34 protein-coding genes are annotated in these 47,296 nt (G+C 45.0%); 21 read left to right on the top strand and 13 right to left on the bottom strand.

Annotated features, from left to right (window positions below; genetic code table 11):
- Positions 1-159, bottom strand: a 159-nt coding sequence (locus L4C34_RS13340) for a cupin domain-containing protein (protein WP_489686363.1), incomplete at its 3' end; no start/stop codon positions are given.
- A 460-nt stretch (positions 160-619) separates the two neighbouring features.
- On the opposite strand from L4C34_RS13340, the gene L4C34_RS13335 reads away from it, so the two are divergent.
- Both L4C34_RS13335 and L4C34_RS13330 read left to right on the top strand, forming a co-directional pair.
- Positions 620-1,723 carry a PEGA domain-containing protein gene (locus L4C34_RS13335; protein WP_428789838.1) on the top strand — a complete coding sequence of 368 codons (1,104 nt, stop codon included), beginning with the start codon at positions 620-622 and terminating at the stop codon, positions 1,721-1,723.
- 54 nt (positions 1,724-1,777) lie between these two features.
- Positions 1,778-3,607, top strand: a complete 1,830-nt coding sequence (locus L4C34_RS13330; RefSeq protein ID WP_428789837.1) for an SUMF1/EgtB/PvdO family nonheme iron enzyme — start codon at positions 1,778-1,780, stop codon at positions 3,605-3,607.
- 99 nt (positions 3,608-3,706) lie between these two features.
- On the opposite strand, the gene pdxH is transcribed toward L4C34_RS13330, so the two are convergent.
- Complete coding sequence (gene pdxH / locus L4C34_RS13325) at positions 3,707-4,342, bottom strand: pyridoxamine 5'-phosphate oxidase (protein ID WP_428789836.1); 636 nt, start codon at positions 4,340-4,342, stop codon at positions 3,707-3,709.
- 141 nt (positions 4,343-4,483) lie between these two features.
- Entirely contained in the window at positions 4,484-5,419 is a 936-nt protein-coding gene (locus L4C34_RS13320; protein WP_428789835.1) for an ABC transporter substrate-binding protein, read from the bottom strand.
- A gap of 274 nt (positions 5,420-5,693) precedes the next feature.
- On the opposite strand from L4C34_RS13320, the gene L4C34_RS13315 reads away from it, so the two are divergent.
- Together L4C34_RS13315 and L4C34_RS13310 are read left to right on the top strand one after the other, a co-directional pair.
- Entirely contained in the window at positions 5,694-7,307 is a 1,614-nt protein-coding gene (locus tag L4C34_RS13315; RefSeq protein ID WP_428789834.1) for a methyl-accepting chemotaxis protein, read from the top strand.
- A 177-nt stretch (positions 7,308-7,484) separates the two neighbouring features.
- Positions 7,485-8,138: a DUF2057 family protein gene (locus L4C34_RS13310; RefSeq protein WP_428789833.1), complete on the top strand. Its 654-nt coding sequence runs from the start codon at positions 7,485-7,487 to the stop codon at positions 8,136-8,138.
- Between the two features lie 60 nt (positions 8,139-8,198).
- Here L4C34_RS13310 and L4C34_RS13305 read toward each other — a convergent pair whose 3' ends face one another.
- The 5 genes from L4C34_RS13305 to L4C34_RS13285 form a co-directional block, all read right to left on the bottom strand.
- A complete protein-coding gene (locus L4C34_RS13305) occupies positions 8,199-9,578 on the bottom strand; it encodes an SLC13 family permease (protein WP_428789832.1) in 1,380 nt (459 codons plus the stop codon).
- A gap of 203 nt (positions 9,579-9,781) precedes the next feature.
- The gene (locus L4C34_RS13300) at positions 9,782-10,306 is read right to left on the bottom strand and encodes a DNA mismatch repair protein (protein WP_428789831.1); all 525 of its coding nucleotides are present in this window, start codon (positions 10,304-10,306) and stop codon (positions 9,782-9,784) included.
- A gap of 389 nt (positions 10,307-10,695) precedes the next feature.
- The gene (gene glgB, locus L4C34_RS13295) at positions 10,696-12,879 is read right to left on the bottom strand and encodes a 1,4-alpha-glucan branching protein GlgB (protein WP_428789830.1); all 2,184 of its coding nucleotides are present in this window, start codon (positions 12,877-12,879) and stop codon (positions 10,696-10,698) included.
- A 130-nt stretch (positions 12,880-13,009) separates the two neighbouring features.
- On the bottom strand, positions 13,010-15,214 hold the full coding sequence (gene malQ / locus L4C34_RS13290) for a 4-alpha-glucanotransferase (RefSeq protein ID WP_428789845.1): 2,205 nt from the start codon (positions 15,212-15,214) through the stop codon (positions 13,010-13,012).
- A gap of 86 nt (positions 15,215-15,300) precedes the next feature.
- A complete protein-coding gene (locus tag L4C34_RS13285; protein ID WP_428789829.1) occupies positions 15,301-17,754 on the bottom strand; it encodes a glycogen/starch/alpha-glucan phosphorylase in 2,454 nt (817 codons plus the stop codon).
- A gap of 501 nt (positions 17,755-18,255) precedes the next feature.
- Here L4C34_RS13285 and malT point away from each other — a divergent pair.
- Positions 18,256-20,946, top strand: coding sequence for an HTH-type transcriptional regulator MalT (malT, locus tag L4C34_RS13280; protein WP_428789844.1), 2,691 nt, complete (start codon positions 18,256-18,258; stop codon positions 20,944-20,946).
- Positions 20,947-20,980: 34 nt separating this feature from the next.
- Here the strand turns inward: malT and L4C34_RS13275 are convergent, their stop codons facing one another.
- The 4 genes from L4C34_RS13275 to L4C34_RS13260 form a co-directional block, all read right to left on the bottom strand.
- Complete coding sequence (locus tag L4C34_RS13275; RefSeq protein WP_428789828.1) at positions 20,981-21,892, bottom strand: DUF535 family protein; 912 nt, start codon at positions 21,890-21,892, stop codon at positions 20,981-20,983.
- A gap of 299 nt (positions 21,893-22,191) precedes the next feature.
- Complete coding sequence (locus L4C34_RS13270; protein ID WP_428789827.1) at positions 22,192-22,908, bottom strand: YebC/PmpR family DNA-binding transcriptional regulator; 717 nt, start codon at positions 22,906-22,908, stop codon at positions 22,192-22,194.
- 65 nt (positions 22,909-22,973) lie between these two features.
- Entirely contained in the window at positions 22,974-23,183 is a 210-nt protein-coding gene (locus L4C34_RS13265; protein WP_428789826.1) for a DUF3283 family protein, read from the bottom strand.
- A gap of 176 nt (positions 23,184-23,359) precedes the next feature.
- The gene (locus L4C34_RS13260; RefSeq protein WP_428789825.1) at positions 23,360-23,560 is read right to left on the bottom strand and encodes a PA3496 family putative envelope integrity protein; all 201 of its coding nucleotides are present in this window, start codon (positions 23,558-23,560) and stop codon (positions 23,360-23,362) included.
- A gap of 362 nt (positions 23,561-23,922) precedes the next feature.
- Between L4C34_RS13260 and L4C34_RS13255 the strand changes: the two genes are divergently transcribed.
- Genes L4C34_RS13255 through L4C34_RS13240 form a run of 4 tightly spaced genes read left to right on the top strand, consistent with a single transcriptional unit; the run spans position 23,923 to position 28,458 of the window.
- Positions 23,923-24,267 (top strand): c-type cytochrome, encoded by a 345-nt coding sequence (locus L4C34_RS13255; RefSeq protein WP_428789824.1) that lies wholly within the window; start codon positions 23,923-23,925, stop codon positions 24,265-24,267.
- A gap of 11 nt (positions 24,268-24,278) precedes the next feature.
- Positions 24,279-25,688, top strand: a complete 1,410-nt coding sequence (gene ccoN / locus L4C34_RS13250) for a cytochrome-c oxidase, cbb3-type subunit I (protein WP_428789823.1) — start codon at positions 24,279-24,281, stop codon at positions 25,686-25,688.
- A 2-nt stretch (positions 25,689-25,690) separates the two neighbouring features.
- Entirely contained in the window at positions 25,691-26,305 is a 615-nt protein-coding gene (locus tag L4C34_RS13245; RefSeq protein ID WP_428789822.1) for a cbb3-type cytochrome c oxidase subunit II, read from the top strand.
- Positions 26,302-28,458, top strand: coding sequence for a c-type cytochrome (locus L4C34_RS13240; protein ID WP_428789821.1), 2,157 nt, complete (start codon positions 26,302-26,304; stop codon positions 28,456-28,458). Before L4C34_RS13245 ends, L4C34_RS13240 begins: the two co-directional genes overlap by 4 nt.
- Before the next feature lie 48 nt (positions 28,459-28,506).
- On the opposite strand, the gene L4C34_RS13235 is transcribed toward L4C34_RS13240, so the two are convergent.
- Entirely contained in the window at positions 28,507-30,477 is a 1,971-nt protein-coding gene (locus L4C34_RS13235; RefSeq protein ID WP_428789820.1) for a replication initiator protein RctB domain-containing protein, read from the bottom strand.
- A gap of 1,220 nt (positions 30,478-31,697) precedes the next feature.
- Between L4C34_RS13235 and L4C34_RS13230 the strand changes: the two genes are divergently transcribed.
- From L4C34_RS13230 to L4C34_RS13175, 12 genes are all read left to right on the top strand, one after another.
- On the top strand, positions 31,698-32,915 hold the full coding sequence (locus L4C34_RS13230; RefSeq protein WP_428789819.1) for a ParA family protein: 1,218 nt from the start codon (positions 31,698-31,700) through the stop codon (positions 32,913-32,915).
- Between the two features lie 7 nt (positions 32,916-32,922).
- Entirely contained in the window at positions 32,923-33,894 is a 972-nt protein-coding gene (locus tag L4C34_RS13225; protein WP_428789818.1) for a ParB/RepB/Spo0J family partition protein, read from the top strand.
- Positions 33,895-33,985: 91 nt separating this feature from the next.
- Entirely contained in the window at positions 33,986-36,055 is a 2,070-nt protein-coding gene (locus tag L4C34_RS13220) for a tRNA(Met) cytidine acetyltransferase TmcA domain-containing protein (protein WP_428789817.1), read from the top strand.
- 711 nt (positions 36,056-36,766) lie between these two features.
- Positions 36,767-37,039 (top strand): STAS domain-containing protein, encoded by a 273-nt coding sequence (locus L4C34_RS13215; RefSeq protein ID WP_428789816.1) that lies wholly within the window; start codon positions 36,767-36,769, stop codon positions 37,037-37,039.
- Between the two features lie 16 nt (positions 37,040-37,055).
- Positions 37,056-37,415, top strand: a complete 360-nt coding sequence (locus L4C34_RS13210; RefSeq protein WP_428789815.1) for a response regulator — start codon at positions 37,056-37,058, stop codon at positions 37,413-37,415.
- A gap of 133 nt (positions 37,416-37,548) precedes the next feature.
- A complete protein-coding gene (locus tag L4C34_RS13205) occupies positions 37,549-39,669 on the top strand; it encodes a chemotaxis protein CheA (protein ID WP_428789814.1) in 2,121 nt (706 codons plus the stop codon).
- 9 nt (positions 39,670-39,678) lie between these two features.
- Positions 39,679-40,212, top strand: a complete 534-nt coding sequence (locus tag L4C34_RS13200; protein ID WP_428789813.1) for a chemotaxis protein CheW — start codon at positions 39,679-39,681, stop codon at positions 40,210-40,212.
- 5 nt (positions 40,213-40,217) lie between these two features.
- A complete protein-coding gene (locus L4C34_RS13195; protein WP_428789812.1) occupies positions 40,218-40,682 on the top strand; it encodes a chemotaxis protein CheW in 465 nt (154 codons plus the stop codon).
- A gap of 10 nt (positions 40,683-40,692) precedes the next feature.
- The gene (gene aer2 / locus L4C34_RS13190; protein WP_428789811.1) at positions 40,693-44,631 is read left to right on the top strand and encodes an aerotaxis transducer Aer2; all 3,939 of its coding nucleotides are present in this window, start codon (positions 40,693-40,695) and stop codon (positions 44,629-44,631) included.
- Entirely contained in the window at positions 44,616-45,482 is an 867-nt protein-coding gene (locus L4C34_RS13185) for a CheR family methyltransferase (protein WP_428789810.1), read from the top strand. The genes aer2 and L4C34_RS13185 overlap by 16 nt, the downstream gene beginning before the upstream one ends.
- 1 nt (position 45,483) lies before the next feature.
- Positions 45,484-46,137 carry a chemotaxis protein CheD gene (locus L4C34_RS13180; protein ID WP_428789809.1) on the top strand — a complete coding sequence of 218 codons (654 nt, stop codon included), beginning with the start codon at positions 45,484-45,486 and terminating at the stop codon, positions 46,135-46,137.
- A complete protein-coding gene (locus L4C34_RS13175) occupies positions 46,137-47,180 on the top strand; it encodes a protein-glutamate methylesterase/protein-glutamine glutaminase (protein ID WP_428789808.1) in 1,044 nt (347 codons plus the stop codon). Before L4C34_RS13180 ends, L4C34_RS13175 begins: the two co-directional genes overlap by 1 nt.
- The last annotated feature ends 116 nt before the right edge of the window (positions 47,181-47,296 follow it).

Raw genomic sequence — 47,296 nt, 5'->3', positions numbered from 1 at the left:
ACATGATACTATGCACCCCTGCCCCGGCCCCACCAAACTGCCCGCCCCAGACACCTCAAATTCCGCTTGGCCATGCAAGCCAATGACGATTTGGGTATAGTCATGATCATGACATTCAATATAAGAAGGTAACGTCACTATCTGTGCAGGTGGCACCATGTTTTCCTGCTTTTCTAAGCAGTTAACGTCAAATTGAAGGTTTAGTGGGTCATTCATTGTTATTATTCTATCGGAACTACGCGGCTGGCATCATACCTCATAAAAACTAAGATGCCTAAAACAGAAACATCACTCGCCACCCCTCATCTCAGCTACCTTTTTTGTCTGAAAAAATCTCGTGGCGACAGATCGTTGAGTTCATCGGAACAATGATCAAGTGCACATTAATTACGGTCAATGTGTATTCGAGTGTTGATAATGCAACCAGTTCAAAATTCTCTACTTGCATAATCCCATATTGTGCACACAATAGATCATGCACGATTGTAAAATTTTCAAAGTCATAGACTTAGTGAATTTAACGATGTAAAGGAGCGAAAACATTACCGCCACACAATCCAGTGCGCGCCAATTGTTTTCTACATATGCCGATTAACAGGTTTATTGTATGCAGGGATTTATGATCAAACGTCGCATTCCAGCGCTACTCATAGCGCTAAGTTCATGTTGGTTGTCAACATCGGCTCTGGCTAAGGAGGCCAAACAAGTCGATCCCGTCGCCGCTATCGATCTCAAATTGAGCACCAAGCAAGCTGAAATCGACTCGGTCGCAAAAGAATACGACATAGAATCCGCTAAACTGCAGCAGCTCAACAACGAATTCACTAAGTTACAACGCGATGCGGACGCTCTCAACGCCAAACGTAACCGTGCCAAGTCTGCACTAGATAAACAATACAACCGGCTCCTTGAAGATCCAGATACCGATCTGGTTTCCTTCCAAAAGAAATACCAACAAGCTTGGTCGGCAGTCAAAGCGAACCAAAATAATAAACTAGAAAGCCAACAAGCTATTACCGAAAATGAAATGCGACTTTCGCAAATAAAGCAAAAGCAAGCACGCCTCAATACAGAGTCTGTTAATTTAGAAGAGCAGCGCGTCGAAGCAAGAGTCAAAAGGATGGACACTGAACTAAGAGAAAGTTCAGTTCTTGAAACGACCTACAAAACCACATGCTCCACCACGATGACATTAGGTGAATGTGCCAGCCAAGGGAAACATTTAGCCAAGCAAAAAGCAGTCAAATCATTTCGCGCCAAGCTGATGGAACATCTCACTGAATCCGTTATTGCAAGACAGAACGTCAAAGGCGTTCAACTCAATATTCATGTCCAAGAAAGCCAAATCATGCGTGCTGGCTTCGAGGGTAACAACAAATATTTTACTCAGCTACAAGCTCAGCTTCAGGCTAAGCCCGCAGCAATCGCCGCTTGTGAGTTGCTTGATGTTTCCTCCCGATATTGCGTAAAAGGGGAAACGGGAAAAAGCAGTTCCCACAAAGACAAAAGCTGGGCCAACGTAACAGTGCGATCGGATCAGTATAATGACTCGGTGACTATCAATGGAATAGATTATGGCAGCACTCCTGTTGAGTTAGTACTGCCCGCTGGCCGCCATCAAGTGACTGTTTCTAAGTCAGGTTATGAAACCTATAACCGCACAATTTACGTACGCGGTAAAGACACAGTTTGGGTCAAACTAAGACCCAGTAAACGCAGCTGACGGCGTCTAACATATTTGAGTATCACTCTATTAAATGGATGAAATAGAAAGACCATGCGACTAGGTTTACCTGCATCACTCGTAGCGACGACTTTTTGCCTTATGGCCACTCCGACCTCAGCGACTGGCGAGCCCACGGGTTCGTCTGTAGTCGCTCTAAATGCTGAGTTGCTCAATAAGAATACCGACCTTGAACAGGCACAAGCTGGCCAAAAAGCCAAAAAGGACATACTCAGTTCAAAAAAGAAGCAGCTTAACTCTCTAACCGCCGACGCAAGAAAATACGATCAAGCCTTAGCCAAGGCCAAGCTGAGCCTTGAGCAAGACTATAAAAAAATGATTGATGATCCCGATATCGATCTCGCGCAGTCTCAGCGCCGCTATCAGGACGCTTGGTCGAAAGTAAAACAGAACCAAAAATCCCGATTAGAAGCCGAACAAAATACCCAAGAAGCTGCCGTCAACTACCGTTTAGCACAGTCTGCTGTCACTAAAATTGAGCAAAACATCCACAGCTTGAACGAAGATAAAAAACGCGCTCGAGTCGACAGGCTGAAATACGAGCTCAACCAAACCCGGCAAGAAAAAATTAGCTTTAGTAACGCCTGCCAATCCAGTATGACGATAGCGCAGTGTACTGCTCAAACCAAAGAGCTAGGTTTACAAAAAGCCGTCAAACTATTCCAAAAAAACCTAGTATCTCAAGCAACTGAGTCTCGATTGGTGCAAAAGAACGTCGAAAAAGTCTCACTCAATATTCATGTGCTCGGCCACAAAACGCTGCAATCTGGTTTCTATGATGGATCTCGCTTTAGAACCGTATTGGATGTCAGCCTAAATGCGCGCCCGGCAGAAAGCACTTCATGTAAATTGCTCAGCTTAGAAGCAAAATACTGTTTTGAGCCAAGTAGTTACGATGAGAAACCCGGTCAGCAGCAAGAAGTGGCTTGGGTGAGCCTTTCCGTGCGATCGAACCAATATAACGATCAGGTACTCATTGATGGCGTGGTGTATGGGAGCACCCCTGTCGAAGTGATGTTACCCGTCGGAGAACACAGCGTGGTCGTACGTAAAGACGGGTTTACTTCGTTTAACCGACAGTTGAAAGTACGCTCCGATCAGCACTTAAGAGCCGTGCTACACCAACAAGAAAATAAACTTGAAGCGGGCAAAGAATTCGCAGATGCCATTAATAGCATGACGAAAGCGCCTGATGTTGTCACCGTATTATCCGGTGAATACTTGATTGGCGAGAATGCCTCACAACAAGTTCACCTTGATCATGCTTTCGCTATTGGAGCAACACCAGTAACTATGCGCCAATTCGAAAGTTTCATTAACACCACCAACTACCAGACCGATGCCGAACTAAAAAATACCTGCACCACAGTAAAAGGCTCGCAAGTCACCCCTATCGTGAATAGCTACTGGCGTAACCCTGGGTTTAAACAATACCCGAACTCCCCTGTCGTCTGTGTCAGTCGTAACGACGCCAAAGCTTACGTGCGTTGGTTAAGTAAGGTAACAGGTTTTACTTACCGCTTACCAAGCGAGGACGAATGGGAAATTGCAGCCTTGGCTGGCGGACATGGTAATTACTGGTGGGGCGATAAGTTCCAGCCCGGTCAGGCGAATACGGGTTGGGGCGGGACACCTTGGTCAAATAAAAGCACATCACCAGTCAGCGCATTCTCCGCTAACCCACTCGGGTTGTACGATATGGTCGGAAATGTGTGGCAGTGGACTCACGACAATCGAGGACTTGCAAAAGGAGGCGCATGGAACTTCTCCCCATCTATGGCAGAAGCCTACCAACGCTTATTTATCTCACCTTCAGCGGCAGCCAACTACGTTGGGTTCCGTGTCGTGAGAGAAATAAATTAGGGAGCGGCTATTCGCATCAAAAACGCCGCTCTAGAAGCAAAATTCTAGAGCGGCGTTTTTATGTTGAGATCAGCAAAATAAAGAAGTAAAGCCAAGGAGTTAAGGAGCGAGCCGCTCGATATCCCAATTCGCTTCATCTTGAGAGTATAAAAAGCGATCGTGCAGTCTATGTTCACCGCCTTGCCAAAATTCTACACTCAGTGGTCGGATACGATAGCCCCCCCAAAAGCTTGGTACTGGAATCTCTCCTTTTTCAAACTTCTTCTTCAGCTCTAAGAATTTACCTTCTAATACGCCACGTGCAGAAATGCGATTACTTTGGCGACTTGCGATGGCCGCAATCTGGCTTTCTTTTGGGCGAGAAGCAAAATACTTCATTGCTTCAACTGTCGATAGCTTTTCAGCGACACCTGTAATATGCACTTGACGTTCTAAGTGATGCCAAGGAAAGTGCAGGCTAACTTTATTGTTTTGCTCAATATGCAAAGATTTTCGGCTACCTAAGTTGGTATAGAAAACAAAACCCTGCTCATTGATATCTTTCAATAAAACAATACGTTGATACGGCTGACCTTCTGGATCAACCGTTGCCACCGTCATCGCAGTTGGGTCTATCAAGTTGGCATCGATCGCTTGCTGAAGCCAAAACCGAAACTGGTCGATGGGATCATCACGTAGGTCTTTTTTTCTTAACCCACCTTTAATGTACTCGCGCCGAATATCATTCAGTTCCATGGTCACTCCTAATCATTTTTGCGCCAATTCTGCGCTGATAAGAGCCAAAACTCAAGGTCTGTGCCGCCGTAGAGTAAGAATATGAGCTAAGTCATGATCTAGCACATCAAAACAGACGATTTTCTCTTAGCTTCAATTTAGCTAGCTACACGCTCCATGAGATAACCACTTATCTTGAGATTGGGCGTTTTCTTTCAGCCAACGAGTGGCAGCGTCATCAACCGAGAGTTGTTGATCATCCACCAGCATTGCGGCAAGCGCTATTTGACCATTATCCAACGAAAACGAATCGATAATTGCCGCCGCACAAGGCGATTTTTCAGCTAAGGTTTTTGATACAGCAATCTTTAACCAACCGCCAACGGGATTACCGCAGTCCCATTTATATTTCGGATTTACCCCCCACGATGCTTTCTCTTCACACTTTTTGTCATAGGCTGGAAACTCGACAAACTTTCCTTGGTATTTGGCTTCTACCCAATTTGGCGACCAATTGAAAATCAGCAGTGGCTTTTTATCCACAATATATTGATTAATTTTTTCGTTGATTGCTTGACCATCGTTGAGCTGTACGACTTTAAAGTCTAAACCCAAAGCTCGAATCCTAGCGCGATCTGGTTTTTCCCATGGTCCTGTGAAATAAATACCCTTCTTCCCACCTTCAGCGAACGCTTGAGAGCAGCTTTTTAACGCTTCCCAATTTGGTAAGCCTGGACATGAGGCTTCTGCGTAATCGGGATACCACCAGTCTTCCCTCGTTTTAGCCTTATGGGTCGTCCCCTCGGTAATATGGCCCGACTCTAGTAACTGCTGATACTTAGACGCCATCGAACCTTCCCACACTTCCACTTGAACATCGCCTTGATCGTGAGCAAGCTTATACCACTGTGAACGTGCATCGGTGAACACATATTCCACCTCAACATTTTTCTGCTGCAGCAGGTTACCCAATACCTTTGTCAGCACTTGCTGGCTAGTCCAATCCAAGGACATTAGTTTGACGGGCTCAGCGTAAGCAAAAGATGACCAACTCGCCAACACGACACTCGCTATGGCTACGCTGCTTTGACGTTTCATATTCCTATTCCTATTCCTTGGACTGTGACTATTTACTCATCACAAGAATAGACTATCTATTGAAAAATGACGTAAATCTCAAAATTCCGTTCACGGTAAATTGCATTACAGGTCGGGTGGTGACGGTCTGCCTAGGTGCCTTTCCAAGCAGGATATTCGTTTTCAATGCGCTAGAAACGCGCGAGAACAGCGGCATTCTGGCCAATAAGTTGCTAAATACGTCCCTGATTACTATTTTTTAATACAGCCATTTCTTCATTTTAAGGGGCTGAGTTTGAAAAGCATAAAGTTGGTGTTTCTGGTTCAAGTCATCTCTTTGGTTACTGTTGTATTATTAATATCCGCTTTCATTAAATATGAAACGTTTAAAGGTAACTTACACCAAGAGCTTTCACTGGATGTCTCCAACATTGCGACACGAATGAGTAAAAGCATCCCTCGCCTACTTTGGGACTTCGATTTAGACACACTACGCTCCACCGTGGCATCAGAACTCGGCTCACCTGAAATATCGGCCATTCGCATACGAGATAACCAAGGTGCTGATGTGATGTTTTTGGCTCGCCACGCACCACCATCACAGCAGACGGGCGAATCTGAAGCGGTAGCCGAATCTGAAGAAAATGTTGATGCAAATGCACCAACCACCGAGGAAGAAGGTGACGGGGCCATCGAAGTCACGGAAGATATGGTGTTTAATGAAAAAGATTCGGTGACTAAAAACTTGGTTTTTATCGAGTACGAAGAGAAAAATGATGTCGGCACAGTCCAAGTTTACTTCGATACCCATGCACTGGATGCAAAATTAGCGAAGTCTTTGCGCCATAACATCGGTGAGCTTTTTATCTTAGATATCATCATCTGTATTGCTATCGTGCTTGCTCTAACGCTGACTGTGCTCAAACCGCTACGTCAACTCACAACGCGGATTCACGCTCTGTCATCTGGAGACGGCGACTTATCCAATAAAATTAAAAAAGCCAAATACCGAGAGTTCGACGACATCACCGACAGCATAAACAAGTTTACCGAATCACTGCGGGTCATCGTTGTGGATGTCACTCAAGCATCAATGACCTTAGAAACCAAGGCTACCGCAAATGGCGCGATGGCGCGCAAGAATGCAGGAAAACTGGATTCTCAGAAGGAGCAACTCACAACAGTCGCCGCGGCAACCAAACAGCTCACCCAATCCGTCGCGGTAGTTGCCGATACGGCATCAGACACTGCTGAGCAAGCCAGTAATGCCACCACACTTGCTGACGGAGTAAACGCGACGATTGAGTCATCATCACAAGAAATTTTCAACATGCGTGAAGAAATGAACAACGTCAACAATGAAATGCATAAGCTCATCGAGGAAGGAGAAAAAATCACCACCGTACTCAACGTGATCAACGATATATCAGGCCAAACCAATTTATTAGCCCTCAATGCGGCCATTGAAGCGGCTCGAGCAGGTGAGCAGGGTCGTGGCTTTGCCGTAGTCGCCGACGAAGTCCGTAACTTAGCGGTCAAAACAAGCCAATCCACAGATCAAATTCAAGCAAACATCGAAGCGCTCGATAACGCCACTCAGTCGGTTGAAAGTGAGATCACTCGAATTGCGAGCATGTTAGAGAATACCGCCTCGAAAGTGGGCGACTCACAGAACTCCGTCAAAGAGGTCCAAGAACTCATTGCCTATATTTCTGAACGTAGCGGGCAAATTTCACACGCGACCGAAGAACAAAGCATAGCTGTTAATGACATCAGCCAAGCAATAGTAGAAGCCTCCGACGTTTCAACCGATGTCTCCAATGGCGCGACCGAAAATCAGGCGAACTCGGAAAAAGTCTTGTCGCTCAGCAAAAGTATTGCGCAGCATATGACCAAATTCAGAACCTAAATCTTGGGCCTGTCTTCTTCGCCAATAGGCAAAATACCTCACAAGGAATAACCGAGTCCTAATCGCTCTGCACGCCCTTCATGATAAAAAGTCATATTTTATCAGCGAAAAGATTGCAAAATACCGCTTCACTAGGCAGTCTTCAGCATAACTAAAAAGACTATTAGGATATGATTCATGAAACTCATCAAACCTCTCTCATTCATTATGGCGATGGCATTTAGTGGCATGACAATGGCAAGCGTCACCATCACAGTTCCAGATTCCGTTGATTTCTTAGCCGCCAACAGCCAAGAGCCGCATCTCAGTGGTAGCCTTTTTTCGACCGAGAGAACGATTACGCTTCCTAATGGGGACAACCAAATCGTTTTCAAATACACCCCACACTTTACCCAAGGCAAGGATACAGTAACCGCAAGAAGTGAAGCCATTATTGCGAAATTCACGGCAAAAGACGCGAAGTTACATTTTGAATTGCCAAAATACAGCTCGTCTAGCATTGCTCAGAAAAGTATTAACACCATGCAATGGAACCTAGTGGATGAATCAGGTCACAAGCTGTCCATCAAAAAAGATAAACTCATCAAAGAAGGGATGCAAGTCGGTCGTGATTACCCACGTGAAGCCCAAAACTACAATACGAAAGGCGGCATCGCGGCTATCGTAACACCACTGACACTGACGCAAAGAGCGCTAAGCCAAGGCGATTTGAAAGAGCTAAAAGGTAAGAATACTGCCGAAGAAATGTTGCACTTCTGGTATAGCAAAGCGGACGCTAAAACTAAAGCGAAATTCAAAGAGTTTGTAATAAATTCACACAGCGAATCCTAAGCCGCGAACAGGCAGGACCACCCTGCCTGTTCCTACATTTACAAACCTACCCTACGTTTACTATAGCCACAACAACATCACAATTGCCGTTAGTGCTCCAATACAAACGATATTGAGAACGATCCCCGCTCTCATCATTTCCGTCTGTTTAATATACCCTGTACCAAAAACGATCGCGTTGGGGGGAGTGGCAACAGGTAGCATAAATGCACAAGATGCCGCTACAGCAATCAGCACAGACACAACAACTGGCGACAAACCAAATACTTGAGCAACCGAAACAAATATAGGTATCAACAGCGCGGCACTGGCGGTATTACTGGCAAACTCAGTCAAGACAACGACAAAAGTGGCGATAATCAACACCACACTGACGAGCCCTAGATTAGAAATCAATTGCGTTAGCTCATGAGCGAGAAAAACACTGGTGCCTGTCGCTTTCAATACGTTACTAAGACAGATACCCCCACCAAACAAGAGTAGTACCCCCCAATCTGCCGTTTTCTCAATGTCTTTCCAGTGCACCACTTTAGTAACAGCCACCATAATCACGGCGGCAAGAGCAATAATGGTATCGAATTTGGCATAGCCACCAATGAATGCATTGATTGGCTTACTAAAAATCCACAACGAAACAGTCAGCAAGAAAATTGTCAACGTAATCACTTTGCCTCGATTCCATATAATGGGCTCATGGTCTAGCTCAAAATTCCCTTTTAAATCGGGCTTAATCACCCACGTCAGAACCGCAATCATAATAGGCAACAATATAACAGCAGTTGGCACACCAAATTTCATCCAATCTGCAAAGGTGAGCCCCACTTCCGCAGCCGCAATTGCATTTGGCGGGCTCCCGACCACTGTCGCAATTCCACCGATACTGGCACTGTAGGCAATACCAAGTAACACGAATACATAGGTTTTATGGCCACTCTCAGAGTTCAATTTGCTCAGTACGCCTAATGCTAAAGGCAGCATCATCGCTGTAGTGGCCGTGTTGCTGATCCACATAGACAAGCCAGCTGTCACCAAAAAAAGTAAATACACCGCAACGCTCATACGGCCACGAGCAAGCGACAATACTTTATTCGCCACCACTTTATCCAAACCTTGACGGTGCATTGCAGCGGCCAAAGAAAAACCACCTAGAAACAAAAAAATAATTGCGTTAGAAAAATTATTGAGCGCTGTTTGAGTATTAAATACACCCAGTAGCACCGCCATGACTGGGACTAAAATGGCCGTTATCGTCACGTGCAGCGCTTCAGTAAGCCACAACACCGCAATAAAGACTAACATGCTAAGGCCTAATACCACTTTAGGATCAAAGGGTAACCAAAAGTACATGGCGATAAATAAAATAATATCCGCCATAATAATCAGGTTATTTCGACTAAAAAGTCCCGTCGGCGCTAAAGGAGAGTGTTGACGTTCGCTCATTCACATAATTTCCATATTCAACTTCAGTTGCGTCATTTTACATATTTATAACAATAGTGATGATAAGTGGGCAGAAAAGTGTTACCCATATCGTAGGTGGTGATGATTTAAACAATAAACTATTTAATAGGTGGTTATTAGCTTGCTTTGGTTTGATTTGCTTTAGTTACTGTCAAGCCCAATAGGTTGGTAGAACACCATTATTAAGCCTTCCGTGCCAAATCTTTAGCTAAAATAAGTGCCAAGCCAAACACTTGTAAAAACAATGCGATATTTTTATAGAGTGCAATGTCTTTATTCAATGCCATCACCTGATCATTCAGAGATAGATTTTCTAAAAAGTAGTTATCAATCGTGTCACGCTGAACCTGTTGAGACTGATCGATAAGTTGAGTAATGATGGCAAGGTTATCGGGGTGAACTTGCGGCACAGGTTGATTTACCCAGCCTTGTAATTGTTCAGCAAGCATCTGATTCAAAGGGTTAGGGGCTTTAATATAGCCGTGTAAATGAATATGCTGAAGTAATGCTTCTCGCTTCCTTTCTAATGTTTCCACACTATTCCAAGATAGCTGGATAGAATACTGATTTTCTTGTTTTTTTTCTTCTAGCTCTGCAATGGTTCCACTTAGGCTATCCAATACGATGCTTGAAAGTAAGATCGCAAATATGTTCAATATCAAGCCAATCAGAACCAATGACCATGGGGGTGGAAGTTTTATCATCATCTTAGATACTGACTAAAATAAAGGCACATCGATTCGGTTCAAAGCAATCATCCCAATAATGCAACCAAAGGTAATTTGCATCCCTCATTCACGCTCCAGCGTTTCTCCGTTTAAAATCCCGTTCGCCTGCATAATTCTACCAATGAAAAAGCAGCGCCAAAATACCATCACCCTTCCTCCTACCATAGGTCCACTCTCATTGTTAATTTGGAGTCACGCCGCTAGCTATAGTGTAGAAGACTCATATGATTTGAGTGCAATAATCACTTTGAGCTTTTCTCAAATGAATAAGGAACGGGTTTGGCTTCAAAGTTATAGGCAAAAAAATGACCCGCTTTATAAAAGCGGGCCATTACTCACAACAAAACTTAGATCTCAGCAGTAATTGTCTATTTTTTCAATTTATAGAACAGCGTTGATAAAGGTGGCACACTCAAACACAGTGACTGAGCAAGTGATTCGCTTTCTATTTGCTCAGTGTGAACCATAGACTGAGTATGGTAGTGACTACCAGAGTATTTCTGATCGTCAGTGCTGAGCAACAGTTCATAATCACCAGCCAATGGCACCCCTAAACGGAAATTCTGATGTGGCACTGGAGTAAAGTTACTCACCACCAGTACCCTTTCGCCTTGCTCACTGATGCGCTCATGCGCAAGTATGCTCGACTCTTCTGCATTCTGCAGTCGCCATTCGAATCCTGAGTGATCACAATCTAGCTCATGTAAGGCACCTTCTCTTTGGTACAGCTTGTTTAAATCGCGAGTAAGCGCTAACACACCTTGATGGCGCTCGAATTCGAGTAAGAACCATTGTAGCTGGCTGTCATGATCCCACTCACCTGTTTGGCCAAACTCAGCGCCCATAAAATTAAGCTTTTTACCCGGTTGACCAAACATGTATCCCATGTAGGCGCGCAAGTTCGCAGTCTGCTGCCATTCATCGCCTGGCATTTTATTGTGGATTGAGCGCTTCCCGTATACCACTTCATCATGCGACAACGACAGAACATAATTCTCGCTGTGCGCATAAATCAGAGGGAAGGTAATGGTATTGTGATGATATTTTCGATGAATAGGATCTTCTTGAATGTAAGACAAGCTATCGTGCATCCACCCCATATTCCACTTAAAGCCAAAACCTAATCCGCCCAGATACGTTGGCTGAGACACGCCAGGAAACGCTGTCGATTCCTCGGCAATCGTCATGGCATTCGGAAAATACTTATAGACCTCTTCATTCATCCACTTCAAGGTTGCAATAGCGTCGTAATTTTCATTACCACCATCAACATTCGGTACCCACTGGTCATGGCTGCGCGAGTAGTCGAGATAAAGCATCGATGCGACCGCATCCACTCGTATGCCATCAATATGGAAGTGCTCAAACCAATATAAAGCGTTTGACACTAGGAAGCGGCGCACGTGCTCACGACCTAAATCATAAATGTAAGAGCTCCAGTCTTGATGCCAGCCGCGGCGGGGATCGGGATCATGGAACAATGGCGTACCATCAAAGTTTGCCAGCCCATGATCATCCGATGGGAAATGAGCAGGCACCCAATCAAGCACGACTCCAATACCAGCTTGGTGACACTTATCGACAAAATACTTAAAATCATCGGGTGTGCCAAAGCGACTGGTTGGCGCAAATAAGCCCACGGGCTGGTAGCCCCAAGAGCCGTAAAATGGATATTCAGAAACGGGCATCAGCTCAACATGGCTGTATCCTAGATCAGTCAAATAAGGAATTAACTGTTCGGCAAGCGCTCGATAATTTAGAAAATTACCGTCCTCATCTCGACGCCAAGATCCCGCATGCAGCTCGTAGAAAGACAACGCTTCCTTACGCTTATCGGTAACTGGCCGTTGCTGCCAATCATTGTCTGACCACTTGTAGCCTTGATGATCATAAACCACGGAGGAAAACGAAGGATGCTGCTCAGCACAAAAACCCCACGGGTCTGCTTTGTGAGGGAGCCCTTCGCCATTTGGCCCTTTGAGTTCGAATTTGTATTGTGCGCCTTCCGCTAGACCCGGAATAAATAGACCCCAAATACCATAGTCTAAGCGCTGCATCGGGTGCCTACGGCCATCCCAGCGGTTGAAATCTCCGACTAAACTACACGCACTCGCGTTCGGCGCGTAGAGCAAGAATCGGACGCCGGAAATTTGCTGCCCATCTTTATCTTGAGTGACGAACTGAGCACCCATATGCTGATACATTTGCTTTGGCGTATGCAAATCATCGTATTCTGCATAGATCCCGTGATACTGGTAAGGGTCATCGATGATCTGCTCCGAGTCTCCCCAATTCACCAATAATTGGTAATGCTTATGACTTAAATCTTTCTTTCCCAGAAGAACAAAGCCAGACTCCCCTTCCCTTTGCAACTCACCACTTGGCTTACCGTCTAGCAGTAATGTCACTGTGCAAGCATCAGGTAACCAAACTCGTAGCGCATAACGCTCATCTGCAACGTATGGCCCTAAAAACGAAAATGGGTCAGAAAATGCGGCTCGCGAAAGTTGGTTATACGTCTGTGCGCTGTTGTCTTTTACTAAAGTTTTCAAAGTTGTTTTCTCCCTAACCAAACTTTCCAAACTATTCCTTCCTTTTTATTACTCTTAAATGAGGCTTTATGCAACAAAATGTGACATAAAGCGGACTTTAACGCTAGCGTTAAGCGTTAAGCGTTAAGCGTTAAGCGTTAAGCAGCCCAGTATCGACTGTGCTGGCTTTAATACGAACTTCGGATAACCGCTCCGACAATCGGTTAATATATTCATTGGCAAACATTTCTTCTAAACCGACCGACAATTTTCGTCGCCAATTCGGGTATTCCGAAACGGTGCCGGGGATATTGACTGGCTTATCCATTTCAAGCCAATCTTCTAACTGGACACTTTGCAATGCAGATGCACCTAAACCAAGATGTAGCTGGAGCGCTTCACATAGATTCCTATCCATCGGCACCAAGTTTGCTTGTTTACCAACACTTTCGGGCAAGAGACCATGCCAGCGAATCGAGTCTAGAATGTTTTGTTTACACACCAACCTGTCATCGAACAATTGCTGCAATTGCTCTTCGTCAGGGTACAACCCCAACTCTTGACCCATTTTTAAATCTTCGCAATGCCAAAAGCCACGCAGAGTCGGCATATCATGTGTGCACAAAGCGGACATAGATTGTTGCGCGTAATGAGCAGGAGAGAGGTAACCGCCGTCTTGTTGAGAGCGCTCAAAAAAGAATACCTTGTAGGAATAGACGCCTGCCTTGTGCAGCTTCTCTCGCATCTTGTCTGGCACCGTGCCTAAGTCTTCACCGATCACACTGCACTTCTGGCGGTGAGACTCTAGCGCCAAGATAGATAGCATATCTTCGACAGGGTAATGAACATAAGCCCCTTCTGTTGCAGGCTCTTCTTTCGGTACCCACCACAATCGCATCAAACCCAAGATATGATCAATTCTCAGTGTGCCGCAGTGGCTCATATTCGCTCGCAGCAGATCAATAAACGCTTGGTAGGCTGTCTCGCGCAGTCGTTGAGGATGAAATGGGGGTAACCCCCAACTCTGCCCCAGCGGACCAAGAATATCCGGTGGCGCGCCTGTGCTCACGCCTTGCACCAAACTTCCACTGTCAGCCCATGCCTCCACCCCTGATTCTGCAACCCCAACAGCTAAATCGCGATAAAGGCCAATGTGCATGCCTTTGGCTGTAGCTAAAGACTGAACGTCTTTAATTTGGCTGTCCGCTATCCATTGCAAATACATATAAAATTGGATGTCGTCGTTATTTTTCTTAGCAAAGCGTTGCACCGCTTTGCTGTTAAAATTTTGGTACCGATCAGGAAATACAGGCCATCCCCATACATTGTCGTTATTGGCGTTCAACTGCACATGCAAAGCATCAAAGGTGGCCTGCTGGAGCAAACTTTCTCCACCGTCTTTCACAAAAGTGAGAAACGATTGAGCTCGATCTGAGTTGACAGCCAAGTGGCGCTGCTTAAATTCCTGATACAAAAATGGCAACACGGTTAATTTCATGCGAGCTACATCGGTATAATTCACCCAATGCGACTCTCTCGCCATTTGCAATCTATGCTGGAATTCACTGCTTCCCACTAACTGTTGGGCAGCTTTACTTAGCGAAAACTCAGCCACAGAGCAAACATCGATGTACAACACATTGAGCCATCGACGCGATGAAGGGCTGTATGGACTGGCAGCCTCAGGGTGGGCAGGGAACAAGGCATGAATGGGGTTAAGGCCAACAAAGTCTCCGCCTCTTGCCGCCACTTCAGAAACCAATTGTTTGAGGTCACCAAAATCCCCCATGCCCCAGTTGTGCTGAGAGCGCAAACTATAAAGCTGAATACTTGGCCCCCACATTTTCAAACCGTCATTCAATGAGGGCTGTTTATAGCAAGCCTGTGGCGTCACAATGATAGACGCCACATAAGGGGATTTTCGTCTCTTACGAAAAAGCTCGAGTGTGTGATAGCCCAGCGGAAGATCGCCCGGAATCAAAAACTCTAAACCCTTTCCTTCATCACGCCGATCAGAGACAACCTGCGATTGCAAATAACCTTCAAGCACTTGCCCTTGTTCGGTTGTCATCCTCCAGCTAAAGTCGCTTGAGCGCGCCGAAGATTGAAGAGCTAAGGGCACGCTAATTTTCGTGCCTTGCGAAAACACCAGCACCGATTCTAGAACATCCTTAGAATGGTGCTTGTCCGCTGAGTGTAACAGCGCATCTGGAGAACTGGTGTCATACCCCATTGCGTTTAGTAACTTAAATATTGTGGTATCCGAGACTTTAGTCTCTGTACCCCAAGCATTAATATAGTGATCGGAAATATTGGCAAGACTCGCCACTTTGGCAACAGCGTCGCAGCTACTCATCATACCCCTCCTTATGTAATCGCCATGAAAGCCCACTCATCTCTATGCTATAGAGAACACGAGTAGGCTTAACTCTCAATCGGTGTTTAACGCTCTACTTTTTTTAGTTTCCAAATATTGTCAACGTAATCAAGTATGCTGCGGTCTGAGCTAAACTTGCCCATTAGAGCGGTATTCATGATCGCTTTTCTAGCCCAACCTGAGGTATCAGAATATTGCCCGTCGATTTCTTCGTGTGCTTGCACATATGAGGCAAAATCCGCTAAGCAAAAATATGGGTCGCCGCCATCCAATACGCTATCAAATATTGCGCGTAATTTACCTGGCTCTCCGGGAGTAAACTCCTCGCCAATGAGCAGATCCAACGAACTTTTCAGCAAAGGATCGTCATGGTAATAGTCAAAAGGGTTGTAACCTTGCAGCCTTAATGACTCAACCTCATTGACATCCAAGCCAAAGATATAGATGTTGTCATCGCCGACTTCTTCACGAATTTCAACATTAGCACCATCCATTGTGCCTATGGTCAGTGCGCCATTTAATGCCATCTTCATGTTGCCGGTCCCAGACGCTTCTTTACCTGCAGTAGAGATTTGCTCTGAAACATCGGCGGCCGGAATGATAATTTCAGCAACACTGACACGATAATCAGGAATAAACACAACCTTCAATTTATTGGCAATGCGCGGATCGTGATTCACTTTTTCCGCTATCTTATTGATCGCATATATTATCTCTTTCGCCAAGTAATAGCCCGGTGCCGCTTTAGCTGCAAATACAAATACCCTTGGATGCATGTCGAAATCAACGTCATTGAGCAAGCGATGATACAAAGACAAAATATGTAAAATATTAAGGTGTTGACGTTTATATTCATGCAGGCGTTTAATTTGTACGTCAAAGATGGCATTGCTATCGAGCTCAAGTCCCATATTGTCTTGCACCCATTTGACTAGGCGATCTTTGTTACTTTTTTTGACCGCCATAAACTCACGTTGAAATTCAGGGTCGTTAGCATAGGCGGCAATTTGTTCTAATTGGCTAAGCTGACTAGGCCACTCGGAGCCGATTTTATCGCTAATCAACGCAGACAACTCAGGATTACAAAACTTAAGCCAGCGACGCGGCGTGATACCGTTGGTCACGTTTTGCAGCTTGCCGGGATACAACTCATTAAATTCCGGAAACAAATCACGCTTCACCAAATCAGAGTGCAATGCCGCCACCCCATTAACCGCGTAAGACCCAACGACACATAAGTTCGCCATGCGCACCATACGATGGAACCCTTCTTGAATAATGGAAAGCTTACGTTGTTTTTCGACATCTCCCGGCCACTTCTCTCTGACCTCTTTGAGAAATAAATAGTTAATTTGGTAGATGATTTCCATATGTCTAGGCAACAGGCGCTGCAACAAAGATTCATCCCAAGTTTCCAATGCTTCAGGCAACAAAGTATGGTTGGTATACGCGAACGTATGGTTGCATATGTTCCAAGCCGCGTCCCACTCTAGTCCTTTTTCATCAAGCAAAATACGCATCAATTCCGGAATAGAGACGGTCGGATGGGTATCATTGAGTTGAATGGTTTCATACTTGGGCAAAGACGCCAGCGTGTGGCCCGCACTTTCATGGCGGCGCAATATATCGCGAATGGACGCCGCACTATGAAAATATTGCTGCATCAGACGTAGAGTTTTTCCCTTTTCATGATTGTCGTTGGGGTACAGGACTTTGGTAATATTGCCCGCGTCAATCAAGGTATGCTGAGCTTCAAAGTAATTGCCGTTATTGAAGCTTTCCAGTGAGAACGGCGCAATCGCTTGGCATTCCCACAGACGCAACGGATAGACTGTATGACTATCGTAACCCACGATAGGCATATCCCATGGCATGGCTCTAACAGTCATGCCCGGTAGCCAGCGACGCTTTTCTTGACCATTATCTTGGTATACTTCCACATGCCCGTAAAAACCGATCTCCTGAGCCAAATCCGGACGCGCCACTTCCCAAGGGTAGCCTTCGACTCCGCGCCACGCATCTGGTGCTTCTACTTGGTGGCATTGTTCGAATGATTGCTTAAACAAACCGTATTCGTAATGCAGCCCATAGCCTACAGTCGGAAATTGCTGCGCAGCCAATGAGTCCATAAAACAAGCCGCTAACCGGCCTAGACCACCATTCCCCAGTGACGGATCGCGTTCTTCTTCTAGCAAGTCAGTTAAATTCTGCCCAAGTTCCTGCATGGCCACTGTGACTTGCTCATACCAGCCCATACTGATCAAGTTATTGCCTGTTAATCGACCGATCAAATACTCTAATGAAAGATAATTAACGCTCTTGGCATTTTGAATTTTTTCGTCTTGCTCAGTGCACAACAAATCCATGGTGGTTTGTTCGGCTAAAGCGCGTCCCATCGCCAAAAACCAAGCTCGCTGATCTGCGCTTTCAACCGTCGTCGCATAGCTAGCATATAAGTGCTTTTTGACACTTTCTTGAAACTTCTGTTTATTAAATATTCTGTGTTTATCTGTTGGCATCGTGCTTTCCCCGCTGATTACAACCTATACCCAAGTTACCTCAAGACACTCACCCAATGAGAGAAAATACGTTCACCTTGAGGTAACTTGGGAGTGCAGTAACTGACTACAATGCCTAACTTTTTCTACCTTGCCATCCTCCCTTTGGGTTAGATTCAAAATAACTTCAAGAAAACTGAATCAAGACGATGCACTGGCGCAGGAAGCCAATGATAATCGAGACTTTAGCCGACAAATCATCTCTATACATCGGCAAAAAAACGTCAATCAAAACCATTTGACGATCAGTGTCACATTATTAGGGCGTAGATGATTTACAACGTGCTTAAATCACAAGACCATGGGGATCATAAGTAAGGGTATAGACTCGAATACGCCCAACGCTCTGCTCGAAACAGGACTCAAGATAGCTTCAATTTGGTCCATGCTGGGCATTTGCCTAAAAACCTGTTTCTCCTGCTAAAGAAACTAGGTTACACAACAAGGAATTGTGTGGTCACCATGTTAGTGTCTTCCAAGCTCTCAGCCCCAGAACTGCCATGTGATGTGATTGAACGTTCAGCGGTCTTAAAACAGCTATCGCATGCTGCGCATTGTAGTTTGATCTTATTGCTCGCTCCCGCCGGTTTTGGTAAAACCACCACCGCGAGACTTTGGTTGCAAAGCGAGAGTAATATCGGTTGGTACCAACTCGATGCGAGCGACAACCAACCACAGCAGTTTATGCGCTATTTCGTCACGGCCTTTAATCAGGCGATCAAGGGAGCTATTGGAGATAAAACTCATGCGGCTGTAGAGACGTACACCTCGATAGAGGCCTGTATTAGTGAGGTGTTGGCCATTCTCGCGCAATTCCCCAAGCACTGCTACCTAGTGTTAGATGACTACCATCATATTAACAACTCCGAAATCCATCAAAGCATGCGCTTTCTCATCAAACATGCACCGAGCCACTTATCCATTGTGCTGCTAAGTCGAGCTCTACCGTCATTAAATGTCGCCAATTTGCATGTAAAAGGGCTAATCCGAGAAATAACCAGTGATAACCTTAGCTTTGATCTGCAAGAGACGCATCGCTTCTTAGCCCAGCAGTCCGACCGCCCAATACCTAGCCAAATCAGCGAGAGCTGGCAAGGCTATACCCAAGGTTGGCCTGCCGCGCTGCGACTCGCGGCAACACAGATTCAGCTTAAATCGTCAAATTTCAAATTAACCTCAGACTTGGTGTATCAGCTTAACCACGACTATTTATGGCCTTATTTACGAGAGGAGGTCTTGCAAACGGTCAACCAGCAAGAGCAACATTTTCTATTGCGCTGTGCTATCTGCCATGACTTCAATGGAACATTGGCCGCTTCTATCACTCGTCAGCCGAATGCTCAAAGCCTGATTAGCTCGCTTCAACACTCAGGGTTATTCCTCAGCCGAGTTTCAGGAAAAAATAATCGGTATCGCTTCCATTCAATCTTTGCTGACTTTCTCACTGACGAGCGCCAGTCTCAGCTGCCGGGTGAAGAACGTCAGCTGCACACTCTTGCGGCGCAATCGTGTTTAGAAGAGGCCGAACCAACCAATGCTCTGAACCACGCTCATCAAGCTAAAGATGTAGAATTAGTGACGAGTATCCTCCACCAATATGCATGGCAGCTGATCAATCTAGGTGAATGGGACGCTGTCATCCAAGCGTTAGATACATTGCCTCAATCACAGTCTATAGAAAACCCGAAACTGTCACTATTACAAGCTTGGCAAGCACATAAACAAGGTAATACAGAGCTAGCGACACACCTCCTGGAGCACTTCGTCTGCCCGAACAAGGGGTTATCATCCAACGAAAAAGGAGAAATCAACGCGTTAAGTGCACAGCTTGCCGCTGAACAAGGTCACTCCGAACTCGCACTTGAGTTAGCCGAACAAGCATTGAGCTGCATTGAGACGAATCAGCATGACAGCCGTGTCATGGCGACGCTGGCGGTCGCCCAAGCGAACCACCAGCTAGGGCATTTAGATAGAGCACTTCCTCTTATGCAACAAGCTGAGAAATTTGCACGGCAACATCACCTCCACCAGCAAACCCTTGTCGCTGCGATTCAGCAAAGCAAAATTTTCCTAGCATTATCACGGCCAAAACTTGCCTATGAGATCCAAGATAACGCTTTCCAATTTGTCGAACATCACCAATTACAGCATCTCCCCTGCTTTGCCTCGCTCGTCGCCACTAGGATAGAGCTGCTGTTTTCTTGGCATAAACCCAATGATATTCAGATCAGCATATCAAAGTACGAAGCGCTACTAGAAACGTCAATACCTGTGTATTACTACTCGATACAAGCACGGCTTGCGCTTTATCAGGGAGAGCAAAAGCGCACGAGTGATTGGCTAATAAAATTAGAAAGTGCGCTCACGGCAAGTCCAGCAAACACTGAAGGTATGGCCATAGCTGACCGGATATTATTGATATGTTGGCAGGCAACCGATAAAACAATTGAGATTGAACGATGGCTTATGAATGCGGTGCGCCCCGCCAATGCCGCCAACGCTGTCACTCAGCTACAATGGCGCAATATTGCCCGAGCTCAAGTGTATTTGAAGCAACTGGAAGCAGCAACGACTAGCTGTGAATGGCTACAAGAACAAGCAGCGCTCCATCAATTGACCAGTGAGAAAACTAAAAATTGGCTGATGATGTCTTTATGCCGCATCGAACAAAAAGAAGACACTTTGGCTAGAAAGCGACTACTTCAGGCACTAACCGCTAGTGGTGAGAACGATACTATCGGTGACTTTATTATCGACGGAAAAACGCTACTACCATTCGTTGACGATCTGACTTCCTCGCCAAAAGCAAACCAGATAGAACAGAGAACCGCCCGGGAAATTGGCCAGTACATCAAGCCAAGAAACAAGAATATGCCAAGCTTTGATAGCCAGTTCATCCAACAACTCATCCACCACAATGCTGCCCCTGAGCTTCTTAAAACCAGCCCTTTAACTGACAGAGAATGGCAGGTATGGGGACTTATCCACGCAGGACACAGTAATGAGCATATTGCGTTCGAGTTGGAGGTGGCCACCACCACTATTAAAACTCACATCCGCAATATTTATCAAAAGTTGGCGATCAGCAACCGAAAACAAGCGATCACTACCGCCAATAGTTGGGTAAAACTAGTCACCCAGCAGAATGGTTAACACACTGAAGCACTAGAGCAACTATCGCTCCAGTTCATCGCTCCAGTTCAAGTAAGCGCCCGTGAATAGATTGCTCTGCCTCATCAAGCCACTTATAGCGTTTGGTGTAAAGGCGACGTTTAGTCTTTTTCAGTTCGCTTGGGTCTTTACGCTGAGGCTGCAACGGGATCTCATACAAGTATTTTGATACGGGAGTCCCACCATAGTCCTGCCATAAATCCGCATAATTGTAGCTAACCGAAGAACGTTTCGACCCCATGTAACGCAGCGCTTGATATACATGACCTTTATTTGAGATCCCGTATACTTTTTCCACTTGCCACGATCGAGCCAGCATCAATAGACATTCAAGCAGCAAGGCTTTTGGCCGTAAACCATGTACTCCGCGCGTCAAACCCTTGATGATCTCACCGCGCTCTTCAATATGCTGTCCCGGTCCCTGCAGCGCACCAATATGGATTTCACGCCTTGGCGTTGAGGAAATATTAAATGAGATGGTGAACAATTCAAGGTGATCAGTATCAATCAGCTTCAACGCCAACGAACCTTCTCTGTCAGGTCCAGCGCACAAAACCACTTTGTAGTCGAGAACATCCAGCAAATCCCAACCATCATCAGAATAGAAATTAAGGAATGCCTGGCCGTATTGCTGCTGCAGAACTTGAAAGTGTTCTAAAATTCTCTGCGCTCTTTGCTTTGGACGCCACTTGAGGCAAACAAACGGCTTAAGCGGCTTTTCGAAAATACGCGGGTTATTTTTGGCGACTAGCGTCATTTCTGGCTGGGAGAAAGTCGTTTGCATTTGCTGCATAATATTGGGCTTCAACATAGCCCAAACGCAGAATCTGAAGTTGTATCTAAACTTTTTTACACCCTGAATATCTGGGTAGACATAGTGGGCGACGCTCGGCAAAGATTTAAGAAAACGAATATATTGAATAGACATAGCTCAAAACAAAATCGTAATTAATGTGAAACCAAACCGGAAGATCTGGCACCCAACCACTCCTTTGCGTGTTTTTTATACTCCTGTAAACGAGGCTACACTACCACAGCTCTAGCGGCTGCGCCAAAGTAAATTTTAGACAAAATTTTCATTGATTTGTCAGTAGATTATATGAAGAAATAGTCATAACTATTGTCAATAATCACCAAGCAATAATTTACAATGTAAATCTACCTCTCTCGCCAGATACAAAAAAGCCGAGCGTTATTAGCTCGGCTTTTTTCAGAATTATTGACGGATTACAACTCAGCGTTATGATACACCTGTTGCACATCATCACACTCTTCCAGAAGATCTATGAACTTTTGGAATTTTTCCGCGTCTTCGCCCGTCACTGGAGTTTGAGTCTGTGGTACAAACGTTATTTCTTCCACATCCAACGTTAATTCAGGAAAATCGCTGTTCAATGCAGTTTTTGCTTTGAAGAACTCAGTATGCGGCGCTAACACAGTAATCACGCCTTCATCTAATTCAATGTCCGTCACGTCAACATCGGCCATCATCAGCGCTTCTAGAACCGCTTCTTCATCGGTACCTTGAAACTGAAAGACTGCGTTATGATCAAACATATGTGCAGTTGTGCCTGGGCTACCAATTTTTGCGCCTGTTTTCACAAAGCACTGGCGAACATCTTGGAAAGTACGGTTACCGTTGTCAGTTAGACAGTCGACGATCACACTTGCCCCACCCGGAGAAAAGCCTTCGTAACGTGCTGGTTGATAATCTTCACCGCCGCCACCACTCGCCTTATCCAAAGCTTTATCAATAACGTGGGCAGGAACCTGTTCTTTTTTTGCTTTAGCTATCAAATGCTTAAGCGACAAATTCATGTCAGGATCGATTCCGCCATTTTTTGCACAGACGTAAATTTCCTTGCCGAATCTGGAATAAACTTTAATTTTTGCGCCTTGTGTTTTAGCCATTGAGGCCTTGCGCACTTCAAAACTTCTTCCCATTGGGGTGTTCTCTCTAATTCAAATTAACGCTAACAACGTAACAAAACGATGGCGGAAAATCGCAGCTAAGCCAGCCCCATCATTTTTTTATACTTGTCGACGGATTCAGCAAACCACTCATGCTCTTGCTCCGATGAAAGAGAGGATTGAGCGGCTGAAAGCGTGTCAGCAGATGCTTCGCCTTGCTTAATTTGCCATACGCAATAGGACGCACGTTTATCGATTTCAATCCTATTTTTATCCGAACTCGGTAGCAGTGAAAGGTTATAAGGCATAAGTGGGTTGTGAAGCTGTCAATATATAGCGGGGAATATAGCACAACCAATCTAAAACGAAAAACTTTCGTCTTTGGAGAAGAGGGCTGAGGCAACAAGGGCGCGCATAGCGCCCTATCATGATTAGCAGATCCAGCAAGGCAATAAAATAAGGGCAAACGAGGGCCTGTGCTGTCTTAATGAAGTAAGCCCAACTCGCGTGCTTCCTCAACGGTTAAACCGCTCTCTTTAATTTCCTGTAGCATTTCGATGCGGCGACGGGCTTGTGCTGATCTGACTGCTTTTGACGTACGCGCTGGTGTGGCTGTTTCTTCCATGTGATCCCCTGCATACGTAATATCCTCCATTTCATCGCGCTGGATAGAATTGATGGACATGGTACCTCCGAAAAGATGAATTGTTTGGGACCGCTTATGAATATCAAAGCCGTACGAGTTTGTTAAACCCCGTATTCAAAAATTGTGATTTAGCCAGAGCTTCCTGATTCTGGCAAAAATACTTCATCAACTTACGCTTGAATGTTCACAACCTCACCCCAACCTGCGCCTCTTATTGCCATGTTTCCCCTACCTAATCCTCGCAACGATGATCAAGGAAAGCACCACTTTTTCCTAACATCACCTAACTTCTCCAATGACATTGTCTCTAGATCTCTACCAGTAATGTGATCTACTAAGCACTTTTTCCAATTACGACTAAGCTTTACCCAAGCCGCGTTACAGATAAAAAGGTCATTAAAATGATAAGGCAATGGTTATTTGTAGGTCATTTTGTTGTTTTATTTAGCTTTCTACTTTCATCTCCTGCACATGCATCTCAGGACCAATTCAATATTGGTAAACAAAAAGCCAAAGTGTGCATGACCTGCCACGGCGCAGATGGAATATCCACACTCGATCCCTACCCAAATCTACGTGGTCAGAAGGTGGGCTACCTCATTTCCGCATTAAAGGATTATAAAGCACGGGATAGAACGAGCGGACTCGCCATTTTAATGCAGCAGCAAGCTGATTCTTTATCAGAGCAAGACATCAAAGACATTTCGTTTTACTACTCCAACTTAGGTAAAGAAACGAGTCAATAAGGACTTTCGCTATGGATGGCACTCAGCCACAATACCACGATCATGTGGTGAGATACTTTATTGCTGCCTCCGTCATTTGGGCGCTGGCTGGCATGACCATCGGGGTGATATTGGCAGCTCAACTATACTGGCCTTTCCTAAATTTCAACTCAGAATATTTTCAATTTGGCCGATTGCGTCCATTACACACATCCGGCGTCATCTTCGGCTTTGTCGTCAACATTTTGATGGGTACGTCTCTATACATAGCGCAACGAACAGGGCGATGCAGCCTCTATAACGTCAGTTTATCTTGGATGGTTTTTTGGGGCTGGCAGTTGATTCTGGTACTTGCCTTGATCACCCTACCACTTGGCTATACCACTTCAAAAGAATACGCAGAACTAGAGTGGCCAATCGATATTCTCATCGCCCTCGTCTGGGTGCTGTATGCGGTGCTATTTTTTGGCACCCTGGGAAAAAGAAACGTCGCCCATATTTTTGTGGCCAATTGGTTCTTCGCCGCTTTTATTCTTGTGATTGGGATGATATTCGTCGTCAATAACCTTGAAATGCCCGTAAGCCTGACTAAATCCTATTCCATTTACTCAGGTGCAAACGATGCCATTGTGCAGTGGTGGTGGGGACACAATGCGGTCGGCTTTTTGCTCACCGCTGGAATAATTGGCATGAACTACTATTTCATCCCCAAAGTGTCAGAGCGGCCAATCTATTCTTATCGCCTGTCGGTCATTCATTTTTGGGGATTGGTCGGTTTTTACACTTGGGCAGGCACACATCACTTATTGTATTCGTCGGTGCCGGTTTGGGTACAAAACATTGGCGTGATCATGTCATTAATCTTATGGCTTCCCTCTTGGGCTGGCGCATTTAACAGTGCAATGACGCTATTGCAAAATAAAGCCAAGCTCAAAACTGATTACATCATGCTGTTCTTCTTCTCTGCTGTTATTTACTACTGCCTTGCAACGTTTGAAGGCCCCTTACTCGCCATCCGCTGGTTCAATATGGTCGCCCATAACACGGAATGGATTGTAGGCCATGTTCATTCCGGTGCGCTTGGCTGGGTTGCTTTATCTGGCATTGCGACATTTTATTACTTCATTCCTCGTTTGTGGGGAAAAGAAACACTGTGGTCGCCTCGGCTCGTAAAATGGCACTTTTGGCTGGCGCATATTGGTATCGCTCTTTATGCCATTTCACTTTGGGTTGCGGGAATTGGTGAAGGCTATATGTGGCTGGTACAAGATAGCAATGGCGAATTGAAATACAGTTTTGTTGAAGTATTAGAATTCAAAGCTCCTTGGTTACTAATGCGCTTTGTTGGAGGCTGTTTCTTTGTTTTGGGCATGTTATTGATGGTCACCAACCTCTACAAGACCGTCACTTCCCCTCGCCCCCTCATTGCTAAGGAAGCATGATCATGGTGAGCAAAGACTTTACTCAATCCGTCGGGATATTGATCGCCTCAACAGTCGCTGTAGCAGCATGCTCACTGCTCGTGTGGGTCGTGCCTAACATACTCACGGCCTCAGACCTGACCAAAAACAGCGCTGCAGAGCCGTTAACCGCCGTTGAGCTAGCAGGGCGAGACGTGTATATCAGTGAAGGTTGCCATGTCTGTCACACCCAAATGGTCAGACCGCTCGAACCTGAAATCAAACGCAGTGGACGGGCGAGCCAAGAAGCTGATGATATCTATGAGTTTCCTAATCTATGGGGATCCAAGCGCACTGGCCCCGATCTTACCAACCTTGGCAATAAGTATTCGGATCAATGGCACGTCACCCATTTGATCGACCCTAGGATCGTGGTTCCGTCATCGATCATGCCATCGTATCCATGGTTATTCGAACAAACCTTAACAGGCGAAAGCATTGCCGCCAAAATGCGCACACTCAGATACTTAGGGGTGCCGTATAGTGATGCGCAAATCTCGGATTCTCGTCTACAGGTACGCGGCAAAACCAAAGGTGAAGTGTTGGTTCACTATTTACAAAGTTTAGGCGTGGACACGGCTGGGGAGAACGCACAATGAGCGTGTTTTGGAATCTTTGGGCCGTAGCCCTAACCGTGATCTTCTTCATTGCTATGGTGTCGGTTGTCATTAAATATTGGCGATCGAATCACAACGCCAACGCGAACAAAACCATAGAGACCTTCGACGGCGTAAAAGAAAACGACGCGCCTGTGCCCAAATTCTTATTCTGGTGTTATCTGATTGCCTTTTCATTATCCTTCGGCCACTTGTTACTGTACCCAGGCCTTGGTAATTGGCCTGGATTGCTCAACTGGAAACAAAGCTCGGATAAACTCAGTTCACCAAGCACCACCCTATCCGCCCAAGTTTCAGCACTTACTCCGGCATCGTTGAGCGAGCTTGCCCAGAACCCTCAGTTAGTATCATCGGGGAAAACTTTGTTTCAAACTCATTGCGCCGCTTGCCATCGCAGTAACGCTCAAGGGCAAAAGAACTTTCCGAATTTAATTGATAACGATTGGCTCTATGGAGACACTGACAAAGACATCCTGCACTCAATCAAGCACGGACGTAATGGCGCAATGCCAGGGTGGCAAGGCATCCTGACAAACGAGCAAATACAAAACCTTTCCTATTATGTCGTCTCAATCAATGAACGTGTCACAGGTGTCCCTGCTATCAAGAGACAATTAGGGAAAGAATCCTTTCTGCAATATTGTTCAGCGTGCCATGGCGATGGCCGACAAAGTTATCCAATCCGTGGTGTGCCGAATTTATCAAATTCTATTTGGCTACATGGCGGCAGTATGGAAGATATTCAACAAACGATTCGGCTTGGTTTAAACAGTGTCATGCCTGAATTCGCCAGCAAACTTTCAGAAGCCGAAATCCTGTCTGTCGGCGCGTACATCACTCATCAGCGCATCAATCGCAACCAACGCATTGCGGCGCTCGATAAAAAATCCGTCGCACGAGGTCAATACTTAGCGCAAGCAGGCGACTGTATTGCTTGCCACAGCGCCGTTGGCGGCGAAGCATTTGCGGGCGGACTGCCATTTGTCACCCCATTTGGCACCATCTATTCCACCAATATCACCCCGCATATAAGTGAGGGAATCGGTAGCTACGACTTTGCCGAGTTTAAAGACGCGCTGGTGCATGGCAAAGGCAAGAATGGATATTTGTATCCGGCCATGCCTTATACCTCCTATCAGCATGTCACTGAAGAAGATCTAAAGGCTCTGTGGGATTACCTTCGCTCGATCATCGCCGTGCCAAGACGCAACGATCCAAATCATATGATCTTTCCATCAAACATTCGCCTTGGGTTACTCAGTTGGAACTTGATCTTTATGGAGACAGATCCACTTGATTACAACGTACCCGAGCCACTGCGCGCTACCGTCAAAGATGTTGATAAGTGGCAACGAGGTAAATATTGGGCCAGTAGTTTTGGCCACTGCAGTGAATGCCACACACCTCGCAATATCGCGCAAGCGTTAGAGTCCGATAAAATGTACCAAGGCAACTTGATTGACGGCTGGAATGCCCCTGCGATTAACGCCAATGAGCTGTATACCGATGGCTGGGATCTCACGAGCTTAACGGACTTTCTCCATACTGGTCGTTCGAGTAAAGGGACAGCATTTGCAGGGATGGCTGACGTGGTGAAAAACAGCTTACGCCATATGAGCCGTGACGACATTGAAAGTATCTCATACTACTTATTGAACGGGGATGAAGGCAATTATATTGAGCCCGATGCTCAGCAACTGTCTCCTAGCGGGTTTACCCCTTCAGCCTTACAAACGGAAGAATATCGCCTCTTTAGCGATACCTGCGGTGCCTGTCATGGCGCTGACGGAAAAGGCCGCCAAGATATCGCGCCGACACTGCTGCACAACGGTATTATCATGCACAGTGATCCTTTCAATACAATTGCCGTAACCATTCGTGGTTTATCACCATCGTATGTAGATGAAAAGCGCAACTTCATGCCGATGGCCAGCTTTGCCGAGATTTTATCAGATCAAGAGCTGGCTAAGTTGATCACATTCGTACGATTCTATCTCGGGGACCGTAAGCAAGTTGTGACGGGAGAGGACATCAGAAGTGTAAGATTGCAGCTAGAACGCGCTGGATTCACTGGTGGGCTGCATACGACCCCTGATATGTACAGCCACCGAGACAAGAACATTCATGTTGATTAATATTGTTATCTCAGCGGTATATTTATCTCAGCAGCATGCAAAGAAGCATTAGATCGCGACGTCATCCATAGCGCGATAAACTGACTCATCGATGTGGCCATCGAAGACCAGCTTACAAATCTTACGCCGAACGGCTAGGCCAGAAATCAGCCGTTCGATGGACAAGTGTTTGTTGTTACCTTGAGAGTTATACAACTCAACCAAACGACTTAACGCTTCATATTGGATGACTTGCTCCCCGACTCTCAAATAATCAAGCTTATCAATGAGCTCCTGACACTCATCTTTGATTGAGGTATAGGGATGCCCTGTCATCGCTGATAGCGCCGTTATACTCCGTTCTAGAGCCTCTGAGGAGGTATATTTAGATAGAGTAATGGTTATCTCATCTGCGTTGATCTCAACGAGATGTTTTCTTAGCTTAACGCGGCGGCCAAGTTTTCCTTTCGGCTTCGCGGTTTTTCGTTGGATCGGTTCAAATTCACCGTCGATAATTTCTGATAACTCAGCTAACTTTTGCTTGGAAACGATTTCATTTCTCAGTGGGTTAGGCAGCGTCGGTGCCATATTTCGCTTACCGGCGTTAGTCATTCTCGCTCGAGAAAAACGTAGCACTTCTTCAACATCGCACTTAATGTCGACCTGGTAGTCAGAAACCTTCCCCTTCTTGTACAAAGAGTCGATGGTAAGGTGATAACCCCACAAGTTCACCGTAAAGTGATCCGCTTGTGGATCGGGCTCCGCAAGCTTTTTTAATTCTCTGATCAAATCCATAGAAAAGCGTCGCCATTCGATATTTCGGGCCAGCTTTTGATTCAATTCGCTAAGCAGCATGGTATCGGTATGACGGCGGGACATCCGGCTTCTGAAATACGAGTACAACTGGAATACTAACGTATGCTGTTTCAAAATTTCCGGTGGAAATAAGAAAAAGTAATCGCGAGTCAGTAGCTCTTCGTAAAAAGAAGGCTCCCAAGCCAAGATATACAGGTTCGGTTTAATCCGAATTTCACCGTCTGCGCCCTCTGTTGGTGCCTCTTCCGAAGCCGTGATCGTTCGTGCTAAGAAACGGAAACGATCACTTTTAAACCCCTCAGGCATGTTCTCACTTAACCAACGACCAGTGAGTTCATGGAGCTGAAAATCGGTAAATTCGATGCGGTCGATGCTATCGCGAATAGAGTCGCGAGCTGGGCCACTGTCTTTTTTCCCGCGCAGAGAAAGAATATCCGTAATGTACAACGGCGTTTTATTCGGCGCTTGCACTGCATCCAAATGATAATGGTCTTGATGATGCTCATGATATTGGACAGTCAGCGTAAATAACGCAAACAGCGTCATCAAGTCATCAACCGTCATAATATTTTTTGATGATCGTGTTTCAATGATCGCTCGAGTTCCTGAGATAGAAACCATCGATTTTTGATAGCTTTTTCTGGTGCGAGGAGGCGCTAGCGCTTGATCAATAATCCCTGCCCAGTTGGTCGGTGAGACGACAAACTGATCAGCTTCGTCTTTGAGTGCCGGAGGGATATTTAGCCCATGTTCATTCAACAAACGTTTATTCACTTGGGTTTGAGCCAGCGCCTTAGAGCGTTTCTTCTTTTGCGTTTGTTTTACAGACTCGGTTACTAGGCTTGTAGCACCTAAAGCCGATATCAAAGAGCTAGGATTGACAAATTGATGCAACATGGTTTTGCCAGCTAAACCATATTCAAACTTTACCGGATGACGGTAAAATAAACCTATGTTGACCGCAGCTCTAAGTCTTTGTTGGATAGCGGCTCGAGTTAACTTGCCATCGGTTGCTTCAATCAATTCGGTGGTGGAAACAAAACCATCCTTGCTCCCAAACCCACGTAAGGAGATTAGGTTGAGCAATTCCACAATACTTTTTGTGACGCCTTTAAAGTGTTGATATTGCTCAATCCAATCTACTGCAGTCTCTGAAACTTCGAATAGGTGCCCATCTTTGTGGCTTCTAGGGGCCTTGATTAAAACTTTTTGCTTTGGGTCCATGACTCGTATCCATATTACTTGAGCTGTAATTTTGACACCTTTCCGTAAAAAGGACAATGGGCAAAGATCATATTAAGAAAATATTTATTCGGGTGTAATAATCTGATCTTAATGATTAAAGTGATCTTAAATGATTATATGATCTATGATCTGGCTATGCGGCGAGGCCTTAAGATGTTGAAAATTAATCATTTATTTTTTTGTCGATTGGGAGCGATGATCAAGGTGGATTAGAATTAATGATCATCATATTTCGAATCTATGATCATAAGTGCTTGAATACATGATCAATGAAGTCAGCAGTGATGATCAAGTGATATGCAGAACCATGATCAATGTGCACCCACAACTTATACACAATACGATCGTTATTGGGAGGGAAATTCGTCTCCTAGACTTCATAATTTATGGCCATTGGGCATTGAAAGCATGATCAAGGTGCAAACTTAATCGATAAATAAGCACGTATGTTGGTTCAATTCATATTATCACCTCATTATAGGTATGATTTAAACATGTGAGCGATGATGCTAAGACGCGCAAGCATGATCAGGAAAGTGAGTGTGAGATAAATGTGTGATGGAACGCAATTTTGAATTGCTTCTCGACGCTCAATCGGCTAAAAATCCTTTGTTATATCTGACATTAGCCGTAGTTTATCCATTATTTATCATGCTTCCGATAATAAAACCTAACTTGATCATTGTTCCAATGTCAGATGATTCCAATGAACATCGAAATGATCACAATGCCTGATCTATTTCACTTGATCATAGTTCCATAATTCAAGAGATTGATTGGAACTATGATCAAGAAAGTAACTTGATCATAGTTCCGTATATCAACTTAGAATGGCTATCTTAGGATTTTTTCCGTTGTCGGTGACACGGATAATGTCTTTTTTTGCCAGAATGGTTATCAATTTTACGCTGGCCGTAAATTGTGCTGCAATTTCAATCGTTCCGAGGGTAGTACTTAAATTTTACCTTTTACATTGTAAATACGTGACGCTGTGACATTTTAAAAGTGACGTGTTTTGTGTCTCTATCCCTCATAGAATGGCGCGAAATATTCAATATATTCTTAATTATTGATAGATTACATAAATGTTGTGCGCTAAGTAGATTTTTGAACCATTAATTAAACGTTCACCTTTTTGTTGTGTTAGATATGTATTGCTGTACAATTTTATGCAATGTCATTTATAACGGATTTTGGCGATGAAACGAGAACAAACGATTGAAAATCTTTATCAATTAGCAGAGCAAACTCAGCAAGTCCAAGCTGATCGTATTGAAATAGTGCTAGAAGAACGCAGTCACGACCACTTTCCTCCAATGTCGAAGGCGTTGATGGAAACACGTTCAGGACTCACTCGTAGAAAACTTGATGAGGCGATCAGCAAGCTTGAAAGCCAAGGTCATACGTTTACAAAAAATAACGCTAACCATTATTCAATCTCCTTGAGTGAAGCGCACATGATCATGGAAGCGGCTGGGGTCGATAAGTTTCATGAACGTAAAAAGAATGGTGGTAACAAGCCGTGGATTATTAACGTTCAAAACCAGAAGGGTGGCACTGGTAAATCGATGACCGCAGTGCACCTTGCGGCATGTTTGGCGCTTAATTTAGATAAGCGGTATCGCATTTGCCTGATTGACTTGGATCCACAAGGTTCGTTACGTCTTTTTTTGAATCCGCAGATCAGTGTTAATGAACATGAAAATATCTATTCCGCGGTTGATGTGATGCTTGATAATCTGCCAGAAGACGTCACGGTCGACCGAGAGTTTCTGCAGAAAAACGTATTGCTTCCTACCCAATACCCGAATTTAAAAACGGTGTCAGCGTTTCCTGAAGATGCGATGTTTAATGCCGAGGCGTGGCAGCATTTGTCTCAAGATCAATCTCTCGATATCGTCAAATTGCTTAAAGAGAAATTAATCAGTAAGATCGCTGATGATTTCGACATTATTATGATTGATACTGGCCCTCACGTTGACCCCTTAGTTTGGAACGCAATGTACGCGTCAAACGCGCTGCTTATCCCATGTGCGGCGAAGAGGTTAGACTGGGCATCAACGGTTAACTTTTTTCAGCATTTGCCGACGGTTTATGAAATGTTTTCAGACGATTGGAAAGGGTTGGAGTTCGTACGCCTGATGCCCACCATTTTCGAAGACGATAATAAGAAACAGGTTTCTGTATTGACGGAAATGAATTACCTGCTGGGTGATCAAGTTATGATGGCAACGATCCCTCGAAGCAGAGCATTTGAAACTTGTGCAGACACTTATAGTACGGTCTTCGACCTGACGACAGGTGATTTTGAAGGGGGTAAGAAAACGCTTGCGACGGCTCAAGACGCGGTGCAAAAAAGTGCTTTAGAGTTGGAGCGGGTTCTCCACAGTAATTGGCAGTCACTGAACAAAGGATAACGAAAGAATGGCAATTAAAACATCTGAATTGAACGCCAAGCTATTTGGAAAAGCGAATAAACGTCGAGCGACCACGCCTCAAGAAGCGCGCACGGCAGTCAAAGCACAAGCTCAAGTTATTGAGCTTGATGTCGCTGGTGAGCAAGCGGTGTCGTTCGAGTTATTCCGCATTCCTGCTAATGAGATTGAAGCAAAGACGACAGTGTTCGCGCAAAATGCCCGAGAACAATCATTTCTTAATGAACATGCATTGTCGGATGTGCTCGTCACCTTAAAAGAAAAAGGCCAGCAATACCCAGCAGTCGGACGCCATCTACCCGATGGACGGATTGAAGTTCTTGATGGTAGCCGCCGTCGCATGTCTTGTCTTTTGGCGGATAAAGATTTTTTAGTCTACGTTGCTGATGACATCAATACCACTCATGCAAAGTTTCTCTCCGATGTCGCGAACGCACATAAGCCGCTTTCTTTGTACGAGAAAGGCAAAGAGATGCAAGCGAAGTTAGACAGTGGAGAAGCGGAAGACCAAAAAGCGTTAGCAAAGGCTTTTCAATGTAGCGAAGCGCTGGTCAGTGGGGCGTTGAAGGCGGCGGCTCTGCCGTTAGAATTACTACAAGCTTACCCAAATGTCGGTGACTTGGGGCGTCCGACGATTGTTAAACTGCATAAACAATACAACGAATTGACGGAAGACAATCAGTCGAAACTGATTGATAAATGTCAGTCGGAAAAGGAAGCGGTATGGCTACGCAGTTCAGCTCAAGGCGTTGCTCGTTTAACGAAGGAAGTGTCTGAGTCAATTGAATCTTGGATTCAAGATATGTCGCCAAGAAAATCGGCGGCCAATAGTAAGATTGACTTAGTGAAAGGTCGAGTGAGCTATAGCCGTAAAGGTGCGAACCTTTCATTAACGATGAAAAAAGTCGATGACTCCATGATGCAAGATATCCTAGCTTTTATTGAACAGCGCTTTGGCTAAGCACCCATAACATCGACCACATTAAAAAAGCCGCGTTCAGCGGCTTTTTTAATGTGTGATAAACTGTCAGCATTACTTCTCAAGAAACGTCATGATGCCGTCAGTCTCCGCTTATTTGTCTCAGTTTATTTCACATCTTCATACACGCCATCAGCGTTACGGGGTGGTGATGCAGGGTTCAACCCCGTGGCTACTTCATTCAATGCAAGAGTTGGTCAATGAATATCAGAGTTCGGCGGTCTCTGCTCAAGGTGGTTGCTTCCAACTAGGTGGTGAGGCTTTATCTTCCATCGATAAATGGTCGGCATTCAATAAAGGTAAGCAGTTGCTAGGCCAAGAGTGTGGCTTGCTTATATGCGACTTTCGTCAGGGGTTTGATGCTAATTCGTTTAATAGCGCGCTTGGCACCTTGATGGGAGGAGGCTTGTTGGTGATTGTGGTTTTAGAAGATGCACCAATTGATTTAAGTGAAGTTTGGCTACATGCGCAGCTTGATAAATTATTGGCAGTTTCTGAAAACCATCTTCTTCCCGAACTGCCCACGCTCCCACAATTAGATCACGAAAATCCATACAAGCAGCAAAGCATCGCGATAACGGCTGTCGTGAAAGTCGCAACAGGCCGAAGCCGACGCCCTCTTATTTTGACGGCTGACCGAGGAAGAGGGAAAAGCAGCGCATTAGGTATCGCGTCCGCACAATTAATGCAAGGCAGCAGCTATCATATTGCGGTGACAGCGCCAAGGCCTGACGCCGTGGCAACGCTCTTTTCTCACGCCAGAGCACAGTTAGGCGTGGAAGCGTCGAATAAACCGCAACTCAATCATCACAATTCATCGCTTACTTATGTTGCTCCAGATGAATTACTACGTTCTCGTCATGAATACGATTTAGTGTTTGTCGATGAAGCATCCGCCATTCCATTGCCAATGCTAAAGGCGATAGTCGAACGCAACAATCGCGTGGTCTTTTCCACGACTGTGCATGGGTATGAAGGATGTGGTCGCGGCTTCACGTTAAAATTTCAAACGTGGCTCAAAGATAAAATGCCAGCCACTCGTAATATTCATCTCACCCAGGCGATACGTTGGTCTGAAAATGATTGGCTTGAACAATGGCAATATCAGGCTTTCATGTTGGATTGCACTGAGGTAATAGATGCGTTGGCGATTGATACATTAGCAACTGATACGCTCACTGAGTCGAATAGTCCCGGTTGCGTGACTCGCTTAATTACCAAACAAGAGCTGTTAGAAAATATATCTCTGTTTCGTTCGTGTTTCTCTTTATTGGTACAAGCACATTACCAAACTACGCCTAACGATTTGTTCACTTTCTTACGTGATGATAAAGCGATGCTGTTCGCAACAATCAATGGCAACACCTGTTTAGCATGTATTTTAGCAGTAGAAGAGGGCGGGTTGAGTTTGGCAATGGCTGGTGAGATTCAGTCGGGAAGGCGTCGCCCGAAAGGACATCTTGTTCCCGCCACTATTGTCACTTCGACTGGAATCCAACAAGCGTTGACGGAAACCAGTCTACGTATAATGCGGATAGCGGTTCACCCCGAATATCAGCAGCAAGGCCTTGGCACAGATATTTTGACGGTCGTTCGTGAGTTTGTGAATTACGACTTCTATTCAGTCAGCTTTGGCGCAACACCTGAGTTGGTTCGCTTTTGGTCTAAGAATCGATTTCTAGCGGTGAAAATTGGCAGTCGTAAAGACACTGCTAGCGGCACTTATTCATTGGTCATGGTTCATTCGGATTATTCAAAATGGATAGCTCAGGGGCAGAGATATCTTTCGTCGTCGTTACCCTATTCACTGACAGGGCATTTATCCGATCTCGAACCTGAGCTTGTGCGTACGCTTTTGCCCTTCACTACATCTCGGGGTGTGGAAGCCGATACGCTAAAATTAGTTGGTATTTATGCTTCGGGCGGGAGCAATATTGAAAGTGTTGCTCCGTGGCTCAATAGTTTGATTTTCGCAATACCCGCAGGACAGTTAGAGTGGGTGAGTGATTTACTGCTTTACAAAGTAGTGTTACAGAAGAGCTGGGCGGCGTGCTGTGAACACTTTTCTTTGCTTGGTAGAAAACAAGCCGAGCAACAAATGAGAAAGGATACGTTGGAATTACTATCGAGGTTTACACTGTAAATTGAATAGTAATTTGAATCGCGCACCATAACCTTCAATTTACACTGTAAATAACTAGTATCGGCGTGGGAGAAGTTAAGCAATCGAAAGCAATGAAGGAGAGCAAGACATTTTAGTAACCCAAGGCACTTAAGTCGCTCAAGACACTTTAGTAACTCAAGATAATGCACAGCCCGCCAATACCTAACTTTTGTTAATCCTTTTGATTCCTGTCCAATCTGTCACTGGTGATTTGGCGACTAGCGCTGTCGTCAAAGATCATCGGTCGAAATGACACTAGCTGACAAAGCGCGATAAAATACCATACCAATCCTAAATCGCGATAAAAGGTGATAAGCCAGTCGCCTCCTTAATTCCCATGTCAGGTGAAAAGAGAATTTGAATTTTCTGAGATGTCGTCTAGGCACGCTTTTAGCGAACATTGATTTGCCAGTGACTAGCCTATTCGGATTTTAGACTTATTACGCCGTGTTTTCATTGACTCCGCAGTCTCATACTAACGCGGTGTTATCTGTGATATAGGGTGTATGCCGATAGAAGCGCATAATGCAACTAAAACGCTACTTTCCTACTCCTACCGTGCCCCCGTCACACTCTTGAAAGTGAGCATTCTTAAGCGATTCTACAGATTGGCGATTTATGAGTTTGTACCTACACTGATATTAACGTTTGGCTTAAATTTAATAAAACGATAATAAATATAGGATGCACATGGAATGCCTACTTAGCGAATGCTTAGATATTTCCACGGTGATGGACTCCACGTCCACATATTCAGAATGGCTTAAACAATCAACACCGATAATGGTGGATGCTTCAAAAGTAATGCGGGTCGACACTGCCGGCATTCAAGCCCTTGCGTCTATGTTCAAGACAGCGCAAGGGACTGACGTTGATGTAAAGCTTCTCAATGCAACAGACACTCTACAGGAAGGCATCGCCATCTTGGGGTTAGGTGCGTTGTTTCAATTAGACCGAGAGTAAGAGTGAGAGGGTGAAAATGACTAAGATCCTAGCTGTAGATGATTCAGTCTCAATTCGTCAAATGGTTAGTCATACTTTAAAGGATGCAGGCTATGACGTTGAAACCGCAAATGATGGTCGAGATGCGTTAAATAAAGCACAGAAAACCAAATTTGATGTGGTTATTTCTGATGTCAATATGCCCGTCATGGGAGGGTTTGATTTTGTGAAAGCAATTCGGGGAAATCCACAATACAAATTTATTCCGATATTAATGTTAACCACAGAAACTAGCACTGAGAAGAAGCAACAAGGAAAGTCAGTGGGAGCAACAGGTTGGTTGGTGAAACCTTTCAACCCAGAGACGCTACTAAAAACATTAAAGCGAGTAATCTGACCCTCAGTTTCATAATAACATCAGTTTCATAATAATATCAGCTTCATATAAACAACGGTTTAAAAATAATAACAGTTTAAAAATAATAACAGTTTAAAAATAATAACGTCAGCGAGCAAAATAGGGATTGGTTATGGCTTTAGACATGGAACAGTTGCGCAAGATGTTTTACGAGGAATGTCGTGAAAATCTTGAAGTATTAGAGGATGTACTTCTTAAACTCGACCCGAGCCAAACGGATTTAGAACAGATTAATACGATTTTCCGTGCCGCGCACTCCATTAAGGGTGGGGCGGGCACGTTTAACTTATTTGATATTAGTGAATTTACTCACGCCGTCGAAGCTTACTTAGACCTGGTTAGAAATGAAGAACTGCAGTTGACGGTTGAAAGCGTGGACGTTCTATTTAAGAGCGTCGACTGTATTATGAATATGCTTGAGGGGCATGAAAGTGGCCAGGAGGTCAACACAGAGCTGAAGGCATCCGTCAGTGAAATGCTTGCTCAGCTCTTAGAGACAGAAAATGCTCCCCCCGTAACTCAAGAATCTGGCTCTCAGCCTCAAGAAGTGCAAACTGACCCAGTAGAGGTCACTCCCTCAACAGAGAAATGGGATTTAACCTTTATCCCTCATCGAGAAATGTTTTTCAGTGGGAACGACCCTTTACGTATTTTAAGAGAGCTAACCGACCTTGATCCCGCTTGTAGCATCATCGCGAATTCAGATGTTCTACCGCATATCAATGAACTTGAGGGTGAGATCAGTTACTTAAGCTGGTACGTATCTTTAGCAGCCAGTGTTTCTGAAGCGGAAATTAGAGAGATCTTCGAGTGGGTGGAAGATGAATGTGACCTTGTTCTTAATAGAAAGGTGACCCAAACCGCGCCGCTTCAACCGCAATCTGAAAATATCAACTTTGAGCCATCAGAGCAAGCAGCGCCTATTTCATCTAAACCTGAGCCGAGTTCGTGTTCGGCAGATTCAACGCCACCTAGTAGCGGCAAGAAAGCAGATGCACCTGCCAGTAAAGTGGCAAAAGCTGAATCGAGCGTAAGCTCAATCAGAGTAGATATTGATAAGGTTGATAGCTTGATCAATCTAGTGGGAGAGTTGGTGATTACCCAATCTATGCTTGCCGAGATTGGTAACGACTTTACGATAGATAAACTTGAGAAGTTAAAAGTTGGGTTAGATCAACTGCTGCAAAATAGTAAAGACTTGCAAGAGAATGTACTGAATATTCGAATGCTACCAATGAGTTTTGCATTCAGTCGTTTTCCTCGATTGGTGAGAGATTTAACCAGCCGCCTTGGGAAAAAGGTAGATTTACAAATTAAAGGTGAAAGCACTGAGCTAGATAAAACGGTGTTGGAGCGTATTGTTGATCCCTTGGTGCATTTGGTCAGAAACGGTATTGATCACGGCGTAGAAATGCCGGAGGTCCGCGCAGAAAGTGGCAAGCCAGAAATGGGCACCATCGAGCTCAATGCCTACCATCAAGGTGGCTCGATCATTATCGAGATCAGAGATGATGGCGCAGGTATAGATTGTGACAAACTGTGGAAAAAGTCAGTTGAAAAGGGCGTGACACCTGCGGATGCCCGTCGGGATGAAATGACCGATAAGCAAGTGCTCAATCTCATTTTTGCTCCTGGATTTTCTACTGCCGAAGAAGTCTCAGATATTTCTGGGCGTGGGGTCGGTATGGACGTGGTCAAAAGAAATATCGAAGAACTCGGTGGCCACATTGAAGTGGAATCAAAAGTGGGCAAGGGCAGCCGTTTTACCATTAGCTTGCCGCTGACACTGGCGATTCTCGATGGGCAATTAGTCAAAGTAGGCGGTGAGGTGTACATAATCCCTCTGCTTACCATTATTGAATCAATCCAAATTGATCAGAGCTGTTTAAAACATGCATCAGGTGGCGTAGAGCTCTACAGGCTCAGAGAAGAAAATATACCTATCGTACGTCTACAGGACGAGTTGAGCATGGGCGATGCCGGAAGTCTTGATGACCGTATTTTGTGCTTTGTTGAAGCGGGAGGCAATCGAGTAGGATTGCTATTGGATGAGTTGCTCGATCAGCAGCAGGTCGTAATAAAAAGTCTCGAGTCAAATTATAGCAAGGTGCAGGGAATCTCTGGAGCGACAATATTGGGCGATGGTTCGGTATCGCTAATATTGGATATTCAGGGGCTCATCAGCGGATTTTTAAGCCGAAATGGTGATAGCCGTAGCGGCATAGCGGCATAGGAGGGGAGCATGACCACTGAAGTAATCTCGCCAAGCCAAGAAAAACGACAGAAAATTGCTCAAGATATTATTGAGACCGTCGATGCTGAAGTAAGCGAAAACGCAGACTTTTTGAGCTTTCGCCTTGATAACGAGCTTTATGGCGTGCAAATCAAAGATGTCGAAGAGATACGAGTATGGGAGCAACCTACCCCTATTCCCCACTCGCCGGACTATGTGAAAGGCGTTATCAACCTAAGGGGAATGATTGTACCCGTTATCGATTTACGCAGTCGATTTGAAATTGGCCAGTGTGATTATTTACCTACAACCGTTGTATTGCTGCTACGCAGTCGTTGTAAAGAGACTGAGCGTTTAATGGGGTTAGTTGTGGATGCAGTGAGTGATGTGATCAGCCAAGGAGATAATGAATTATTTCCAGCCGTTGGGGAATCTCATATTACTCCGTATCTTCAAGGTGTACTAAACGTCGGTGATCAGGTGATGTCGTTACTTGATACCGGAGAATTACTAAACATAGAACGAATTCTTAAAGTGAGTTGATAGAGATGGCAACACAAGAGTTTTTGAGTTTTGTTTTAGACCAAGAGGAATATGGCGTCCCGATCTTAGATGTGCGAGAAGTGAGGGGCTGGAGTGAAGTTAGGCAAGTACCGAATTCACCGGAGTATTTACTTGGGGTATTGGAAATTCGCGGGGAGTACATTCCGATTGTGGACCTGCGTATGCGATTTAATCTTGAGCCTGCCAGCATCGGCCCTACAACGGTCGTTATTGTGCTCAATGACGCAGAAAGTCATCCTCTAGGTATTATCGTGGATGGCGTCGCCGAGGTGTATAACTTATCCAAGGAAGAGATAAGACCCGCGCCTCACATGTCGGTCACAGTGGACGAAAGCTATATCAAAGGTATTGCTTCGGTTACCAGTGGCCACCTAATCCTAATTAATTTGGAAGCTCTATTTGATGTAGCGGAGCTCAATAAAACGTCAGCGGAAGAAGTGACAGCGTGAGGGAAGATTCATGGCATTTTGGAATAAACGTAAAGAACCTGCGACACAATATGTAGCAAGAACTCCTGATTCTCTATTGGATGACTACGAGCCAGGAGAAGAAGAATCAGGATTGAGCAAACAGCAGTTGTTGTCAGCATTGAACGCTGCTCAGACCGCAATGATGATGATTGACCGAGATTTCAAAATCACTTACGTCAATCAGCAGTCCATGTTGTTATTAAAAACTCACGAAGTTCTATTCCAGTCTATATGGCCAAGCTTCCGTGCCACCGAAGAACATATTGTAGGCTTTTGTATCGATGGCTTCCATTCAAACCCTCAGCATCAACGCCGCTTATTATCCGACCCCTCTAACATGCCCTACGTAACCACGATAGATGTGCAAGGGGTTAAAATTGAGCTGAATGTTGGGGCTGTTATAGATGCCTCTGGTGAATATGTTGGTAATACTTTGGAATGGTCAGATGTTACTAGCTATAGGAAGCAACAAGAAGATGTATCAAGATTAGAAGCTGCGGTGAGCCAAGCGCAAACCGCGATCGTTATGATAGATCGTGATTTTAAGATCACCTATGCAAATGAAGAGACAATGAAGCTGTTTGGCAAGCACGAAACGACGCTTCGTAGTGTTTGGCCTGGCTTTACTGCTTCTGAGGATTGGTTGATTGATCGTTGTATCGATGAGTTCCATAAAAACCCTGCTCATCAACGCCAGCTCCTATCGGACCCTTCCAACCTTCCTTACAGTACCGACATCCAAATCGCAGATCTTTGTATTGAGCTGAATGTGTCATCTATCACCGACCTAGACGGAAATTACATCGGCAACACCTTGGAATGGGCAGATGTGACGCATATCCGTAAGCGAGCCGATGATGTGGCTCGATTGCAATCCGCGGTCGATCAAGCGCAGACGGCGATGGTCATGATCGACAGAGACCTGAAGATCACCTACGCGAATGAAGAGACGCTGAAACTCTTTACCAAGCATGAAGCAATACTTCGTAGTGTTTGGTCAAGTTTTACGGCCTCAGAAGAGTGGTTGATAGGGCGCTGTATCGATGAGTTTCATAAAAACCCAGCCCATCAACGCCAGCTTCTCGGTGATCCGTCAAACTTGCCTTATAGCACAGACATACAGATTGCCGATCTCAAGATAGAGCTCAATGTATCGGCGATAAAAGACTCCGGGGGAAACTATATCGGTAACACCTTGGAATGGGCAGATGTAACGGATATACGTCAGCGAGCCGATGATGTGACTCGCTTACAATCCGCGGTTAATCAAGCTCAGACGGCGATGGTCATGATCGACAGGGACTTTGCCATCACCTACGCAAACGAAGAAACACTCACGCTATTTGCAAAGCACGAAACAACGCTTCGTAGTGTTTGGTCAGGGTTTACGGCCTCAGAAGAGTGGTTGATAGGGCGCTGCATTGATGAATTTCATAAAAATCCAGCCCATCAACGTAAGATGCTAGCTGACCCGTTAAACTTGCCATACAGCACAGACATACAGATTGCGGATCTCAAGATAGAACTCAATGTGTCGGCGATAACAGACTCTAATGGCAACTATATCGGTAACACCTTGGAATGGGCGGATGTGACGGATATGCGTAAGCGAGCTGATGATGTGAGTCGATTGCAATCCGCAGTCGATCAAGCTCAGACGGCGATGGTGATGATCGACAGAGACTTGAAGATCACCTACGCAAATGAAGAGACGATTAACCTATTTAAGAAACATGAAGCAACGCTTCGTAGTGTGTGGTCAGGATTTACGGCCTCAGAAGAGTGGTTGATAGGGCGCTGTATCGATGAGTTTCATAAAAACCCAGCGCACCAACGCCAGCTTCTCGGTGATCCATCAAACTTGCCTTACAGCACAGATATACAGATTGCAGACCTCAAGATACAGCTCAATGTGTCGGCGATAAAAGATTCCTCCGGCAACTATATCGGTAATACGTTGGAATGGGCGGATGTGACTCAGGAGCGAGTGCAACAAAATAACGTAGCAAGATTACAAGGGGCCGTCGATCAAGCACAAACCGCCATGGTTATGATCGATCGCGATTTTGTTATTACGTATGCAAATATGAAAACGCTGGAACTATTCAAAGTTCACGAGACCAAGTTTAGAGAAGTGTGGACAGGGTTCACAGCTTCTGAAGAATGGTTGGTTGGACGTTGTATTGATGAATTCCACCGTAATCCAGCACATCAAAGGCAGTTACTGTCTAATCCTGCGAACCTGCCATACACAACCGATATTACGATTGTCGATGTCATTATTGAACTGAATGTAGCGTCTATCACTGATGTTGAGGGCAATTATATCGGTAATACATTGGAGTGGAGTGATGTTACGGCAGAGCGCGCAAGAGACACTGAGGTAGGCCGTTTGGCATCCGCTGTCGAAGGTATGACAACCAACCTTATGATGGCCGACAAAGACGGGATCATTCAATACCTTAATCCTTCTCTGGATAAATTGTTAAGAGATCGAGAGCGAGAAATTCAGCAGGTGTTACCGAACTTTGATGCAAGGAAGTTAGTGGGAGTAAATATAGATATTTTCCACAAAAACCCGAGCCATCAACGAAACATTATTAATAATCCCGATCGCTTACCATTTAGCTCAGATATCAAAGTGGGCGGACTTGAGTTTAACCTAACGTGTATCGCGATGCATGATGGAAATGGGGAATATATTGGCCCTGCTTTGCAATGGGAGGACATTACTGAGCAGAGGGACGGCCAGCGTCAGGTTGAATCTATGATTCAACGAGCCATAGCGGGTGAGCTGGACGAGCGAATTGACACCACGGTGTACAGCGGGTTCATGAAAGAGTTGGGTGATGGGATCAATAACTTGTTGGATACCTTAGTGGATCCACTAGGGCAATGTATTGATGTGATGAGTCAAGTTGCTAATGGCGATCTTAATAATACGATGTCGGACGACAACAAAGGGGAGTTTGGCCGCTTGTCTGACGCCGTGAATACTTCCATTACTAATATTCGAGATATGGTTGAGAAGATAACAACGTCTTCTACTCGGGTCGCGACGGCTTCAACCGAAATCGCAGATGGTAACAACGATCTCAGTCAACGTGTTGAAGCACAAGCATCGAACCTTGAAGAAACGGCCGCCAGTATGGAAGAAATGACGGCAACGGTACGCCAGAATGCAGATAATGCGAAAGGGGCTGATGGATTAGCTAATGACGCAGCGAAGAAAGCCAGCAAGGGTGGCGATGTGGTTGGCCAAGCTGTATCAGCAATGTCAGAAATTAACGCAGCGAGCAAGAAGATTGCAGACATCATCGGTGTTATCGATGAAATCGCTTTCCAAACTAACCTGCTAGCACTTAATGCAGCGGTGGAAGCTGCCCGAGCAGGTGAACAAGGCCGAGGCTTTGCTGTGGTGGCGGGCGAAGTGCGAAATCTTGCACAGCGAAGCGCAGCGGCCGCGAAAGAGATCAAAGGGCTTATCAAAGATAGTGTAGAGAAAGTAGATGAAGGCTCTCGCCTTGTCGATGAATCGGGCGATACCTTAAATGATATTGTTGAGGCGGTGGAAAAAGTGACCGAACTGATAGCACAAATTGCTTCTTCAAGCCTAGAGCAGTCGACGGGTATTGATGAAATCAACCGTTCTATTACGACGATGGATGAAATGACGCAGCAAAATGCATCACTGGTTGAGGAAACATCTGCGGCGAGTCAATCGTTGAAAGATGAAGGCAAAGAGCTAATCAAATTGATGAGTTTCTTTAACGACGATAGCAATATCACCACCTTTGAGCCGAGTAAGAAAAACAAAGCGCCTCAGAAAGCAGCACGCGGAAGCAACGTGAGTAAACTTCGTAAGACGAAAGTGTCCAATTCTAAATTGGACATGAGTGAGGACAGTGACGAATGGGAAGAGTTTTAACCCAGAACGATAGTGATTTATTAGCGGAGGCTCAAGAGTTTGAGCTGACCGCTAAAGACTTTAAGTTCATACAGTGGTTTATGCATAAATCCGTTGGCATTTACCTCAACGATCGTAAGCGTGCAATGGTGTATGGCCGTGTGAGTCGGCAGCTGCGTAGGCTTGGTTTTACTCGTTTTTCTCAATATCGTGAGCTTATTGAAGGGGATAAATCAGAGCAAATCCACTTTATCAATAGCCTAACGACGAACAAAACGGACTTTTTCCGTGAGTATCATCATTTCGAATTCATCGAAAAAGTGCTTATGGCAGAGTGGAAAGACGAGAATTTAAATCGGCTACGTATTTGGTCGGCAGGGTGCTCAACAGGGCAGGAGCCTTATAGCTTCATCGCCAAATTGTACTCTTTAGGGGTACTTGAGTGGTGTGAAGATGTGAAGCTATTGGCAAGCGATCTCGATACCAAAGTATTGGAGCATGCCAAGAAAGGGGTTTATAGCGAAGAAGCTATTCAGACGATCCCAGAGCAATATTTAAAAAACTGCTTCGTTCGAGGTAAACAGGACCAAGCTGGTGCGATAAAGATAAAAAGCGCACTACAAAAATTTATTAAATTTGCTCAGATAAATTTGCTGGACGCTTGGCCGATGAGCACTCAATTTGATTTGATTTCTTGCCGAAATGTCATGATTTATTTTGATAAACCGACGCAGGAAAAGTTATTGAAAAGGTTCCACCAACAGTTAAAACCTAATGGCGTACTTTTTCTTGGGCATTCAGAAAGCGTGGGGGCGTGTGCTGATATCTTTCATCATTTAGGGCATACCATCTACGTGAAAAAGGCAGGTTAAAATGGTACCGATGAAAAAAAACCGTTTACGCGCAGAGGGAGAGAAAGTACAGGTTAATCGTTTTTACCATCCTCAAAAGAAGAAGCATTTAGTTAAGGTGTTTCCCGGTGGCGTGTATTGCTCATCAGATGATGATGAGATTATTTGTACTGGCCTTGGATCTTGCATCGCGGCATGTATATGGGATGAAGAATTCCAAATCGGTGGAATGAATCACTTTTTGCTTCCGTTTGACAGCAATGCCGAATTAAGGCATTGGCACCCTGACGAGCTACTTTCTACAGCGTCTCGTTATGGCAGTTACGCGATGGAAATTTTGATTAATGACCTTGTATCCCATGGAGCCAATCGTCAAAAGTTGAAGGTGAAGTTGTTTGGTGGCGCGAATTTAATGGGCCAATTCGCCATGATTGGAGAAAAAAACATCGAGTTTATCTTGAGCTATGTGGGTCAAGAGAAGTTAAATGTAATTGCAGAAGATCTTGGCGGGAAAGAGCCTAGAAAAGTCATGTTTGAACCAACCACGGGGCGGGCATGGATTAGGAAAATACCCTTTAGTGAAGTTAACAAAATTCATCATGATGAAGAGAAATATGCTCATCAACTTGATGAAGAAAGTCATAAAAATCGCGATGATGATGTGGAGCTTTTCTGATGGAAGAAATAGTAGAAGTGCTTGTAGTTGATGATTCTCCTGTGTTTCGAGCGTTGCTATGTCAATTGATCAATAGCGACCCTAAATTAACCGTTGTCGCTGAGGCGGCGGATCCTTATGAAGCAAGAGAGCTTATAAAGCGTCACAACCCAGATGTAATAACACTAGATATTGAGATGCCAAAGATGAATGGTGTTCAGTTTCTAAAAAACCTAATGCGTTTACGGCCTATGCCCGTTGTTATGATTTCAACTCTTACACAGCACGGCGCTGAAGCTACGTTAGCGGCGTTAGAAGCTGGCGCGGTTGATTATTTCCCCAAACCGGAAGTGGATAAGTCTGGCGAGATGATTGAATACAAAGAGTTGGTCAACAGCAAGATCAAAATGGCCGCAGGTGCAAATGTAGACGTAGCGTATTCAAGTAATGAAGCCACGAAAGCGTGGGGCGATGAGCCACTGCCTAAAACCCAGTGCGAATTAATAGCAATTGGAGCATCTACGGGGGGGACTGAAGCAGTCAAAGAAGTCATGTCGGCGCTTCCAGCGGGTATGCCTCCGATCATTATTACTCAGCATATTAGCGCTATGTTTACTAAATCTTTCGCTCAGCGTTTAAATGATAGTAGTGATGTTAACGTGAAAGAGCTTGATACCACCAGAGCGCCTTTGGTCAATGGTTGTGCTTACGTAGCTCCTGGTGACAAACACATGATCGTGACTAGAAAAGGCAATAACTTATATTGTGAGTTAGATGAGCGCCCACCTGTGAATAGGCACAAGCCTTCCGTGGATGTTATGTATGACAGTGTTGCCCAAGCTGTGGGAGATAAAGCGGTCGGGGTGATACTGACTGGAATGGGAAAAGATGGAGCGCAAGGTATGCTTAAAATGCGCAATCAGGGTGCAATGACGATTGCTCAAGATGAGAAGTCTTCGGTTGTGTGGGGGATGCCCAAAGTGGCAGTTGAACTTGATGCAGCAATTAAAGTAGCTGATTTAAAACGGATTCCAAATTTAATATGCGAGTACTTGTATCGTTAAAAAATTCTCCGACTAATTCTAGAGAGTATTCTATGGAAAGAACAATTAAAGGGACACGGCGACAGTTCGCATTGACAATTGGTGGTCAATGCATGTTGCTGATCGCCAGTTTGTTT

The sequence above is a fragment of the Vibrio profundum genome (assembly GCF_050337555.1).
In the GTDB taxonomy this organism is placed as follows: Bacteria; Pseudomonadota; Gammaproteobacteria; order Enterobacterales; family Vibrionaceae; genus Vibrio; species Vibrio profundum.
Note: the sequence above shows the minus strand (reverse complement) of the source record. Positions and strands in the feature narration are given on the sequence as shown.

Excerpts from the sequence above, each read along its gene's own strand:
- L4C34_RS13335 (WP_428789838.1), top strand. The coding sequence starts at position 620 with ATGATCAAACGTCGCATTCCAGCGCTACTCATAGCGCTAAGTTCATGT.
- L4C34_RS13330 (WP_428789837.1), top strand. The coding sequence starts at position 1,778 with ATGCGACTAGGTTTACCTGCATCACTCGTAGCGACGACTTTTTGCCTT.
- pdxH (WP_428789836.1), bottom strand. The coding sequence starts at position 4,342 with ATGGAACTGAATGATATTCGGCGCGAGTACATTAAAGGTGGGTTAAGA.
- L4C34_RS13320 (WP_428789835.1), bottom strand. The coding sequence starts at position 5,419 with ATGAAACGTCAAAGCAGCGTAGCCATAGCGAGTGTCGTGTTGGCGAGT.
- L4C34_RS13310 (WP_428789833.1), top strand. The coding sequence starts at position 7,485 with ATGAAACTCATCAAACCTCTCTCATTCATTATGGCGATGGCATTTAGT.
- L4C34_RS13305 (WP_428789832.1), bottom strand. The coding sequence starts at position 9,578 with ATGAGCGAACGTCAACACTCTCCTTTAGCGCCGACGGGACTTTTTAGT.
- L4C34_RS13300 (WP_428789831.1), bottom strand. The coding sequence starts at position 10,306 with ATGATGATAAAACTTCCACCCCCATGGTCATTGGTTCTGATTGGCTTG.
- malQ (WP_428789845.1), bottom strand. The coding sequence starts at position 15,214 with ATGAGTAGCTGCGACGCTGTTGCCAAAGTGGCGAGTCTTGCCAATATT.
- L4C34_RS13285 (WP_428789829.1), bottom strand. The coding sequence starts at position 17,754 with ATGCCAACAGATAAACACAGAATATTTAATAAACAGAAGTTTCAAGAA.
- malT (WP_428789844.1), top strand. The coding sequence starts at position 18,256 with ATGTTAGTGTCTTCCAAGCTCTCAGCCCCAGAACTGCCATGTGATGTG.
- L4C34_RS13275 (WP_428789828.1), bottom strand. The coding sequence starts at position 21,892 with ATGTCTATTCAATATATTCGTTTTCTTAAATCTTTGCCGAGCGTCGCC.
- L4C34_RS13270 (WP_428789827.1), bottom strand. The coding sequence starts at position 22,908 with ATGGGAAGAAGTTTTGAAGTGCGCAAGGCCTCAATGGCTAAAACACAA.
- L4C34_RS13265 (WP_428789826.1), bottom strand. The coding sequence starts at position 23,183 with ATGCCTTATAACCTTTCACTGCTACCGAGTTCGGATAAAAATAGGATT.
- L4C34_RS13260 (WP_428789825.1), bottom strand. The coding sequence starts at position 23,560 with ATGTCCATCAATTCTATCCAGCGCGATGAAATGGAGGATATTACGTAT.
- L4C34_RS13255 (WP_428789824.1), top strand. The coding sequence starts at position 23,923 with ATGATAAGGCAATGGTTATTTGTAGGTCATTTTGTTGTTTTATTTAGC.
- ccoN (WP_428789823.1), top strand. The coding sequence starts at position 24,279 with ATGGATGGCACTCAGCCACAATACCACGATCATGTGGTGAGATACTTT.
- L4C34_RS13245 (WP_428789822.1), top strand. The coding sequence starts at position 25,691 with ATGGTGAGCAAAGACTTTACTCAATCCGTCGGGATATTGATCGCCTCA.
- L4C34_RS13240 (WP_428789821.1), top strand. The coding sequence starts at position 26,302 with ATGAGCGTGTTTTGGAATCTTTGGGCCGTAGCCCTAACCGTGATCTTC.
- L4C34_RS13235 (WP_428789820.1), bottom strand. The coding sequence starts at position 30,477 with ATGGACCCAAAGCAAAAAGTTTTAATCAAGGCCCCTAGAAGCCACAAA.
- L4C34_RS13230 (WP_428789819.1), top strand. The coding sequence starts at position 31,698 with ATGAAACGAGAACAAACGATTGAAAATCTTTATCAATTAGCAGAGCAA.
- L4C34_RS13225 (WP_428789818.1), top strand. The coding sequence starts at position 32,923 with ATGGCAATTAAAACATCTGAATTGAACGCCAAGCTATTTGGAAAAGCG.
- L4C34_RS13220 (WP_428789817.1), top strand. The coding sequence starts at position 33,986 with ATGATGCCGTCAGTCTCCGCTTATTTGTCTCAGTTTATTTCACATCTT.
- L4C34_RS13215 (WP_428789816.1), top strand. The coding sequence starts at position 36,767 with ATGGAATGCCTACTTAGCGAATGCTTAGATATTTCCACGGTGATGGAC.
- L4C34_RS13210 (WP_428789815.1), top strand. The coding sequence starts at position 37,056 with ATGACTAAGATCCTAGCTGTAGATGATTCAGTCTCAATTCGTCAAATG.
- L4C34_RS13205 (WP_428789814.1), top strand. The coding sequence starts at position 37,549 with ATGGCTTTAGACATGGAACAGTTGCGCAAGATGTTTTACGAGGAATGT.
- L4C34_RS13200 (WP_428789813.1), top strand. The coding sequence starts at position 39,679 with ATGACCACTGAAGTAATCTCGCCAAGCCAAGAAAAACGACAGAAAATT.
- L4C34_RS13195 (WP_428789812.1), top strand. The coding sequence starts at position 40,218 with ATGGCAACACAAGAGTTTTTGAGTTTTGTTTTAGACCAAGAGGAATAT.
- aer2 (WP_428789811.1), top strand. The coding sequence starts at position 40,693 with ATGGCATTTTGGAATAAACGTAAAGAACCTGCGACACAATATGTAGCA.
- L4C34_RS13185 (WP_428789810.1), top strand. The coding sequence starts at position 44,616 with ATGGGAAGAGTTTTAACCCAGAACGATAGTGATTTATTAGCGGAGGCT.
- L4C34_RS13180 (WP_428789809.1), top strand. The coding sequence starts at position 45,484 with ATGGTACCGATGAAAAAAAACCGTTTACGCGCAGAGGGAGAGAAAGTA.
- L4C34_RS13175 (WP_428789808.1), top strand. The coding sequence starts at position 46,137 with ATGGAAGAAATAGTAGAAGTGCTTGTAGTTGATGATTCTCCTGTGTTT.